61 protein-coding genes, 3 tRNA genes and 1 pseudogene (1 of these 65 only partly in view) are annotated in these 49,791 nt (G+C 49.3%); 8 read left to right on the top strand and 57 right to left on the bottom strand.

The window, feature by feature from the left end; translation table 11 throughout:
* The 45 genes from DG046_RS09895 to DG046_RS01940 form a co-directional block, all read right to left on the bottom strand.
* Window positions 1-54, bottom strand: partial view of a hypothetical protein gene (locus DG046_RS09895; RefSeq protein WP_255419568.1) — the start only. The gene continues 78 nt to the left of window position 1, outside the view; the window shows 54 of its 132 coding nt (coding positions 1-54); its start codon is at window positions 52-54; its stop codon lies off the left edge, out of view.
* 188 nt (window positions 55-242) lie between these two features.
* Window positions 243-500 carry a hypothetical protein gene (locus tag DG046_RS01730; RefSeq protein ID WP_108830877.1) on the bottom strand — a complete coding sequence of 86 codons (258 nt, stop codon included), beginning with the start codon at window positions 498-500 and terminating at the stop codon, window positions 243-245.
* A 3-nt stretch (window positions 501-503) separates the two neighbouring features.
* On the bottom strand, window positions 504-779 hold the full coding sequence (locus DG046_RS01735) for a hypothetical protein (protein ID WP_159082024.1): 276 nt from the start codon (window positions 777-779) through the stop codon (window positions 504-506).
* Window positions 724-2,025, bottom strand: a complete 1,302-nt coding sequence (locus DG046_RS01740) for a glucosaminidase domain-containing protein (protein WP_108830879.1) — start codon at window positions 2,023-2,025, stop codon at window positions 724-726. Before DG046_RS01740 ends, DG046_RS01735 begins: the two co-directional genes overlap by 56 nt.
* Before the next feature lie 40 nt (window positions 2,026-2,065).
* Window positions 2,066-2,344, bottom strand: coding sequence for a hypothetical protein (locus DG046_RS01745; protein WP_108830880.1), 279 nt, complete (start codon window positions 2,342-2,344; stop codon window positions 2,066-2,068).
* 51 nt (window positions 2,345-2,395) lie between these two features.
* Window positions 2,396-2,521, bottom strand: a complete 126-nt coding sequence (locus DG046_RS09900; protein ID WP_255419569.1) for a hypothetical protein — start codon at window positions 2,519-2,521, stop codon at window positions 2,396-2,398.
* Between the two features lie 73 nt (window positions 2,522-2,594).
* The gene (locus DG046_RS09905) at window positions 2,595-2,708 is read right to left on the bottom strand and encodes a CD1375 family protein (RefSeq protein ID WP_255419570.1); all 114 of its coding nucleotides are present in this window, start codon (window positions 2,706-2,708) and stop codon (window positions 2,595-2,597) included.
* Between the two features lie 6 nt (window positions 2,709-2,714).
* Window positions 2,715-3,047 carry a hypothetical protein gene (locus DG046_RS01755; protein ID WP_108830882.1) on the bottom strand — a complete coding sequence of 111 codons (333 nt, stop codon included), beginning with the start codon at window positions 3,045-3,047 and terminating at the stop codon, window positions 2,715-2,717.
* Entirely contained in the window at window positions 3,048-3,287 is a 240-nt protein-coding gene (locus tag DG046_RS01760; RefSeq protein WP_108830883.1) for a hypothetical protein, read from the bottom strand.
* Window positions 3,288-3,297: 10 nt separating this feature from the next.
* The gene (locus DG046_RS01765) at window positions 3,298-4,017 is read right to left on the bottom strand and encodes a hypothetical protein (RefSeq protein WP_108830884.1); all 720 of its coding nucleotides are present in this window, start codon (window positions 4,015-4,017) and stop codon (window positions 3,298-3,300) included.
* Entirely contained in the window at window positions 4,014-4,856 is an 843-nt protein-coding gene (locus DG046_RS01770; RefSeq protein ID WP_108830885.1) for a putative phage tail protein, read from the bottom strand. Before DG046_RS01770 ends, DG046_RS01765 begins: the two co-directional genes overlap by 4 nt.
* A gap of 1 nt (window position 4,857) precedes the next feature.
* Complete coding sequence (locus tag DG046_RS01775; protein ID WP_108830886.1) at window positions 4,858-5,202, bottom strand: phage tail fiber protein; 345 nt, start codon at window positions 5,200-5,202, stop codon at window positions 4,858-4,860.
* Window positions 5,199-6,263, bottom strand: a complete 1,065-nt coding sequence (locus tag DG046_RS01780) for a baseplate J/gp47 family protein (protein WP_159082025.1) — start codon at window positions 6,261-6,263, stop codon at window positions 5,199-5,201. The genes DG046_RS01775 and DG046_RS01780 overlap by 4 nt, the downstream gene beginning before the upstream one ends.
* Before the next feature lie 5 nt (window positions 6,264-6,268).
* Complete coding sequence (locus DG046_RS01785) at window positions 6,269-6,721, bottom strand: DUF2634 domain-containing protein (RefSeq protein ID WP_108830888.1); 453 nt, start codon at window positions 6,719-6,721, stop codon at window positions 6,269-6,271.
* Window positions 6,721-7,107: a DUF2577 family protein gene (locus DG046_RS01790; protein WP_159082026.1), complete on the bottom strand. Its 387-nt coding sequence runs from the start codon at window positions 7,105-7,107 to the stop codon at window positions 6,721-6,723. The genes DG046_RS01785 and DG046_RS01790 overlap by 1 nt, the downstream gene beginning before the upstream one ends.
* 10 nt (window positions 7,108-7,117) lie before the next feature.
* Entirely contained in the window at window positions 7,118-8,497 is a 1,380-nt protein-coding gene (locus DG046_RS01795) for an XkdQ/YqbQ family protein (RefSeq protein ID WP_108830890.1), read from the bottom strand.
* Window positions 8,498-8,502: 5 nt separating this feature from the next.
* A complete protein-coding gene (locus DG046_RS01800) occupies window positions 8,503-9,543 on the bottom strand; it encodes a 3D domain-containing protein (protein WP_108830891.1) in 1,041 nt (346 codons plus the stop codon).
* A 9-nt stretch (window positions 9,544-9,552) separates the two neighbouring features.
* On the bottom strand, window positions 9,553-10,572 hold the full coding sequence (locus DG046_RS01805; RefSeq protein WP_199909560.1) for a M23 family metallopeptidase: 1,020 nt from the start codon (window positions 10,570-10,572) through the stop codon (window positions 9,553-9,555).
* A gap of 104 nt (window positions 10,573-10,676) precedes the next feature.
* A complete protein-coding gene (locus DG046_RS01810) occupies window positions 10,677-12,932 on the bottom strand; it encodes a phage tail tape measure protein (RefSeq protein ID WP_108830893.1) in 2,256 nt (751 codons plus the stop codon).
* 3 nt (window positions 12,933-12,935) lie between these two features.
* A complete protein-coding gene (locus DG046_RS09600) occupies window positions 12,936-13,091 on the bottom strand; it encodes a hypothetical protein (protein WP_159082027.1) in 156 nt (51 codons plus the stop codon).
* A 23-nt stretch (window positions 13,092-13,114) separates the two neighbouring features.
* Window positions 13,115-13,534 (bottom strand): phage tail assembly chaperone, encoded by a 420-nt coding sequence (locus tag DG046_RS01815; protein ID WP_108830894.1) that lies wholly within the window; start codon window positions 13,532-13,534, stop codon window positions 13,115-13,117.
* Between the two features lie 13 nt (window positions 13,535-13,547).
* The gene (locus DG046_RS01820) at window positions 13,548-13,991 is read right to left on the bottom strand and encodes a phage tail tube protein (RefSeq protein WP_108830895.1); all 444 of its coding nucleotides are present in this window, start codon (window positions 13,989-13,991) and stop codon (window positions 13,548-13,550) included.
* 10 nt (window positions 13,992-14,001) lie between these two features.
* Window positions 14,002-15,114 carry a phage tail sheath C-terminal domain-containing protein gene (locus tag DG046_RS01825; protein ID WP_108830896.1) on the bottom strand — a complete coding sequence of 371 codons (1,113 nt, stop codon included), beginning with the start codon at window positions 15,112-15,114 and terminating at the stop codon, window positions 14,002-14,004.
* A gap of 2 nt (window positions 15,115-15,116) precedes the next feature.
* Complete coding sequence (locus DG046_RS01830) at window positions 15,117-15,572, bottom strand: phage tail terminator family protein (RefSeq protein WP_108830897.1); 456 nt, start codon at window positions 15,570-15,572, stop codon at window positions 15,117-15,119.
* A complete protein-coding gene (locus tag DG046_RS01835) occupies window positions 15,565-15,981 on the bottom strand; it encodes an HK97 gp10 family phage protein (RefSeq protein ID WP_108830898.1) in 417 nt (138 codons plus the stop codon). The genes DG046_RS01830 and DG046_RS01835 overlap by 8 nt, the downstream gene beginning before the upstream one ends.
* Window positions 15,969-16,292 (bottom strand): head-tail adaptor protein, encoded by a 324-nt coding sequence (locus tag DG046_RS01840; RefSeq protein ID WP_159082028.1) that lies wholly within the window; start codon window positions 16,290-16,292, stop codon window positions 15,969-15,971. The genes DG046_RS01835 and DG046_RS01840 overlap by 13 nt, the downstream gene beginning before the upstream one ends.
* Complete coding sequence (locus tag DG046_RS01845) at window positions 16,252-16,563, bottom strand: head-tail connector protein (protein ID WP_108830900.1); 312 nt, start codon at window positions 16,561-16,563, stop codon at window positions 16,252-16,254. Before DG046_RS01845 ends, DG046_RS01840 begins: the two co-directional genes overlap by 41 nt.
* A gap of 7 nt (window positions 16,564-16,570) precedes the next feature.
* Window positions 16,571-17,713 (bottom strand): phage major capsid protein, encoded by a 1,143-nt coding sequence (locus DG046_RS01850; RefSeq protein WP_108830901.1) that lies wholly within the window; start codon window positions 17,711-17,713, stop codon window positions 16,571-16,573.
* A 9-nt stretch (window positions 17,714-17,722) separates the two neighbouring features.
* The gene (locus DG046_RS01855; protein WP_159082029.1) at window positions 17,723-18,391 is read right to left on the bottom strand and encodes a head maturation protease, ClpP-related; all 669 of its coding nucleotides are present in this window, start codon (window positions 18,389-18,391) and stop codon (window positions 17,723-17,725) included.
* A complete protein-coding gene (locus tag DG046_RS01860) occupies window positions 18,384-19,622 on the bottom strand; it encodes a phage portal protein (protein ID WP_108830903.1) in 1,239 nt (412 codons plus the stop codon). Before DG046_RS01860 ends, DG046_RS01855 begins: the two co-directional genes overlap by 8 nt.
* Window positions 19,622-21,355 carry a terminase large subunit gene (locus tag DG046_RS01865; protein ID WP_108830904.1) on the bottom strand — a complete coding sequence of 578 codons (1,734 nt, stop codon included), beginning with the start codon at window positions 21,353-21,355 and terminating at the stop codon, window positions 19,622-19,624. The genes DG046_RS01860 and DG046_RS01865 overlap by 1 nt, the downstream gene beginning before the upstream one ends.
* 1 nt (window position 21,356) lies before the next feature.
* Complete coding sequence (locus DG046_RS01870; RefSeq protein WP_108830905.1) at window positions 21,357-21,833, bottom strand: phage terminase small subunit P27 family; 477 nt, start codon at window positions 21,831-21,833, stop codon at window positions 21,357-21,359.
* Between the two features lie 1,004 nt (window positions 21,834-22,837).
* Window positions 22,838-23,248, bottom strand: coding sequence for a hypothetical protein (locus DG046_RS01880; protein WP_108830907.1), 411 nt, complete (start codon window positions 23,246-23,248; stop codon window positions 22,838-22,840).
* Complete coding sequence (locus DG046_RS01885; protein WP_108830908.1) at window positions 23,229-23,489, bottom strand: DUF3310 domain-containing protein; 261 nt, start codon at window positions 23,487-23,489, stop codon at window positions 23,229-23,231. Before DG046_RS01885 ends, DG046_RS01880 begins: the two co-directional genes overlap by 20 nt.
* A gap of 1 nt (window position 23,490) precedes the next feature.
* The gene (locus DG046_RS01890) at window positions 23,491-24,858 is read right to left on the bottom strand and encodes a DEAD/DEAH box helicase (RefSeq protein WP_108830909.1); all 1,368 of its coding nucleotides are present in this window, start codon (window positions 24,856-24,858) and stop codon (window positions 23,491-23,493) included.
* A gap of 663 nt (window positions 24,859-25,521) precedes the next feature.
* Complete coding sequence (locus DG046_RS01900; RefSeq protein WP_108830911.1) at window positions 25,522-27,996, bottom strand: virulence-associated E family protein; 2,475 nt, start codon at window positions 27,994-27,996, stop codon at window positions 25,522-25,524.
* 4 nt (window positions 27,997-28,000) lie between these two features.
* Window positions 28,001-29,977, bottom strand: a complete 1,977-nt coding sequence (locus DG046_RS01905) for a DNA polymerase (protein ID WP_108830912.1) — start codon at window positions 29,975-29,977, stop codon at window positions 28,001-28,003.
* 51 nt (window positions 29,978-30,028) lie between these two features.
* Entirely contained in the window at window positions 30,029-30,613 is a 585-nt protein-coding gene (locus tag DG046_RS01910; RefSeq protein ID WP_159082030.1) for a DUF2815 family protein, read from the bottom strand.
* 27 nt (window positions 30,614-30,640) lie between these two features.
* Window positions 30,641-31,795 (bottom strand): DUF2800 domain-containing protein, encoded by a 1,155-nt coding sequence (locus DG046_RS01915; protein ID WP_108830914.1) that lies wholly within the window; start codon window positions 31,793-31,795, stop codon window positions 30,641-30,643.
* A complete protein-coding gene (locus DG046_RS01920) occupies window positions 31,795-32,205 on the bottom strand; it encodes a hypothetical protein (protein WP_108830915.1) in 411 nt (136 codons plus the stop codon). Before DG046_RS01920 ends, DG046_RS01915 begins: the two co-directional genes overlap by 1 nt.
* Window positions 32,189-32,449, bottom strand: coding sequence for a hypothetical protein (locus DG046_RS01925; protein ID WP_108830916.1), 261 nt, complete (start codon window positions 32,447-32,449; stop codon window positions 32,189-32,191). Before DG046_RS01925 ends, DG046_RS01920 begins: the two co-directional genes overlap by 17 nt.
* Before the next feature lie 41 nt (window positions 32,450-32,490).
* Window positions 32,491-32,655, bottom strand: coding sequence for a hypothetical protein (locus tag DG046_RS09605; protein ID WP_159082031.1), 165 nt, complete (start codon window positions 32,653-32,655; stop codon window positions 32,491-32,493).
* On the bottom strand, window positions 32,633-33,061 hold the full coding sequence (locus DG046_RS01930) for a hypothetical protein (RefSeq protein WP_108830917.1): 429 nt from the start codon (window positions 33,059-33,061) through the stop codon (window positions 32,633-32,635). The genes DG046_RS09605 and DG046_RS01930 overlap by 23 nt, the downstream gene beginning before the upstream one ends.
* On the bottom strand, window positions 33,054-33,293 hold the full coding sequence (locus tag DG046_RS01935) for a hypothetical protein (RefSeq protein WP_159082032.1): 240 nt from the start codon (window positions 33,291-33,293) through the stop codon (window positions 33,054-33,056). The genes DG046_RS01930 and DG046_RS01935 overlap by 8 nt, the downstream gene beginning before the upstream one ends.
* A complete protein-coding gene (locus DG046_RS01940; RefSeq protein WP_108830919.1) occupies window positions 33,294-33,494 on the bottom strand; it encodes a hypothetical protein in 201 nt (66 codons plus the stop codon).
* 49 nt (window positions 33,495-33,543) lie between these two features.
* Between DG046_RS01940 and DG046_RS01945 the strand changes: the two genes are divergently transcribed.
* The gene (locus DG046_RS01945; protein ID WP_108830920.1) at window positions 33,544-33,891 is read left to right on the top strand and encodes a hypothetical protein; all 348 of its coding nucleotides are present in this window, start codon (window positions 33,544-33,546) and stop codon (window positions 33,889-33,891) included.
* On the opposite strand, the gene DG046_RS01950 is transcribed toward DG046_RS01945, so the two are convergent.
* Genes DG046_RS01950 through DG046_RS01960 form a run of 3 tightly spaced genes read right to left on the bottom strand, consistent with a single transcriptional unit; the run spans window position 33,875 to window position 34,631 of the window.
* Window positions 33,875-34,117 (bottom strand): hypothetical protein, encoded by a 243-nt coding sequence (locus DG046_RS01950; protein ID WP_108830921.1) that lies wholly within the window; start codon window positions 34,115-34,117, stop codon window positions 33,875-33,877. The genes DG046_RS01945 and DG046_RS01950 overlap by 17 nt on opposite strands.
* Window positions 34,118-34,339, bottom strand: a complete 222-nt coding sequence (locus DG046_RS01955; RefSeq protein ID WP_108830922.1) for a hypothetical protein — start codon at window positions 34,337-34,339, stop codon at window positions 34,118-34,120.
* Window positions 34,326-34,631, bottom strand: coding sequence for a hypothetical protein (locus tag DG046_RS01960; protein WP_108830923.1), 306 nt, complete (start codon window positions 34,629-34,631; stop codon window positions 34,326-34,328). The genes DG046_RS01955 and DG046_RS01960 overlap by 14 nt, the downstream gene beginning before the upstream one ends.
* A gap of 49 nt (window positions 34,632-34,680) precedes the next feature.
* Between DG046_RS01960 and DG046_RS01965 the strand changes: the two genes are divergently transcribed.
* Window positions 34,681-34,932 (top strand): hypothetical protein, encoded by a 252-nt coding sequence (locus DG046_RS01965; RefSeq protein WP_108830924.1) that lies wholly within the window; start codon window positions 34,681-34,683, stop codon window positions 34,930-34,932.
* A gap of 147 nt (window positions 34,933-35,079) precedes the next feature.
* Here DG046_RS01965 and DG046_RS01970 read toward each other — a convergent pair whose 3' ends face one another.
* Window positions 35,080-35,286 carry a hypothetical protein gene (locus DG046_RS01970; RefSeq protein ID WP_108830925.1) on the bottom strand — a complete coding sequence of 69 codons (207 nt, stop codon included), beginning with the start codon at window positions 35,284-35,286 and terminating at the stop codon, window positions 35,080-35,082.
* Window positions 35,287-35,434: 148 nt separating this feature from the next.
* Here DG046_RS01970 and DG046_RS01975 point away from each other — a divergent pair, with 148 nt between their 5' ends.
* The 3 genes from DG046_RS01975 to DG046_RS01985 all read left to right on the top strand — a co-directional run bounded on the left by DG046_RS01975 (window position 35,435) and on the right by DG046_RS01985 (window position 38,723).
* A complete protein-coding gene (locus DG046_RS01975) occupies window positions 35,435-36,061 on the top strand; it encodes a LexA family protein (RefSeq protein ID WP_108830926.1) in 627 nt (208 codons plus the stop codon).
* A gap of 39 nt (window positions 36,062-36,100) precedes the next feature.
* The gene (locus DG046_RS01980; RefSeq protein ID WP_234411439.1) at window positions 36,101-37,087 is read left to right on the top strand and encodes an exonuclease domain-containing protein; all 987 of its coding nucleotides are present in this window, start codon (window positions 36,101-36,103) and stop codon (window positions 37,085-37,087) included.
* 106 nt (window positions 37,088-37,193) lie between these two features.
* Window positions 37,194-38,723, top strand: a complete 1,530-nt coding sequence (locus DG046_RS01985; RefSeq protein WP_108830927.1) for a recombinase family protein — start codon at window positions 37,194-37,196, stop codon at window positions 38,721-38,723.
* On the opposite strand, the gene DG046_RS01990 is transcribed toward DG046_RS01985, so the two are convergent.
* The 4 genes from DG046_RS01990 to polA all read right to left on the bottom strand — a co-directional run bounded on the left by DG046_RS01990 (window position 38,702) and on the right by polA (window position 43,838).
* A tRNA-Leu gene (locus DG046_RS01990) sits at window positions 38,702-38,788 on the bottom strand. The two genes, DG046_RS01985 and DG046_RS01990, sit on opposite strands and share 22 nt — an antisense overlap.
* 131 nt (window positions 38,789-38,919) lie before the next feature.
* Window positions 38,920-40,617 (bottom strand): ABC transporter substrate-binding protein, encoded by a 1,698-nt coding sequence (locus DG046_RS01995; RefSeq protein WP_108830928.1) that lies wholly within the window; start codon window positions 40,615-40,617, stop codon window positions 38,920-38,922.
* Window positions 40,604-41,215, bottom strand: a complete 612-nt coding sequence (coaE, locus tag DG046_RS02000) for a dephospho-CoA kinase (protein WP_108830929.1) — start codon at window positions 41,213-41,215, stop codon at window positions 40,604-40,606. The genes DG046_RS01995 and coaE overlap by 14 nt, the downstream gene beginning before the upstream one ends.
* The gene (gene polA / locus DG046_RS02005; protein ID WP_108830930.1) at window positions 41,202-43,838 is read right to left on the bottom strand and encodes a DNA polymerase I; all 2,637 of its coding nucleotides are present in this window, start codon (window positions 43,836-43,838) and stop codon (window positions 41,202-41,204) included. Before polA ends, coaE begins: the two co-directional genes overlap by 14 nt.
* A 581-nt stretch (window positions 43,839-44,419) precedes the next feature.
* Between polA and DG046_RS02010 the strand changes: the two genes are divergently transcribed.
* Entirely contained in the window at window positions 44,420-45,538 is a 1,119-nt protein-coding gene (locus tag DG046_RS02010; protein WP_234411440.1) for a Fic family protein, read from the top strand.
* Between the two features lie 235 nt (window positions 45,539-45,773).
* Here the strand turns inward: DG046_RS02010 and DG046_RS02015 are convergent.
* The 3 genes from DG046_RS02015 to DG046_RS02025 all read right to left on the bottom strand — a co-directional run bounded on the left by DG046_RS02015 (window position 45,774) and on the right by DG046_RS02025 (window position 49,130).
* A tRNA-Leu gene (locus DG046_RS02015) sits at window positions 45,774-45,860 on the bottom strand.
* A 54-nt stretch (window positions 45,861-45,914) separates the two neighbouring features.
* Complete coding sequence (locus DG046_RS02020; protein ID WP_108830931.1) at window positions 45,915-47,264, bottom strand: aminopeptidase; 1,350 nt, start codon at window positions 47,262-47,264, stop codon at window positions 45,915-45,917.
* A 15-nt stretch (window positions 47,265-47,279) separates the two neighbouring features.
* The gene (locus DG046_RS02025) at window positions 47,280-49,130 is read right to left on the bottom strand and encodes an acyltransferase family protein (RefSeq protein ID WP_108830932.1); all 1,851 of its coding nucleotides are present in this window, start codon (window positions 49,128-49,130) and stop codon (window positions 47,280-47,282) included.
* A gap of 151 nt (window positions 49,131-49,281) precedes the next feature.
* Between DG046_RS02025 and DG046_RS02030 the strand changes: the two genes are divergently transcribed.
* Window positions 49,282-49,357, top strand: a tRNA-Lys gene (locus DG046_RS02030).
* Between the two features lie 67 nt (window positions 49,358-49,424).
* Here DG046_RS02030 and DG046_RS09910 read toward each other — a convergent pair.
* Window positions 49,425-49,547, bottom strand: coding sequence for a hypothetical protein (locus DG046_RS09910; protein WP_255419571.1), 123 nt, complete (start codon window positions 49,545-49,547; stop codon window positions 49,425-49,427).
* 163 nt (window positions 49,548-49,710) lie between these two features.
* On the opposite strand from DG046_RS09910, the pseudogene DG046_RS02035 reads away from it, so the two are divergent.
* Window positions 49,711-49,791, top strand: a pseudogene (locus DG046_RS02035) (IS200/IS605 family transposase); the annotation flags it as partial.

Below are 49,791 nucleotides of genomic sequence, written 5' to 3' on the forward strand. Positions count from 1 at the left end.
CCCGTTAACAGCTGTCATGATCAATATAGCTAAAGCTATTATTTTTTCTATCACTTTCTCACCTCACTTTCTGTATTTATTATACCACGCGTGTTATATTCTGTAAAGGGTTTTCTCAATATTTTATAAAATAAAAAGCGTCTAAGGAATCATACTCCCTAGACGCTTTTTATTACCTATTGATTTTTTTCGACGTCCTCAGGTCGATTTTAAGGCATTTTAAAACCCTAACAGGTGTAATACTACCTCGGCCCTTTTTGCGAGTTGAAGTATCTCTGCTTTTTATGCAGTCGTTTAAACTCCTCCTCCGTGAGCAACCGCTGAACGGCAACTTTGTATTCCTTGCAGTACGGATACTTGCCGGCATCGATGATTTGCCGCACCCGTAGCGCATCTTTCTTCGTATGCAGATGGGCGTGTTGCTCATAAGCACCACCCTCTCTTTTAATCAACCAAGGCCTATCGCCACATCCAGGCTTGTACAGAATGGTAAGCCGCATAAGCTATCCGCGTTTGTGATCTTTGTATGCCTTTCGCTCTTGTTCACTCACGGCACCGGAGTCACCGATTCGTGTTCCGCTCTCGTAAAGGCCGACAGCGGAGAGGCCTATCACCATACCGGTGACGGCGCTTTCCGCAGACAAGCCCGCAAGCGCCAGATGCAGAATCATGCCGACGATAATGGCCACAATCGGACTGTATCGATTCGGCAGGCCGGCGATTTTAAAGGCCTGTGTCAAACCGAGTGTCGCGCTTGTCAGTACAATTGCATTTTGCATGGTTATCTCCCCTCTTTTGATCATAGCGATAAAGCATCGTCATCATCTCTTCCCGCGTCATCTCAGCACCGGGCCGGGTACCGTCGCAAATTCCTTGCTCTTTACCCCACTCCCACGCTTCCTTCGCCCAGTCGGAGGGCTTTTCAATATCTCTGGTCACGTATTTCTTCACTCCCTTGTCATATTGCTGTAAGCCGAGGCGTTCAATCAGTTGGATTAGCTGCTTTCCATAGTCTAGTGCCGTTGCATAGCCACATGACTGTAGTGCCTTCGCCTGATCTTTGTAGTTCTTTGCATTTAACACCGCTGCGTAATTCTTCTTCCGCCAATCGGTGGATACAAAAAAGGCATCGTGATCCATAATGGAGTCGGCAACGCTGTCGTAAACCCTAAAGTCGGCGACTATCTCGTAAACTTCCCCGGTCGGCTTTTGCTCTTTCGTCTTCTTGGAATAGGTCTTTCCGGACCAATCCTTTCCTGCCTTAATCCCAAATAAGTTATGGGCATTCTTGGCCAACTCTGATTTTCCCCATCCTGATTCCAGAATCGCTTGGGCCATCGTCACAGAAGGCAAGATATTTAGTTTCTTGCCCTTTAGGCAATCCACCACGCTTTGAACAAACTTCTCTTCGTCTAAAACCACAGGTACCGTTTTCTCCGGTGCCGTCGGCTTCGCCTTTCCGAAGTATTCTGCTACGGCACGGGCCACGGCGTCAGCGGTCTTTTGCAGATTCTTTCGGTAAACAGTTGCGTCTGCCATATTATCATGGAAGGCGTGCTCCACAATCATATTGTGCTTTGCCAGCCCGTGGCGCAGGATGCCGTAATAGTTCGAGCCGGCGGAATTTCTTCGATACTTCGTTCCACGGTTCGGGATCCCCAGTGCGATGGCTACATTGGAGCAGATTCTTTCACCCAATGTCTTAAGCGACTCCCGTGGATTGGTGCTGTCCCACACTTCCACACCACGGACACCGCCTCCGCACGCATTAGAGTGACAGGAGATCAAAAGATCATAGCCTTTCCCCATGGCCCCACGCTTTTGAAGCGGGATATCCGGAGCGATATTCGTTTTTGTCATGCCTACCGTAAAGCCGTAAGCTTCCAAAGCCGGCTTTAAATAATCGCGGGTGTAAATATAGTTGCAGTCGCCTTCGTTACAGTAAGGCAAATTGTCCACTTGTCTAAAGCCGCGGTTATAGGCGCGCCCGCCGCCGTGGCCGGGATCAAGTAAAATCTTAACCATTTGCACCTCCAATTAAAAAGGCAAGGTTATCCCCGCCTTGTCATTTTCCCAGAGCATCCACCTTGCTCTCGATCCTAATAAGGATATCGTGGATCTCGTCGTAATTCTTGCTTTCTTTTAGCATCTCAACATCCGTCCGCATTTCGGCGAGTACCGCCTCCATGCGTTCGTGATAAGTCTTCGAGTCCTTAATAACGCTGGTATTTGCCTCGATTACTTTTGTGATCTTCTCGATCGTCTTCGGTGTCTGCCACAAATACATGGCGGCAATCACGACGAGGACCCCAAAATTCACGATCGGTTGATACAATTCAAGCATACATCACTCCTCTCTAAGTAAATAAAAAGAGGCGCACATGGGCGCCCCCCATTATTCAGCTAATTCCGGCAAACCCAAGTTTTCCAAAACCACTTTAACGCGCGGTTGGATAACCTTCGGCACTTGCGCAAACGTCTTAAGACCACTCACGATCAAGCTTGCGTAGATGACGTCCATACTTTCACCCCCTTTCACTAGATACTTAGATATAAAAAAAGCACCTGTAACAAGTGCCATACCTAGAAATGCCTTACGCTTTTGCATCTTCCAACGCCTTTTTGGCTTGGTCTCGGATAATCGCCGGGACCTCGTCAATGGTCTTTAATCCCATCAAAATAAGCGAAACATAAATTTTTACCATCATAACCCCCTACTTATTTAGCTCTAACTCGTAGATCTCAGCTAAAGCCATCTTATTTTCAGCGTCTTTCTTTAGCATTTCTTCATACATACTTGTCATGCCAAGCATAAGCTCCGTTCTAGAAATACCCGGCTCTTTGTCGTCATCCTTCGGCTCCTCTTTCGGCGCACGCTCTTCATACAGCTTACTGATTTTTTCGGCGACTTCCTGCGTTACTTCCACGGGATCGTCCTTCGTTCCCACTTTGCCGGTCACTTCCAGCACGATATCCTCCGCTAACTTTTCGTGGGGCGGAACCCACGAAATCCAACATTTATTTAGTTCGTCGTAATATTTATACATTTATGCCTCCACAATTTTAAATGCGATGCCGACAACTTGAGTTTTTTGAACACCGGAATTCGTGATTGTCGTATCTCCCCCAATAAGATGGCTCGTCTCCGTAGATAACTCACTATTACCTTCACACCACACAGTATGAGTTAGCGTGATTTTCCATAATTCAGATTCAGGTACACGAATCTCGCCGCGGTCTGGTATGCGCAAATTTATCGTTCGGTCAAACACCAATTTTTTTGTCATTTTTTCCTCCTTAACTCAATCCCAAAATCAGGGCATAGATATCGCTATTCATTTCTTCCATCAACTTCTTCAACAACGCATCCACCTCAGCTCGGGTGTACACATCCACCGGCGCATGCGTTGATTGGCTGTGATCATAAGCGATCTTGCCTCTGTCGCCACGGTAGGCCGTTTTGCTGGTCTCGCCGAGGCCCAAGTGAGGGCTTTGGCTATGATCGTAAGCGATCTTCCCCCGGTCGCCACGATATGCCGTTGCGCGGGTCTCGCCGAGCTCAAGATGGGGGCTTTGGCTATGATCATAGGCTATCTTCCCGCGGTCACCTCGATAGGCGGTTTTATGTGTCTCCCCAAGATCCAGAGATGCGGAGATAATCTCATACTGCCGATCTACGGTGTCATAAAAATACACCTTATTCGTCGCCTTGCTTAGGTAGAGCACGTTTCTTTCCCCAATGCTCGGGAAGTTTCCTCGTGCTTCATAGACCTGCACGAAATTGGTTATCTTCATCTTAGGCAGCTGATCTTCTTTAACTTTTCCCGACGGATCCAGATCCGCTTTTTTCTTCAGCAACTCTGTAAGGTCCACGCCCTGCGTGTCAAGCAGCGCGAGCGTGTTAGCAATGTTTTTCAGCGTTTTATCGAGGATCTCCGCATTGGCATTTAAATCCTCGATGAGTATAAAGTCGCTATCCTCAGGCATCTGGAGCTTGAGATGTTCAGTATGTCTCATGCAATTCCGCCCTCCTTATAAATATTTATTTCTTTCCATGTCTTGTCCTTTACGTCCCCCCATCGATAGCGTTTCATAGATTCCCAAGGTGATTGCTTATAGGTAAATGTCCACGATAGATCGGCGGGCATTGAGCGACGCAACACCGCATCCAAACCCGTAAGATTATTAGGTAAGCCCCCCGAAGTAAACTCGATGACGAAGGTGTAGGGCACCGTCTTATGAGGATAGACCGCAACTGCGGCCTCATTATTATTACCGAAAGCACGACATAAAATTGCGATCGTCTCTTTGGTCACCTGCCGATGCGCCAGCATTTTTACTGCATGGATCTGTCTCCGCCGCTGCTCATACGACAAATTGGTATTAACTTCGATTCCAAGACGTAATTCCCACTGCGGCAGAATCTCGATGGCGCTATCCAGATCCAGGTTGCGATCGATGCGCGCCTTCTGCTCTTCTAGATAACGGAAATACACATCCAGTGCGGCACATAGCGCTTTAAAGGTCGGATTGATCTTGTCGTACCAGGGAAGGTAGTACATGAGCATGTCGTAAAAGTTCGTCGTCGACACGAAGATGGCTACGCTCATTTCCGTCTCTTCGGCAAGGACGAAGGGCCGGCGTAAGTGCTCTGTCACATAAGCCCACAGCGCCATTTCCGTTTCCGTGGAGACGGTCATCTTGCCCCGGTCTACTCGCGTGCCGTAAGTGGTTAGGTCTGTGCCCGTCGTCGGCTGCGTAAGGGCAAAGACATTCCACGCGTCATTTTCGTGGGACTGCCAGCTTTTATTTTTCTGCAGCTGCCACGTCGATCGGAGATCTCTATCGCGAGTCATACTATCGCAGCCTTACGACGAGGTAGCCATTAGGGATTTTATATTGGGAGGCGACTCCGATGGTCTTGACGACTTCCGGAGTGCCTTCCCACACCTTGGTGCCCCCTGTCTTTTGATCGTAGAGCGCGATCTTTCGTATATCGCCCCATGACCCGGTGGCGATGGGAAATTCGATGCTCTCGGCATTTTGCACTTGCCCGCCTGCCGGCATTTCAAATTTCACCGGCACGCGCTCGTAGGCCGCACCCGATACCTCTTCCACGTCTCCGAGGCCGACATAGATTTGTCTATCGATAAGGCTCGTCTGTAGCACGCGGTTCTTTTCAATTTCTGTCATGTTATTCATTTAAAGCTCACCTCCAAATCCCCGATGGTCGGGATCTCATCTTCCGCAAGTTTGACATTGTCCTGTTGTCCGTCCAGGGTCAGATCCTCGTAGTCCGCCACCCTGTTCAGGTCGATGATGGCCTTTCCTATTTTGGCGTGGCTCACGAAGTCTTGCCGGAAGGATATCTGAAATAGGTAGTCATCGATGGCTTTCCTTATTTCGGAAGTAACTGAATCCTTATCCACCCCCGGCTTGACGGCAACGGCAACGCTAATCTTAATCGCTTTTTCCTTTGCACTTTCCAGGATCAATTTTTCAGGGCGTATAGGTGCCTCTTCCAGGATGTGCGCCCTAAGACCTTCAAGGCTTCGCCCCTCGACGACAGATCGATCCTGCGATACTACAACGACACGCACCTTCCCGGAGCCGGGGCCTTCCCATTCCCGGAAGACTTTTGCATCCCAAATGCCCGGATACTCTGTCGCCCATAGTTTATAGTGGGCAGGATTGCCGCCCTTCGGCGGGTTGAGATTCCGCTCATAGTAGCGCTCGAGCAATTCTGCATCCGTTTCTTCGTCATAGCCTCCCTCAAGTGGCGCGAGGTTTGTCACTTCGGTCACGCCCTCGATGCGCGGCTTAATCTTCGTAATCTGACCCGCCAGTACATTCCCGGCGGGCCCCGCCTCATCGGCTTCCACTTCGATTCTCACGATCCCTTCATCCGGTATCGTCGCTGCAGACAAGCCGTAGAAAAGGCGATCCTCGGCGAAAAAGGCCGTAAGCTCGGGGATCTCTGTCCCCGGTGCGCCTGTGATCTGTACATAGCCTGAGGCGAAGGTGGCGGGCTTTCTCAGCGTGCCGTTAATCTGTTCCGCTCGCTTCGTCAGTTCATCGCCCGACAGATTGTCCACGTCGAATTTTCGCTCCAATTCAATCAGCTGCCGCTGTCCTTCCTCGAAGATTACGCCGGCGGCGGAAAGAATATCGTAGCTGAAGCTGTTGGGGGATTTGTCTTCCGTGTTTGCAAGGTTATTCAGCATGATCGACAGGATCTGCTCATGCGTTCGTTCATCAATCAATTTTCTCACCACCTTCCTATAGGCATGCCCGGCACTTCGAGAGTGCCGTATATGGTCTTAGCGACGAAGGATATAGTTAGCAGGCCGTCGTCAAAGTCGATCTTTATATCGGATAAACCCTCAATATAATCGCCCAGCGCACGCTCGATGGCTTCACGGGTGTACCGCTCCGCTTCGGAGTTGATGTATCCCTGCGTGTAGGCCTTCCCGATCAGCGTTTCAAGTTCATGGCCGTAGGACCAGGGGAAGACGACCCACCGATAACGCTCACTCATAAAGAGCTTCCACAGCTTTATCTTTATGGCAGGGTTGCCGTAGACCTTATAGACGTGGCCACTGCCGTCCCGTCTAAAGCGGGCGGATGACATATCGTAGTCGTATTCCTCGGCGATGGGCATTTCCTTGACGTCTTCCGGCCGCACTTTCTGAGGGTCCGTAAATGGGTAGAAGCTCGCCATTATGACCACTCCTTAATCCGATAAAGTACATATAGTGTCTGCTTATCCTTACTCTGTACGGCAGCGACCTTATCCCCCGGCTTCAAATCATCCTTAAATATAATTTTTGCGCGGATAAAGCCGCCCGCCACGTGACCGTCGCCGCGGGAATCCGATCCCGACATAGGCGCCGTAGGTATCTCGATCTCCCGCTCATGGCCTTTCGTATAGTATTCGTTTATCTTTATTCGCTCTTTCTTGTATTGGATATCCCGAAGCTGCACCACCATTTCAGGCGGCGGAGCGATGACGGTGGCCGTCTCAATATAGGGGAGACGCGCCATGTCACTGTTCGGGTTAAAGAGATCCACGATCCGTGCTGCAGGGTCGTCTTTATTCTTTGACATACATACCTCCTTAAGTTCCTTTGTAGCGATACGCTTTTTTGAATCTCCGGCCAGTCCCTTTCGTAATTGCCACACCTGAGTAGCCGATGACGCTCTTACTGTGGCCGCCCGACTCCAGAATCTTTCCATCGTAGTATTGCAGTGCGCAGTGACCTTCATGCCACAGCACGTCCCCCGGCTGTCGTTGGTCCCAAGGGATTTCTACCAGATTAAATTGACTCGGATCGCGTCGCACTTCAGCCGAGGTGAGGCGGCCCGGAATATTCATCCCCGCCTGCGTATAGCACCAGTCCACGAAGCCCGTACAATCCATACCTGAGCCTGGCGAGTTGCCGCCCCGTTGATACTTCGTTCCGATAAGCTTTTCTCCGATCTTCAGGGCACGGGACCTCGCCGAGCCGTCGCCGGCGGAGAAAGATCCAGCTGCACCTTTCTCGTTTCCTTGGGCGGACTGTTCGGAAGTGTCGATATCTTCCATGGTGTTTTCGTAGGAGAGCTTTAATTCCGTCACGTGGTAATTATTGGCGAAGGTATGCGTATCTCCGTCTATATAAAACTTGCCCTGTAAGCCCGTAAAAGGCTCATGAACGATTACCGCATTGCCAGTGATTAGGTCATAATCTCCGAGGACGCGAACGCTGGCTTCCCGTTCCAAGCCCTTCAGGATCCCCTTCGCCCGAGTAGCCGGATCTTCGCCTTCTTCTTGCCGGTAGAACTTCGTCATGCCCTTGCCTTCGCCTGTCACCCGTCCAATCTCGTCGCCGTTGGTGTTGAACATTTTCACCGTCGATACGAGATTCTCTCCGGATTCCGAGTAAGAGGCATTGAGCAGATTCGCCTTGCCGTCGAGCTCATACTTCGCCACAATCTTTCCGCGTTCCCGAATGGCAACCGCATCACCCTCCATGCGGATGATGTAAGGTATGCCAGTTGCTTCTTCCTGCATCTTGTAGCAGATCAACACGATTTCATAGGGGCTTTTAATATCAAAGATTCTATTTACCGTACCGCCCCGTGCAATCGTGCCACAGCGAAGCCCACAGTCACCGAAGACTTGTCTCGCAACCTGCTCGATAGGTTTGTTTTCAAAGGTGTAAGAGGTTTCCGACTGATTCGTTCGAAAGAGACGATCCACAGCCGTTACCTTCATAGTATTCGAGTCGACGGATTTATCTTTGTATAGGATTTCCCCATCAAAGATCTGCTTCCCGTCGTCGTCAAAGAAAAGGCAGTTTCCTCCGACAGGAACAGTCGGCTTCGGAAGGTTCTTATCCGTTCCGGATACCACCAGATCAAATTCCAGCTTTCTTGCGGCTTGTCCTTTCTCTCCGCTCCACCTGGCGGAGGTATAAAACCGCGAAAGGTCTTCCGTGTTAATTACTAGTCGCATAATGATCAGTCCAAAATATAAATCGTGTAGCTTTTCTTGCGTCCGAATTTAGATGCCGTTTTCTTGTTAGGTAAGAGCACGTCGATCTTGTTCCCTTTAATGGCGCCGCCACAGTCATCGGCGATAAACACGCCGCCGAAGGGCGAGTCTCTAAATTCGGGGATATAGACCTTCGTTCCGTAAGGGATCACCTTTGGATCCACAGCGATATACTTGTACGGCGTCAGCGGGTTTCCCCTTGCTGTCTTATTCCCGCCGCCATTTTCCTTAGGTGACGGGGTGTAGGCGGTAGCATTGACCACCATGGGCTTGGCCTTGCCGGATAAGATAAGATCTTTCGCCGGCTTTCCTTCGATCGTTGTCGCACCCGAAAGCTTGTCGAATGTGCCCTTAGGCTGCAGTACGATCTTCTTATTGTAGGCTTCCTTCGCCTTTTTTAATTCTTTCGGGTCGGCCCTTAGGGCTTCGAGGGCTTTATCCAAGAGCTTGTAGTTCTCGCCCTCCCCCGTCAGTGCTTTGGCCTTCGCCCATTTCGTCTCATAGAGTTCCTTCGCCGTTTTTACTCCCTGTTCGTGCTTAGCATCTTCCAGCCACTTGTACCACTCAGCGACTGTTCGCTTTTCGATAGGGATGGAATATTCTGTTCGCTCTGTCTCTACATACTCTTTTAGCTCCAGCGTGTAATATCGATCCCCGGTTCCGTCTTTTTCCGCCGGCGAAAAGCCGGTGATGAGGACGGCGAAGTTATAAGGCGTCTCTGTGATAATCAGCCTTAACGGCTTTTCCGCCTCTTCCCATTCTTTGAGCTTTCGCACGTAGTAATCAGGGTCTTCCACTTCCGCACCTTCAAATTCCACGAAGTCGTATCGTTGGGCGGGAAAGAAGCTGTCAAAGGACGCTTCCCGAAGACCGGGCTTCCCCGCCAGGTTGACACCACCTTTTTCGTTGGTCGATGTCTCCTGGTTATTGTTCCGGTACTGCACACTAAACGTCGGCGTGATAGGTAGGCGCAATCTGTCGTCATCGAGTGTAAGCCATGTCTCCATATTGCCCTCCTAAACATAATTGCGGGGATTAACCGGCACGCCGTTTCGATGCACTTCAAAATGCAAATGCGCCCCGGTTCCCACGCCTGTATTTCCTACGCCCCCGATACGCTGACCTTGCCTTACGGCTTGGCCGACGCGTACTTCGATGGTGCTTAAGTGTTGGTATAACGTTTGAATTCCGTTCCCATGATCGACGATGATGTAGTTCCCCCTGCCGCCGTTAAAGCCGGTCTGAGTCTTGACGACACGTCCTGACATGGCGGCCATGGCCGGGGAACCTTTAGGCGCACCGATATCGATGCCCTTGTGGTTTTTCGATGCTCCTTTCGTCGGGCGCCGCCTCGGGCCAAAGCCGGAAGTTTGGCTTCGACTGGTACTCGGCCACATCATTTTTTCGCCACTTGAAGATACGGGCCCGCCTGCCAGAGCAGGATCGGCGCTTCCCATCATCCCGTCGTCAGAATTTGGCTTAGCCATTGGCTGGAGTTTAATCTTTCGATTGTACGCCTCCGCAGCCTTTTTCGCTTCCTTGGGCTTCGCTTTAAGTGCCGCCAGGGCCTTGTCGAGGATTTTGTAATTCTCCCCTTCCCCCGTCAGCGCTTTAGCCTTCGCCCATTTCGTCTCATAGAGCTCCTTCTCCGTCTTCACACCGGCTTCAATCTTTGCCTGTTCCACCCACCGGTACCATTCGGCGACGGTGCGTTCCTTGATGGGTATGGAATACTCATCTATTTCAAGCCTTACATACTCTTTCAGTTCGAGGGTATAAGCCACGTCGCCCGATCCGTCGGGCTCTCCGGCGCTAAAGGCGTTGATGAGCACCTCAAAATTATGGGGCGTTTCCGTAAGGATCAGCCGAAGCGGATCTCCCGTACGGGCCCACTCCTCGATCTTTCGAACATAATAATAGGGATCGTCAAAATTGACGTCCCCGAAGTCGACGAAGTCATGAGGCTGTGCAGGAAAGAAACTGTCAAAAGTCGCTTCTCTCAGCCCACGCTTGCCTATCAAGTGAATCGAACTCAACTCATGCAGGTACTCTTCACTATGCTGCATCGGATGAGGGATATCGTATAGAGGCGTAATCGGTAAGCGCATACGCTCGTCTTTGTAAGTCAGCCACGCCTCCATCATACAGTCCCCCTCACAGAATTAAGCTTTGCAAAGCGCAGACGACGCTCCATCTTATCTAGGAGTCGATCGATGTCCGCGTCTTCCCGAATGACGATCTGATCGGCTAACTTCGGTATGGTCACTGAGTGATTGACTACCGTCGGCTTACTGCTTGCCCGCCCCATCTTGTAGGCTTCGCTTACAGAAGCATCGTGGGGCATAATGCGGGACCCCTGCGGCAAGTCTAAGATTTCACCGCCCCGTTCGTGAACCTGTACGAGGCCGCCTTGCCAGTTCGTATCGCCGATAGCTCTTCCGGGGATCGTCGGAATATTCAAGTGTGCCCCTCCGATGCCCGGAAGCCACGACGGCAAGCTTATGCTGTTGATCTTATTAACGAAATCATTTACCTTGCCGATAATCTTATCGATCGCACCGCCGAAGACACGCTGGATAGATGACGACACATTCGAGACGATTCGCTTAAATCCGCCCCATGCAGCATCCCATCCCGCTTTCAACTTCCCGCCCACGAAGGTTACGATCGTATAGAGTATGGTTTTTATACGTTCAATAGTAGATCTCACCTTGTTGGCAATGGCGGTAGCAATGGCGGTAGCAATGGCAGCAACTTTCGCGTGAAATTCAGTTAGTGCCTGCTTTGCATTGGTGACAAAGGTTTTTACCGCCAGCTTTACCTTGTCCCAATGTTTGATCATCACGATAACGATTAAAATGATCGCCATAATCGCCCAACCTACGGGGCCTAGCCCGACGACAAACGAAGCGATCTTGGGAATAAGGCCGGCTAGCGTGCGCCCAAGACCGAAGAAGCGTCCCACGAGCCCCTTCAAATGCGTGCCAGCGAACTTGAGCTTCGTTATAAGCTTCGGCCCAATGGCCCCTCCAAGTTTTTTAAAGGCTTTCAATGTCAATCCTATGGGTCGGCCGCCCAGCCACTTTGTAAGAGACCCGGCTCTATCTAGTTCCTTCCCAAATCTCGCAAGTTTCAAGATCGTCCCGCCAATGCCTTTATTCAGTTTCCCGAAGACCATAAGCGTTGGACCGATGGATGCGAGAGCCAGGACCAATTTGACGATCCGTTCCTTGCTTTCGTCGGGCAATGAATGAAACGTTTCGAGCATCCCGCTCACTTTTTGCATAATGTCTCGAACCGTCGGCTCAATGATGTCGAAGATATCGAGAAGCGCACCTTCCGCGGCGCTCTTCAGCTTATCGAAGTCGCCGCCGAGGGAGTCTTCCATAATGTCCCGCATTCGCTTCGTTGCCCCTTCGGCGTTATCGATGGAGCCCGCCAACTTGTCCCATTCAGTCTGCGAGGCATTGAGGATAGGCAGCATAGAGGACGCCGCATCTTTTCCGAAGATGGTGGATGCGAAAGCGAGTTGCTGCTCTTCCGTCAGCCCTTTGAAGCTTCCTCGAAGCTGTTCGAGAACCGTCCTCAAAGGTAGCATCTTCCCTTCCGAATCCGTCAGCGATACGCCTAATTGACTGAGCGCTCCGGACATTTCCTTTGTAGGGCTCCCAAGCCGCATAATCGACGTCGAAAGTGCACGGCCGGCCTTTGCGCCCTTAATACCGGCGTTGGCCATAGTACCCAGTGCAAGGGATACGTCTTCAACAGAGTATCCCAGAGAACCCGCCACCGGCGCCACGTATTTGAACGCTTCGCCAAGTCCGACGACGTCCGTATTAGCCGAGTTTGATGCCTGCGCCAGAACGTCTGTAAAGTGCGCCGTGTCTTCAGCTTTCATACCGAAGGCGGTCAGCGCATCGGTTACGATATCCGACGTCGTAGCGAGGTCCGTACCTGCCGCCACGGCAAGATTAAGAATCGGCTCCAGGCCTGCCGTCATTTGTTGAGTATCCCAACCGGCCATGCCCATGTACTTGAGGGCCTCCGCCGATTCCGACGCGCTAAACTTCGTTTCGGCACCCATCTTGCGAGCAAGGGCAGTAAGCTTTTCAAAGTCTTTCCCAGTCGCTCCGGATACGGCCTGCACCGTGTTCATCTCATCGGTGAAAGACCTCCCGGCTTTTAGCGCTGCAGCGCCAACACCCATTACCGGGGCAGTAATGGCACCGGTCAGCATTTTGCCTGTCGACTCTAAACTGCGGCCGTACCGCATAAAGCTGTTACCTGCATCATTAATCGTCCGGTAACTATCCTTCAGTTGATCCGTCGCTCGCGTCAGGCCTTGCACAAAGGGCGAGGAGTCGAGCTTTAAGATCGCATCGTATATTTTCGTCATCTATCAGCCCTCCTCCAGCGCTTTTATGGCATCCGCCTCGGCCTTAAGGTCTACCGCTTCTTGCATAACAAATCCGCGGATAATGATTTTCTCCCCAAACGGCTTTTTTAAGTAGTCATAAGGACTCCATCCCTTGCGCTTATAGAGCCAGTAGGCCATCTGCGCATCGGGATGAGTCCCTATTAGTTTTTTACTTCTTCAGCCGCCGCTTCCTCCGAAGTAAAACCGGTTAAAGCATCGATCTCGCCCTTAAGGTAATCCTGTTCACCGAGCTCCAATAACAAATTGATCAGCTCGTGAGCCGACCGCGCGCCGAAATGTTCCTGCAGTTCTTTCGAGCGGAATACTTCCGGGCATCCGTGCTCGATGGTCTTCAAGCGGGCGGGAGCCAACAATAGGCGCATATCCATGCCGCCTTTTTTGATCTGCAGATCATACATATCCTGTTGAATCGCAGATGCCACTTTCGTATCGAGGGATGTAATAGGGAAGGTAAAGGGCTTACCGCCGAACTTCAACAATTTAATCGTTACGTCTTTCGTCGGGCGAACTAAATCACCCGCATCATACGCCATCAGTTGCTCAATAATGTTTTTTTCCATGGTTCAGTCCTCCTTATTGGATTCGGTCGTATAGTTCGTAGTGGCGGAACTTAAATTTCAAATTGTCTTCGCCAAGCTTGGCGTGCTCGAAATCGAAGATGTTCATCTCGTCGAAGGTGACGTTTTTAAACATTACACGCTCCGCGCCGAAGGCGTCGGGATCCGCCAATTCTCCGAGGATTTTACAGATCGGGGTTTTACCCTTCGAGATCGCATCGTGCATCAAGTCGAGGCCGAGGGAATCGATCTTCTCTGTGGTAAGTTCCCCTTCACCCGAATATTTCGTCGCTTTACGCCCGTCCCACATATCTCGAGGGCGGGTGACGTCGCCGTAATCGATCTTTACCTTCGCACTGAATTTCTTCAGCGCGCAAATGTAAATATCATCGATCCAGATGGATCCATACGTGCCGTTGATGACCTTCTCATCACCAAAGTCTTTAATTTGTAAAGGCATATTCCACCTCCTAAATTTCTACTCGAATATCGATCTTTTCGATCGCGTCTAGGATCTTACACCATGCTCTAATAAAGACGTGGTCTTTCGTATCTGCCTCGCGAATCTCAAAGATTTCCATTTCGTCGACGGTTCGTCCGTCGGGCGTCTTATAGCCCATGGATTTCAAGTAGGCCGCCGTGGCTTCAACGTCGATTTCCACCTTCGAGCTTCCACGAGCCAATAAGTCGTCTTGTTCTAGGACTTCCATATAACCCTTGATCGCGGAGCAGAGTAAAAGCTTGTTGTTATATGTGTTCGCATACTTACCGAGGTAGCTATCTTCCGCCGTCGTCGTAATGTCATCGGTCATAAAATCCATAATTTCGACGATCTTGATCTTCCGAAAGCTCGAACCCTCGATTTCATTGGTCGTAATGAGGGAGTTGTTCCCGCTCTGTACCTTGATCTTGCGGCCGTCGTCGAAGAGGATAAACTCCCCGGCGTTGACCCGATTTTCTCTTTCTTCCATTGAGATCGGCTCGACATAAGCCAGCTCCGGAAGAGGTGCATAGGTGCAGGAAATTTGCGGCGGTGTGCCGGCGATTAAGCCCGCAATACGAGAGGTATATTCGGCAGTGCCGTACTCTTTTCCCGTCATATCGCGCATCGTCTTATTCGTAAAGTTGATAATCTTCTTATTGTCGCCTTTTACATTGGCGGCTACGAATTTGCACATTTTTCGCTTTGTCGTGTTGAGGGCTTTCACCCATGTTGCGATCTCAAGCGTATCTTCCGCATCGGCGAAAGGTACCGCCAGGTAGTCCCAGCGCACGCTCTCGAGATAAACAAATCCGGGCGACGTAACGTCGAACTTCGGCTTGTCCGCATTGTCGGATTGTTCTACTACCAGTTCGATTTTTCTCGGCGTATGGACATATCCCATAAACGCCAGCGTGATTTGAGCTTTGTTTTTATCGGTCAGCCCCTTCGGAATGTCCGAAAGACTGTAAAGTTGAAACTGCCCGGAGATTTCCGGATCTTGCAGTACAAGCGCGACGACGGAGCGTTTGCTTCGTTCAATGCGCGCAATCCCTTGCTCCCGAAACTCGATCGAGAGATAAGGAAGGCCTAAATTCGCCATAATTAATCCTCCTTGTCGTAATCGCCGGATGCCCCATAGCGCATATGCAGTTTGCGCATCTTATTGTCTGTGGCTTCCGCGCGAGGCTTCGTGTTCATGACTTCTATTTCGAAGTCGATCCATGCGTTTTTTGCGTCAATACTTACGGAAAAATCACGTACTTGTAAGTGCTTCCCCTCTACCTCAAGAAAGTTTCCGATAAGCTGCCCGAAACGTTCTGCGACTTTCAATGCATCGAGATTGGTGCTTCCCTGGTACTGAACTTCCACAGGATAGACGTGCATCACACTGTCTTTTGACGTGGGCAGCCGTTGCAAGTTCAAAAAGTAGACGAAAAAAGAGGGCTTCTTATACCCCTCTTTCACCTCGTCCCACATTGGTGTGATCTTGAAATTGTCTTTAATTAGCGCCGTAAGCTTTCGCTTTATATCGACTCCCGTAATTCTGTTCTCATCCAAAGATATCACCCATAATGTCATCGATCATTTTTTCATATCGTGCATCCAGTGTCGGTTCATAATCGTTCATCACTTTTTCCGCAAAACGCTGACCTTTTACAGTGCCGATGAAAAGCTTCTTCGGTCGATGGCTTATAAGGCGATGGCCACGTTCCACCAGATGGTAATGTGGGGACTTGTTGCGTATTTTCTTGACATAGGTCCCGTATTCTTTACGGGCACGTTCACTCTGCCAACCGGACTTTAATTTCCCGGTCACCCCTTTCGGGGTGGCGTCACGTAGCCCTCGCCGTAGAGCGTTCCCCTCTTTATCCATTGCCTTCAGTATCTTGTCTGGGGCTCGCCGTTCAATGGCGCCAAGTTTATCGCCCAATGACAAAAAATTTCCGTCAAAAACTATTTTTGCCATTCGACCACCACCTCCATATAGCGCCCCATAGGTAGGATAGCCAGCACCAAATACTCATCTTCGCCAATATAGATTAGGTCTTCCGGTGCGAGATCCGGGCGAAAGCGCATGGACAGAGTGCGCCCGAGTTGATGCTCGGTTTTACGTTGCTCCAGCACTTCCTTCCCCGACTGTCTTTTAATCTCCGCCCAGTCCACAAACTTCAGTTTTAACACCGGCACCAGTTCGCCGACTTCGTTTTCAGTGTATTCCGCGCCTTGAGAGTAGACCTTAATTCGCGTCTTGTTGCGTCCGGGGTTGTACATAGTCACCCACCTCCATTTGCAGCATCATGGCGCGAATCATATAGGACATTTCCAAAGGCCTTCCCATCATATACCGCTCATCGTAAAGATTTTGAATGATCGCACGGGCGACCATGTCCGCTTTTTGTTCAAAAGCAGGATGATTGATCTTCGTGTCATATCCCGTAATCCCTTCGCGGATGTAGGTATATGCAACCTCGATGAGCTCTTTGATGTAGTCGTCATCATTGTCGTACTCCACGCGCAGATAGGTCTTCGCCTTATCGAGGTCGATCATGATCTACCTATGCCGCCGGAGTTTCGGGCGTGATTTCTACATACTTCACGGCTTCCGCGTCAAATTCGTAGACACCGAAGCGTTCGATGCAGCGTAAAAGTGTTGCGTTCTTCGTGAAGCCCGCTTGATCGGATACGGCGATTTCATAGCCCTTGCGGTCGAAGAAGTTGATGCCTTGAGACAGGTCGCCCACATAGAAGGGCAGCGCGCCTTTTGCAGCGGAAAGCAATGCGTCGGGTACGACGACAACCTCGCGGCCTACGAGGGCTTTTCGTGTAGCGTCGCCGACGACGGGCTGCAACACGTAGTTGCCCTGAGCGTCTTTCAGCTTATCCAGGTAGTCAAAGCCGCTTTGATTGGTGATAATCTTGGCGTTTTGGGCGATGGCGGGGTCCAGATCCACGTTCATAACGGTTTTCAAATCGTCTACGCCTTTACCGGTCTTTTTCTTTCCGGTTGTCATGGCCTTCAGCGCTTCAAGGATCAGGCGATTTTCCGTATTGACGGCCATTTTCGCAAATTGTTTGCCGATGTAATCGATGATGTTGATGCGCACATCTTCTAAGAATGTATTAGACAAGGGAATAATGACGCCGTAGTCCTTGACTTCCCAGCTTAAAGACTTGAATTTCACGTCGGTTTGTTCGAGTTCGGTCAACTCTTCGAAGGGAATCAATTCACCTTTTTGGTCTGTAGCCATCGGGAATTTACCCTTGAAGGTTTGAACGGAAATCACATTAACTAACGATTTCAGAGATACGTCTGCACGCTTAAATTCTTCGATTTGCAGAGATTGTTCTTCCGGGACGAGCACGCCGCCGCGTTCTTCGTCGTGTTCAATTTGTCCGGGCGCACCGGGGGTGTTTTTAACGTGTGTCATTTCTGAGGCGGTCAGGCGCTTGCCGGTAAGCTGTTTGTTGAAGATGACGTTTTCGTCGATATCTTCCACCGCTTGGGCTTGAGAGCCGTTAAGTTCCAATGCTTTTTCCTCCTCTTCTTCGAGAGCGAGTTCAACTTCCAGCTCGGAGTTGAGATTTTTGAGCTCCTGCAGCTTGGCATGGGCTTCGTCGATCTTGTTTTCATCGCGTAAATTTGTAATTTCTTCACGCATAGCAGCGATAGCCGCTAAAATCTGAGTGGATTTTTTCATTTCTACCTCCTAATACAGTTCCAATGTCGCATTGATTTCATCTAACTTACTGTTTTCGTTTTTCTTAAACACTTCCGGTGTCTTCGTGTAGTTAAATACGCAATTCCCCACATTTTGAGGGATGGTCTCTTCTCCGGTTACCTTGATATTAAAGTACTCCGCAGCTTTTTTCCCCGTCAGCCATGTTTCTGCGTCGATCATTTGATTGATCTCATCGTTCCCGATGCCTTTTGTATGTCTGGCGTAGGTCTCTACAAGGCCTTCCTGTAAACTGTCCAGCGTCGTCGCCCAATCGAGTAGATCGTCGGCATTGCCGCAAACGGTGACCAAAGGCTTATGGATCATGAGGTACGCGTTCGACGGGATCTCGATCTCGTCGCATCCAAAGGCGATGAGCGAAGCCGCCGATGCCGCCAAGCCGTCGACAATCGCTTTTGTCGGGCCGTCATATCGAGCCAACATATTGCTGATGGCCATGCCGGCAAATAAATCGCCACCGCCGGAAGAGATATACACATCGACGGGTCCCGTCACGTCATCCAATATCGACCGGATATCCTCGGGATAAGTAGACACGTCTTCAGGCATAAAGTCTTTTGCAAAGTGCCAGCAGTCGTCGACGATATCGCCGGAGACATAGATACTGGTTCTTCCACCTTCATTTTTTACTCTAATCATTTCCATCACCCCCTTTTTCCGTAGATTCGTAGGCCGCCCCCAATCGGTCGAGTCCTACGTAGCTGCCATTGACGAGGATCGCATCGCCGCCGTCGATAGCAGGTAGTCCGAGGTAGGCTCTCGCTTCGTTGGTCGTATAAATCGATCCCGTCACATAGGTGTTAAGGGCTTCGGCCTGTGACTTAAGGTCCCCCCGTAGGATCGTCGAAACATTGAACTCCGTGTGCATACCTTCCGCCGTTTCATCGGCGTATAAAAGTTTATAGTCCAGCTCCTCTTCCCACTTCCGCAAGATGACAAGCAGCGTGTCGATGTAAAACGTCAGATTCTGCATCTCGCTATTGGCATAAGACGATTTGTCGTAGTTGTTTAGATGGTTCGGCTTCACTCCAAAGGCCGCCGCAATCTGCAAGGCATTGAACTTCTTCAATTCGAAAAATTGTGCATCGGTAAGCTTAATATCCAAGGGCTTCAAGTCCATGCCGAAGGGAATCGGCACGATGTTTCCGGAGTCTTCGCTTCGGGCGAACTCTGTAATCGTGCTTACCAGCTTCTTTTTCTTTTCATCGGAGAGATCGCCGGTGTACTGAATCACAGCATTCGCCGTTAAACCCCTGCGATAAAGATCATTTAGGTATCGCTGAGACTCCTGCGCCCCTTCGATCGTACTTCCGAGCTCTTCCAGGACGGATTTCCCGGAGATCCCCGTCTTCGAAAGTCCGCCTTTCAAGTGGATAATGTCCTTGTCACTAAACTTGTATTTCTTTCCGCCGTAATGGTAAATGTACAGATAGCCTTTTTCCGCTTTCAGGATATTTGCATCGTCTACAAGGATGCGCATCCTCGTCGGATCCAGTGGATGCAGGCCGATTCGTCTTCCATTTCGATCCGTTTCAATGTAGGCGTAGGCGTTTCCGAAGTGGTTCCGGTTGTACTCCATGAGCATTTTGAAGTCCGTCGGTGACATATAAGCATTCGGTCGCACCTGGAGAAGACGATTGACATCCTTCCCGTAAATCTTCTGGCTGTCTTTATCTTTGAGATGGAGCGATAGCTTCGCCACCGACTCAGCCAGTATCTTCATGCAAATGTAGTAGGTCACTTCCGAAGCGTCGTAGGATGACGACGATGTAAAACTCCAACCGTCGGACGTCTTTATAGTCTTCCAGTGGCTTTCCGTCTCGCTATTGGACCAGCTGAAGGCGTTTTTCACTCTATTCCACAGTCCCATCACTCACCCCCTTTCATAATGTCGAACCATTCGTCAAAGTCTTTGTCGGCATCGTACTTAATCGTGTCTTTGTTGATAAACGCCAACTTCCAGGCATCCACCAAAGCGTCCACCGGGTCGATGCGATCCCCGGATTGCTCTTTATAGAGCTTGATTTCTCCAAAGCTGTTTTGCGTCGTCTTTGCGTTAGCGAAAGACCATCTCAAAAGGTCCGCATCCTTGCTGTAGACCATTTGTCCGGACTCCACGGCGAGCCGTAGGTCCACGGTGGCGTCATTCAGGCTTCTGGCAGACTGTCCGATCTCAATCAGGTCGCATCCCAAGAAATCTAAGTCCGAAATAAACGCCCCGGCATTGTGCGGGTCGTAGCCGCAAGCCAAACAGGTCAGATTGTAGTCGTCTATAAGCTCTTTCAAGTACTGGATGATGTACTTGTAATCTGTCTTCAGTCCGAAGCCGCCGTCCGTTAAGATCAGCTGTCCTTGTTTTTCCCATATGCGATAGGGCGCTTTATCCGTTTTTTCGTGTTCCTCCAGCCTTAAAAAAGGCATAAAGGATTGAGAGTGGACATAAAAGAGCTCGCCCACGGGAAAGACGAGGGCAATGGATGTCAGGTCACCGCCGCTGGAAAGGTCGATGCCGAGGTAAAAGCTCTTTCCGATCATGTCTTCGAGTGTCATATCCGATTCGCAAGCCTTTAAGGCCCCCAAGTCTACAAAATCATCGCGAGTGTATTCCACCCATGTATTCAGCGACTTGGTCAGGAAGTTATTGAGATCTTCCCCGCCCTTCGCCTGCGCATCGATGGCCTTCTCACTCAAGGTTTTCACGGCGTCCATGTTGTATTCGTCATCTTCCGTCCATAACAGCAGCGGATTGGCCTTCGCCCAGTTTTTGTAGTCCCAGATATCGTCTTCCGGATCCATCTCCGCGATGTAAATAAAGAGCGAATCCTTATCGACGACGCCGTCCAGTATCTGTTTTGCAAACTTATACTGCTCATAACAGGGCCCGTTTAGATTGAAGCCCGCCGTGGTAATGGCGAGAGTCAAGGCATTGCCCTTTGTGTTAACGCTGATCTGGCCGTCCAGTAGTAGCTTGTACATTTGATTTGTCGGATGTGCGTGGTACTCATCGATGACGCTTAGAATGGATCTGAAACCGTCCACCGATTTCGTATCGCGCCCAAGGGACTTAATTTCCGTCCCGGTAACGTGGGAAGTGATCGTTCGATCGTGGCGTCGTATTCGATAGAGCTCGGAAAGGCATGAATCGGCCAGGATAAACTTCTCCACCTCGTCCCAGACGATATTCGCTTGGTCTTGCTTCGTTGCAGCGCAAAAAATACGCCCCTTCACGTAGCCTGAGAAGGTGGCCCAGTTGTTTATCTCCGTTCCGGATAAAAAAGACTTTCCGTTTTGTCTCGCCATCTGCACGTAAGCTTCACGAAAGCGTAGTTTATCCGAGTATTTTCTTCTCCAGCCGTGAAGCGATCCGATAATGAAGTTCTGAAAGCCCCTGGTCTTAAGCTTTACGGGCTCAGTTCCCTCTAAAATCGTCAGCTCATTAGCGATATCGATGGCCCTTTCCGCCATCTCCACGTCGAAAATGTAGTCGAAATTCTTGCGCTTCATGTCTTCCAGATGCCGTTTACAGCACAGGTATTCGGTTCTACCTTTCAGGATTTCCCCATTTACCACTTTCTTCGCATAGGCTGTCGTACGATCCGCCATACTACCCACCTAAATAGCGAAGATACTTGTTCGTACTTTCCTCTTCTTCTTTCGGGATAATCAGCTTCAATCTGTCCGACGTAGCCAAACCTAATTTTGCCGAGCACTGCATGATCATCTTGGCGTACTTCTCCTGTACATTGACCAGGGGATGCACCGTGTAGTACTGTTCATGCTTGTTTTCTCGCGTATCTAATAGCCCACATTTCTGTAGCATCTGAGATGCCTCCACGTAATGGGCGTAGGCGTCGCAGTAGATGGCCACGATCCCAAGATCCAAGTTATCCAGCAGATCGATCTTCTCGCACTCACTGACGACCCGGCGAAACTCTTCCGCCGCCGGAAGTGTAAGCCAAGAGGGAGGCTTTAAGCCGGAGCGATCCACCTTTAATCGGCTCTCTTGCTTTTTCCGCTCTTCGATTTTTTCTTTTCCGATTTTCCCCGTGGAAACGGCAATACTTTTACGTGGTCTCGCCATACTTACCTCCCTTCTTTGCTTTTTCTGCTTTTCTTCTTTTTGCTTTTTGGTTTTTCTGCTTTTTTGTCTTTTCTACCTTCACTCAACATGACGGCATAAAAAGAGCACCCGCTAAGGCGCTATAAAAAATATGTGTACCGGAAATCCCGGTTATTGGCATTTTCTCGCAGGATTTCTCGGGCGCTGGTCGCCAGGAAAATGGCAAAAACTTTTCAATCCTCCCCCGCAAAAATTTTTTTGATCTTGCGGAGGTACCCCATCGTTTCCTCTTTCTTTCCGGAGTCATACAAGGCGTGTATCTCATGATGGCTCGCATCACTCAACCAAATAAGATTATCCAGGTCGTAAGCTAGCGACGGTGCATCTTCCAACGGTTGTATGTGATGCGCAAGTCTACCTTGCACCAGTCGATTGTACTTATACAACTGATACAGATCGATTCCCATCGCCCTGTCACACACCAAAGACCGCACAGCCGTCCATCGTCTGTCCTTGTAATAATCTGCACGCTTGCGATGATATCTATCATACGTGCGCTGATACTTACTAGAGCAACGATCGCATACAGATTTCCTGGCGGGGATTACCGCCCCACACTTACACAACTTCTTTAGCACATACTCCCCCCTTACCGAGTCACGGGAATCGAACCCGCCACACCAACACTCGGACAATACGCACGGGCAATGGAACCAAGGAGGCAAACCAGTATGTGTATTTGAAAGGAGATCTGTAGTCTTATCGTTTGTGATGAAAGCTACCCGTGCGTCATTAGCCTTTTAAGGACATGCTCAGGTCCTATGTAACACAGCAATAGTCCCGCCCCGCGCGCCTAAATAAAGCACTGTGTACCGCGCCCCGCGATCAGCCCACAAAGTTGCAATAAAAAGTAAAACCAATAACACACATTCGCCGATCGCCGTCAAACAAAAAGGCCGCCCGCGCGGACGACCTACTATTCACTGATAACATAGTATCACACATGCGACTGCCATTATGTGCCATTATGTGCCATCTTTAAAAAGAATCTCCAAAGCCCGACCATGCAGCTTATAGACATGGCGCGGATTATATCCGGACCTTGCCGCCACGCCGCGCCAATCAAGGCATTCGAGGTAGCGGAGTTCCATAATCAACTTAAGTCGCAGATCACAGTCTAGTCTACAAAACAACACACGCGCCGATTCTTTTAGCTCTACTAATTTGTCTATTTCATCATTAATCGAACGATCGAGGTCCGTAATCTTCGTCGCCAGGCTCGCCGTCGGATCCGACACACCCGACTGCACCGGACCCGTATCACTACTTCCGGCAGGCAGTCTTGCACGATAAGCTTTTAGCTGATCCAACTGCCGAAGTTTTGAATTGATCAGCTGATCCAGATACAAGATCGACTTAAGCTCTTCCTTGGTCATCGCCATACTCCTCAATCAGCCACTCGAGATACTGCTTAGCTTTTAAAAGATCCTCCAATCCGTTCTTCCGCCCGAAGCGGAAAAGATATTTCAGCGTGTCTTTTAAAAGCACCGCCGCCCACGGCGCCACACAGTTATGCTCCACGACCGCTTTAATCACATCAATGCTTTCCTGCTCCAAGCCCTCAATGCAATAATGCTGCGGCCGCGATACAGAATCATATTTAGCTTCTCGCTCCATCTCATCCTCCAATCTCTGCCCGTACACGCTGAATACGGGCCTTCAAACTCTCCAAAACGTAATTTTGAACGTCCTCTTTCTTCTCCAACGCTGCCATCACGTCCTCATCCCGCGTATCTTCCGTCACCAGATGGTGGATAATGACTTTTTCCTTTTGCCCTTGCCGGTGCAACCTTTTATTGGCTTGGGTGTAAAGCTCATAGTTCCACGTTAAACCGAACCAAATGACGTGGTTTCCGCCTTCTTGCAGATTTAGCCCATAGGCACTGGATGCGGGATGGGTTAAAAGAACGTTGATCTTTCCTTCGTTCCAGTCCTTTTGATCCTCCTTCGTCTCCAGCTTTCGGAAGTTGATCTTCTTCTTCTCAAGAGCTTGGGTCAAGCGGGCCAGATCATGTTTAAAGTTATAAAAGACCAGAACGTTTTTTCCTTGTAGTTGCTCCAGGGTCTCCATGAATGCCTCAATCTTGCAATCATGAATCTCGTGATACTTTTTATCCTCATCATAGACGGCACCATTGGCCAATTGTAAGAGCTTCGTCGATAACGCTGCCGCCGAAGTGGCGTCAATGTCTTCCGCATCTTCCAACTCCAAAACCGCCTCCCGCTCCATTTGTAAATAAGCCTTCTCCGCTTTAGGACTTAACACGACGGGAATAATGTTGTCGGTGCACTCCGGTAGCTCCAAGTAATCGTCGGCTTTCATGGAGATACAGATATCGGAGATTTTCCGGGTGATTTCTTCCCGGCTAAAATCCCTCGCCTTGTAGTTGTAGCCCATGTAGTCCCCCTCAAAATAAGAGTTACGGAAACTGTAAAACGACGGACTCAATCGCTTACCCCCATCCAGTAGGTAGACCTGTGCCCAAAGATCCAGCAACCCATTGGGGCTTGGGGTACCCGTTAAGCCCACCAGTCGTTTGATGTGGGGCTTGATGGAGGCTAAAGCTTTAAACCGCTTGGCCTGATGATTCTTGAAACTGGAAAACTCGTCACAGACCACCATGTCAAAGGGCCACGCGTTTTGGTATAACTCCACCAGCCACACCACATTATCCCGATTGATGATATAAATATCTGCCGGCGTATTCAAAGCCTTGACCCTCTGCTTTTCCGTTCCCAACACGGTAGATGTTCGAAGAAGTCCAAGCTCCGGCCATTTCTCAATCTCGTTCTGCCAAGTGGCCTCGGCTACTTTTTTGGGAGCAATGACCAAAACCTTGCCCACGGAAAAGCGGTTGTAGATTAGCTCCTTAATGGCGGTTAACGTGATTAACGTCTTGCCCAAGCCCATGTCCAAGAAAAGGCCAAGATTGTCTGTATCAAGAATCCTTTCGACACAATACTTCTGGTAATCGTGTAATTTCATCTACAAACTCCTTTACGTCATCCAGACCACAAAGGACACGTACATCCTGCCCTAACATTTCCAGCTTTCGAATTTGTGACTTTTGGAGTGGCCGCGGTTTTTTGTACTTCGTCTTCAGCTCCACAAAGTAAATCACTCCACCGGGAAGTAGAACCAGCCGATCCGGCACCCCTGCATTTCCGGGTGAGGTAAATTTATAGCATCGCCCACCTAATTTTTTCACATTATCATTTAGATGCTTTTCGATGTTCTTTTCCAGCACGCCTATCTTTTCCTTTCTGCGGCATCCGTGACAACCAGAATTTCATTTTTCCCGTTAGTCCTGTAAATATAGAAATTCTAGACTTTATAAACGCGCGTACAGTCTATATTTTCTATATTTTTTAACTCTATTAGAAAAAGTAAATATTGATTGTCAATACCCCTCAATCCCTGTCTACCACTGGCTTTTTCCGACAACTAACATTTTTTCGCTGGTTGTCATGACGGGTTTTATGACAACCAGCGATTAGTCCTCATGACAATCAATATTTACTTGCTGGTTGTCATGGAAATTCTATAAATCCTATATTTTAAAAAGTTTCTCACTTTTTAGAATTTCTGGTTGTCAGAGTGGTTCAATCCCTGTATTTTACTGGTTTTTCCCGACAATCAATATTTTATTTACTGATTGTCACGCTTTTTTCGTTGACTGTCGATATTGATAATTTTCGCCTTCTCAAAACCCTTTTGTCGGCCATATCTTCCATAAAACCTTGGATTTTTATTCCGCGTCCAGCCCGGTAATCCGGTCATGATATTGGTTAATTCATTCGAGTCTCGGCGATTTAAATACTTAACATCCCCGCCGAAGCACACCTGCCATACTTCCGCAATACACACCTTGTCTCTTTCTACAAGAACCACATCATCCGGCACCTTAAAGTTTCCCGCCATAAAGGCCCGTTGGTCTCTCGGCTCCATATCGTACCAATTTTCAGGGATCTTTCGCTTTAAAAACTCCGCAACCGTACCCTCTTTCGGATCGACGTCGCGGTAATTTTCCTGCATACGCTCCGCAATTTCGTTGGCCTCAGGTGATAAAATCAGCCGTTCACCCAAGATGTAATAGCTGTAGGCTTCCGCCCATATCTGGTCTATTTCCTTGTCCAAGTCCTCAAAAATATCCTTATTAGGCCTTAGTTCACCCACACGAACAGGCCAAAACCGCCGAGAGCCCGTGGCATCTCTGAGAAACGATTCCGAGTTTGTCGATCCGAAGAAAACACATCGTCGAGGGTACTTATTCGTTCGGCGGCCATAAGCCTCCCGGTAAATGTCGTGGGTTTTTGACAAGAACTGTTTCACCGTCTCCGTTTCGGATTTTGTCATGGCCGACAATTCCCCCACTTCATTGATGAGTGTTCCTTGAATGAGCTCGGCGGCTTCTTTCCCTTCAAAGCTATACAAACTGTCGCTAAACCACTCACCGCCCAGCTTGGCAAGGAACGTGGACTTCCCAATCCCTTGAGGCCCTGAAAAGACCACCATATAGTCAAACTTAACGCCCTTGGTAGATAGGGCCCTGGAGATCGCCGCGATTAAAGCCTTGCGCATAATCTCCGACGTATAAATCGATTCTTCCGCCCCAAGGTAGTCTCGCAGGAGCGAATCGATCCTTTCCTCTCCGTCCCAATTAAGGCTTGTTAGGTACTCCTTCACCTCGTTGCGACGGTGGTTAAAGGCCACCACCTTAAGCGCCGTCTCGATCTTCCTATCCCCGGTAATCCCATAGACCTTTTCCAACCTTAAAGCCAATTGGGCGTCATCCGTATCCGTCCACATCCGCGCCCCCTCCCCCGCTTCCCAAGGCAAGGGAAGGGTGACCATCCCCCTATTGGCGAACTCATCGAGATAAATCCGGTCCTTAAAATTTGGATCGTGGTCCAAAATCAAGGCGATGTTGGCGATCGTCTTTTCATAATTTCCCCTGGCATCGGCGGTCAAATTTTTCATCCATTCGTCATCCGTATCATCCGGGCATACCATGTCCGGATTTGATTGCGGACTCTCTTGACCCAAGACTTCGAAATAATTTTCCGCCGCTTCTTGCCGCTCCCGGTTTAAAAGGCCAATGACCTTGTCGTCGGACCGGGCCAAGTCCTTCATGGCCATGGTCGATGGTAACGTCGCCACCGGCGTCCCCTCGGCTGCCTCCTCGTCCAGATCGGAAAACTTGTGGAGCCTTACCAGGTCCCAAGCATTGACTAATTGGCCACCGCAAGGGTCTGTGGCATGGTGGGAAAATAAAAATTTCCCACCCTCGTAGATAATGGCCCCGCCCGTCGTGGACCCCTGCAGATACGTGTAGCGATTTTGGTCGGCAGTCGGGTCATAGGCCTTGGGGATAAAAGTCTCCATGGCCTCGTAAACGTCATAGGCTCGACAAAAGGCCCCGATAAGGCCCGTCTTCGTCGTCGGGTCTTGCTGTTTGGTTAGGTCTTTTCGATGGCCGACATCCACCCCCGGCACTTGTGGCCATGAGGCAATGTCTCGCCAATCCGCATAGATGGCCAATACCCCGTCAGCCGATAAAAAAGGCTTGTCTTCGTAGGTATAGACGTATTGGGAGTCACTGGAACATGATGGCCAAAACATAAGCCGAGAAGGCTCAAACGTCGTCGGGTCGGCCATTTCAATCCCGATCTGCTTAGCGGCATACCGAGCGATCGGCTCGTACTCATCCGCCGTTACCGACCGATCCAATGGCAAAATAATGCGTAGTCTGGGGCGGTAGGGGGCGTGCTTACGGGTGGAGTAAATAACGTAGCCACATCCTAAGGTCATGACCTTCTTAATCACCGATTCCGTCTCCCCGGTGGGGATATTGTCAAAATCCAAAGTGATCAGATCCCGACTTAATACATTGCTCGCCTTACGCCGAACACCTTTCAACGCCCCGCCCACAAAGCCGCCCACGTCTTTGAGCTCATCTTGTGTCGCTTTAGAGAGCTTAAGGTACTCCTCCAACGTTTCTTCCGAACGGACAGGCTTCTCCAGCCGATACACGAAATCGGAGTAATTCAATCCCTGCCTTTGCCAGTTGACGGACTTTCGGCCGGCCCCTACCGATATAGTAATTTTCCTGTTGTATCGCATCCTATCAATCCTTCATGTAAAAACTACTTTCAAAGCCGGCGCCTCGTAAAATCAATCCGGGAGCCCACGCAATCGGCCGTGAAAGAACCTCGTTCACCTCTTCCAAAGTAATATCTTGACGGGCCTCCATCACCACCTCGTCGTGAATGTGCATGACGACTGGATCTAAAGGATACTCCTTAGCTAAGTTCATAAGGGTTTCAGCTAAGCAGTCTCGAGCGATGGCCTGTACGACATTTTCCGTTAATTTTCCTCCATAGGTTGATTCCTTGGTGAATTTACGGTTGGCCCCAATTCCCATAAAATGGACGGCCATTTTCCCGAATTTGTTTTCCTTAAGCTCCGGCTCAGGGTAATACAGGCTTCTGCCAGACGGAAGCTTAATGGTTAGAAAAGTTAAGCCATAGTCCGGCGCACACTCTAAGGACAAGTCCAAGCACCTAACACGTCTTTGCTCTCCATACTCAACAACACTTACCGCTGCATTTTCTAGGGCGTACCAAAACTTAACAATATTCCGGTTGGCTTGTCTCCATCGATCCTTAATATCCTCCAGCTCCTGGTCATCTAAGCCCATCCGATCCGCCCCCATGGCCTTTAGCGCGCCGACGCCACCCTGATAGCCTAAGGCGAGGGTGGCCACCTTGCCCTTTTGCCGCAGGGCATATTCCGGATTGCCCTTGGCGATCGTGTCGATAGGCACCCCAAACATTTGAGAAGCCGTGGCCTCGTAAATCTTGCCGTGCGTGGCAAACACGTGGTTCACCCAATCCTCCCCGGCAAGCCAGGCAATCACCCTAGCTTCGATGGCCGAGTAGTCCGACACGATAAACTTTTTTCCTTCCCGAGGAATAAAGGCCGTGCGAATAAGCTGGGAGATGGTATCCGTGGCATTGCCGAAAAGCAACTCCAAAAGACCCTTGTCTTTGGCCTTGACCAGGTCCCTAGCTAACTCCAGATTTTTAATGTAGTTCCTAGGGAGGTTTTGGACCTGGACTAACCGTCCGGCCCATCTCCCTGTCCTGTTGGCCCCGTAGCATTGGAGGAGGCCCCGGACCCGGTGGTCCTCACAAGCACACGTCTCCATTGCCGTGTACTTTTTAACACTGGTCTTAGAGAGTTCCTGCCTTAGTTCCAAAAATTCCCGGACTTCCGAAGCCAGATCCTTTTCCAGAAGGTCCGCCACAGTATCCTTGCGAACATTGTCCACTTCCGGAATATAGCCTTGAAGCCATGGGAGGATTTGAGCCACGGAATTTGGATTGGCCAGGCCGGAGATTTCCTTTGCGCGAGCCGTCTGTTCTTCAGTCAATCGGTCGTCGATATCCAAAGCACCTTCCACCAGGTCAAAGTCCACCTCTACCCCCAAAGCGTTGGCCTCGTCCGATAGAGCCCAGATAAATTGTTCCCTGTCCGGGACAGGAAAAGCCTCAAGTCTTCGGTAGATCTCCACTTCCGTGACAACGTCTTGTTTGCAGTAGTCCTTAAAAAGAGCCCACTTGTCCGGATCATGGGCGGGGAGATTGCGCGTTCTGCCCCCGTTGGTTTTTGTCGGGGCACAGGGAACACAAAAGTAGCGGATCAAGGCCTTACCTGTCCTTAGTTTTTGTTTGTCCTCCGGTAGCTTTAAAGCCTCTCCGGTCGCAGCTAAGCCGGCAGGATAGCCCAGATACATGGCGTGGTGCATGGTGCAACTCCAGGCCGTCCGGTCCCCTACTTCCAAGCCAAAAGCCTCTAGGCAGTTGTACTCAAAGGCCGCATTGTAGGCGTGCTTGGTAACCCGGTCATCGGCTAGAGCCTCAATGACCACCTTGGGTATGGACTCACAATTGGTCAAGTCCACAATCTCCACCGGCCCGAAGTCCATCGAGTAGGCAAACAATAAAACTTCAAAAGCCGGGTCCCGGCAGTACTTGTAGAGGCCGGCCTTGCCGATATCTACCGGGCTGTATGTTTCGATATCTATAGATAGATGCTTCACAGTTTCACCCTTTCCTAAAATAAAGGGGGCCGTGATTAACGACCCCGTAACTTAAAACGGCATACCGGTTAATGGATCCACCCCGCCCATTTCTGTAGCCGTTTCCTCGGGCTCTGCCACGGCCGTAAACGCTTTATTGGCGTCAAACTTGTAACCCAACGGCTCGTCATCTTTTACCTTTTGAAGGCCGTTTAGCCCGAAGCCGATGCCCCTGGATTGATTGTTGTAGGCATAAATGGAGATTGCTACATGGGCCCAGCAACCGGAATAAACTTGCGAGCGATCCATAATAGGCTGCACCCTGCGATCCATAATAGCGGGCGGATACTTGACATTCGCCGATGCCGTAAAAACCCAATGTCCCTTACATTCAGGGCCATACTCGGAGCCCCCCGGAGAAAAACCGTCTCCATCGTGAATGGGAAGCTTCGGCTGGGCGATCCCCTTAAGCTTGTCATCTTGGTTGGCCGCAATTTCGGCTTTAATGGCATCCATTAAAGCCTTATAGCCTTGCGTGTCGGATTTCGGCAGTAAACAGGTGACCGAAAACTTCTCGTCCCCTTGCGGTGTCACCTTTGGTTCGAAAACATTCACGTAAGACAAACGTACTAAACTTGTGGTAAATTCTTGTGCCATAATAGGCCTCCTTTTCATCTGTAAAATTTAAACTTCCTTAAAGCCCATATCTTTCACATAAGGCTTTCGTTTATCGCTTTCTTCCACCAGCGTCGGCTTGCCTTGAGGCTTGACGATCTCCTCGCCCAGAATGTCGGAAAATTCCTTTTTACCGACAAGTTTTTCCAGCCTGGAGAGACTTAAAGCCTTGCGCTCATAGAGAATCGCCTCGTCATACCCTTTGGCTTCCAACATGCCCATGGCCCGGTCTTGATCCTTAAACTTCCGAATTGACCGTCCTTCTACGGCCTTAAAGCCGGGAACCTCTTCGCCATTGAGGATGGTAGAGAGTGCCTCCTCTTCCAGATCCTTAATCCATTCCACCAGCCCTTTTGCTTCCAAAAGGTACTTGGATAAAGCTTCGTTGGATACCAGAGACGAATCCTCACCCATATGGGGCTTTAACTCCTCCACCTTCTCAAACATGGTTTTGGCCCTTTCAGGGCATCTGGACTTGGCACGGCAAAAGCGGCAATGCTCCCCTTGAGATAACGTGTCCGACCCCTCAAAGGCTTCCCTTGCCCGACCTTTAATGCTCCCGCCCCAAGCCAAGAGATCCGTCGCCGAGATTTCCCAATCCAAAATCGAATCAAGACGGGGTTGTATAATCGTGAGGACGACGCGATCGATCTTGTACAAGAGAGAATAGGCCTGATAGGCACCCAAGCCGTAAAGCATCAGTTGGGGATTTTCCTCCGGGTTTACAGGAACCCCCTTGCCGTACTTGAGGTCAATAACTTGGAGCGTGCCGCCGTAAACCATAATGCAGTCACAGGTTCCGAAACCCTCCGGAACCCAAGCGGAAAAATCCACCCGTTCCTCGATACTTACATAAGGACTCGACGGATAGACCAGGGCTCGCCGTTTAATCTCGTCGAAATAAACATCCGTGTACTTATCCATCTCCGGAGCCCATGAGGGATCCTGCTTAAAAACCTCCATGGCGGCGGAAAACTTCTTAGGGCCTATCCCCTTGATAAAATACTTCTGAAGCTTTAACTCCGCCACAGAATGGGCCAGAGTTCCCTCTTTTGCATAATCTGATCCCGTGTCCTCAAAGCCCTCTTCCATCACAATGGAGCCTGGGCAGTTAAGCCATCGGTGCGCCCCGGAGGCCGATAACTTGGCGTGTACCTCAGGCATCAGATCGTTCCTCCGATTCCACGTAATTTCAGTACAAAGTCGTTGTATTGCTCTTCCTTAAGCTCTAAAAGACTATTGAGGCCAAAACCGTTAATTAACCCCTGTAATTCGGCCCGCTTCCCCGCTTGCGCCACTTTGGCGCACGCCAGCTGAATCTGCTCAAAGCTATAGGCCGCTTGTCCGGTGGGCACCGTGGCTTGAGGTAATTCTTCTGCATTAGGAATACTTTCTTTCTTTCTCGCCGCTACTTCTTCCTTTTTCGCCGGCTTTGCCCTTGATGCCTTCACGTCTTCTACAAGTGACGCTGCTTCCTCCGCCGATACGCCTTTAAAATACGCCATCGCTCCGCCGAGCATGGCAATTGCTTCGGTGAGTTGATCCAATCCTTCGATCTTAATTGTTACTTCCATACATAGCCCTCCTTACGGACCCTTTATTTCTAAGGTTCCTTTCATGATGAATCTCCTCTTGCCGTACAGTCACCAATTCGTGGATCTCTCTTTCGATTGTTTCAATCCTCTCGTCAAGCTGACTGTTCAATCGCTTAAGTCGCTCTTCCTGTTTCCAAGCGTCATTTTGAATCGCGTAAAGCTCTTTGAGTTCTGCATCCTTTTCATGGAGTAATTCCAGTATTGATTTACCATCTACTGACATTTAGCACCTCCCGTGCTATACTAGTGGTGAGTTATTCTTTCTTAGTCCTGCACCGGTTGCCGCTGGTGCGGGGCTTTTTCTTTCTCTAGTAACTCGTTCCAAAACTTCTCCGCCATAAACGCCAGGAAGCGCTCCTTGGCGTATCGCCGGCGGATATCGTCCACGCTCGTCGTGCCGATCGCATCAAGCGTCCCCTCTTGCTTCATCCTCCGTCCCTTCTAAAAATTCATCAGTCAGCGCCCGGATTTCAGCCACCGCCGCCCTTCGCTTTTCCTGCGCCGCTTCGCCTTCGCGAATGGCTGCGTCATAATCCATCACATCGCGATACAGATCTTTCAACCTTCTGGCGAGGCTGTCACCCTCGACCACGACCTTCATCGGCTCCGAATCGTCATCGGTCTCAAGTGCCTCGACCACAGTCGTTTCGCGGTACAAGTCATTTTTCAGCACCGTTTCCTTCGTTCCGTCGTCGAGATGCATCAGATAAAATCGGCCATAATCCCCGGAGATCACGCCTTCGTGCGATGTCTCTTTCCTTTTACCTGCATTACACGTCACCCTATAGCGTTGGCCCAACTCGAGTGGAGTCGGCAATAGCTTCGATTCATTCATAGGGATACTCCCCTAACTGTCGGCTGTATTCCACCGCCCACTCGGACTTGCCGTCGAGTTGGGTGACACATGCGCCTTCGGCGATGGAGTCCAACACCGGATAAAGCAGCATCGCGATAAACACAGCCACACCGATAATCGCCGTGGCCGCCCACCGGCGCCGCCGTACATACTTTGCGTCCATCAACATGGGACGCACCTTCCGTTTCGCCATACCACGCCTCCCATACACCTAATCCAACTCGTCCTTCACAATTTCTGTTCGTGCGAGCCCCTTCTTAATGAATAACTCCGCCAGATCCTTCAGAGACCATCCCGAAGCGGCACTCAAATCCTTTAGATCGGCGATCACGTCCCGATCAATCCAAACGGCAGACACGCCACCCTTACTCCGATCAGCAACCTTCCGTTTAATTTCAATCTTGCAATCCATAAAAACCTCCTAAACATTTGCTATAATCACCTCGAAAGGAAGTGACTACATGAACCATAGAGAAATCGACCTAACCAATAGACAAATACAAATCTTGAAATACTATTCAAAACACCCGGACGACCTCATCGGAGACCATGCACAGAGCGATATAGATAAATTAGTATCTCTGGAATTGCTCAGTATCTCCAACCAAACAGAAATTGATACCGATATCTACTTAAAACATTATTACGACCCATATTATGAAATTCAGCCGCAACTTTTTGCGCTTACCATCAACGGAGAAATGTTCTTAGATCACCATAGAAAAGACCTCATCAGGACCTATCTCCCCATAACCATTTCAATACTGGCCCTCGCCATTTCCGTCATAAGTCTTATAAAAGCATGGTAGCCAAGCCGACACACACGGCAGCTATGGAAATCACCACCGACATCACAAAAGGTAGATTCGACGGGCTCTTCACCGGGACGAAAATAGGCTCCCGCTTTCGCTTATCAACGACCAGATCCACCGCTTCAAATCCCAAACGATCCGCCAATTCCTTGTAATTAACGGCTTCAGGATCCACCCTGGAACCGGATTCAAAAATCACAGTTAACTTATTCATCTTTGCCATTTAATCCCCCGTTTCCAAAGTCGCTAAATAATGAGCTTCCTGCAATAACACTAAATCCATAATTTTAACTACATCCCAATACGCCGACGCCAATTCCTCGTTCTCTTCATAAGGGAGCGAGGAATTTAACTTTTCAATAAATTCGGACTTCTGCGTCTGCAAAAGCGCGAACCGCTTGCGAGATAACTCAATAGCATGTGGGTTACGTTTATTTTCCGTCACTGAATCCACCTTCTTTTGCCTTTTTTAAAGCTTCATACAGCCCATCTATCAGCGTATCTATATCCGCCGAATCAGAACTTAGATCTTCAAGGAAATCCGGCGAGAAAATTCGTCCATATAAACGCTCTAAATATGGATCTAAAAGCTCTGAAAAATCCGGATGCTGAAACGCCAAAAAGACCAATAGGATTCTTAGGCCCTGTCGCCTAAGCACCTCTTGCCGCTCCCCCCTATGATCCATAGCGTGGAGCAGCTTTTTTATTTCCCGTAATTCGTTGAGTACATCTTCCATAGGCACCTCTTTTCTTTCTGCTATAATCACCTCGAAAGGAGGTGAAAAAGTGAATAAAATAACTGAAGTTCAAATCAAACAAGCAATAGAATCTTTTAGCGTAGAAGATTTCTGCGTTCGAGACAGAGTAGCCAAAACCTTGCAAAAGTATGCTTCGGAAGACGACCCCACAAAAATTGACACTGAGGGGCAACTTCTTTCAGTTTTAGAGCTTACTACTTCGTTTACTAAAGAACTCGTCTACTCCACGCTTTGCAAATTACTCATCACAGACGACACCGATTCTACGAAGTCTGAATAATCTGTATAATTAGCCTGCTCCGTATTTTGAGCAATGATACGGAGCAGCTTTTTTATTTCCCGCAATTCATTGAGTACGTCTTCCATAGGCACCTCTTTTCTTTTTTATGAATGATGTAGAATTAAATTATTGTTGCGTTTCCTCAACTTATTGGCCAAAAAAAATTTCTTTTGTCTCCAAATCGTTTAAATTGAGTATTGAACGCATGCGATTTACCTCATCCAGAGTGATCGTAATTCTACCACTTAACTTACCATATAGATTTTGAGTAGTATAGCCCATCTGGCTAGCTAGCCATTCGACATTATAACCGTTTCTAATAAGAATCGATTTTAATGCCTTGTCATTTATCATTTCACCACCTCCTTCGTTAGTTGAGTATCCTCAACTTTATTACAGTGTACCTTCTCTGTTTCGTATTGTCAACTGAAATATTAATTTTTTCTTTTGTAGGTTGATTTTATTCAATTTTCAGTATAATATAGCGTCAAAGGAGGGCGTTATGAACATTGGTCAAATCATTAAAGATAAGCGTATTCAGATGAATCTCTCTCAGCAACAACTTGCTGATTTAATTGGTGTTAGCAAATCAGCGATTTCAAGGTACGAAAGTGGCGAAATTGGAAACATGGGTCTTGATAAGGCCCAATCGGTTGCCAAGGCGCTTAATATAGACCCGCTGATTTTGTTGGGTTATTCGAACCCTGAAAAAGAACCCGAACTCACCTTCGTCGATCTGTCTAACTACATAAAGATCCCCGTCGTCGGGAAGATCCCCGCAGGCGTGCCCATCGAGGCCATCGAAGACATCATCGAGACCATTGACATCCCCGAGGACTGGACCAAAGGCGACAAAGAGTTCATCGGCCTGAGAGTCTCCGGCGATAGCATGTACCCCGTCCTCCTCGATGGCGACACCGTCGTCATCCAAGTCCAACCGAACGCCGAAACCGGCGACATCTGCGCCTGCTACGTCAACGGGTACGACGCCACCTTGAAGCGGATTTCTCTGACACCCACTTCCATCACCTTGAAACCGGAAAACCCCAACTACCCGCCCAAAACCTACACCCATCCGGGCGAAGTCACCATCGCCGGCAAAGTCGTCGAGGTAAGAAGAAAGTTATAAAGGCTGAGATTTTCATATTTTAATTAGGAGGAAATTATTGTGTTCGTATTTGAGCTGGTTCAAAACAAAAATAACTCGTCAAAACGAAATAAAGGAGCGTCTTTAAACGAATTTCCTAAAGATTTCTGTGTCTTAGATTTAGAGACAACTGGGCTGAACCCTACCTATGATGAAATAATTGAAATAGGGATGTTAAAGGTTCGCGATAATAAGATAACAGATTCTTTTACTTCTCTAGTTCGACCCGAAACAGTATACATAGAAGATGACGATGATGGAAACATAGTTGGTGAGTACTACATTGACGATTTTATAATTGAGTTAACAGGAATAACAAATGAAATGCTTGCTCAGGCCCCTACACTTAAAGAAATTTCTAAGGAGGTATTCGAATTCATAGGCCGTGACGTTATAGTTGGGCATAACATAAACTTTGATATCAATTTCCTCTATGACTTTATGGCCGCAAATTTCAATAATGAGCTTAACAATGATTATTGGGACCTGATGAAACTCTCTCGTAGAATATTAAAAGGTATAGACCGGCACCGTTTAATCGATTTGGCTGACTATTTTGGATACACTTTCACAGGTCATAGGGCTTTGAATGATTGTCAGGCAACCTTTGATATTATGGCTAAACTCAAGGCTTATGCCGTCGAGCACGACATAGAATACACAGTGTTGCCCAGCGGAAAAGCTATGAACTTAAAAAATCTAGAAACGACCGAGGCTAACATTGACCCTGAAAATTACTTTTATAACAAGTCAATTTGTTTTACCGGAAAACTTGAGCACTTTACGAGAAAGGAAGCCGCTCAAATCTGTGTGAATTTAGGGGCAAAATGCGAAAATTCAGTCACAAAGCATACAAACTTATTGGTTTTAGGTGGATTTGACTCCATCTCAAACGTAAAAGACAATAAATCTTCCAAGCTTAAAAAAGCGGAAAAGCTTATTTTATCCGGTCAAGATTTAGAGATTATGGATGAGAAACTATTTTTAGATACACTTCATGATTTATAGAAATAAAAAAGCCCCTACCTGCTACAACAGGATAGGGGCTAGTGTTTAGGCATGATATACCAAAAGCACAAGAAGAGTATATCATGCCTCCCTAAAGGAGGAAACCATGAAAACAGCCGTCGCTTATGCACGCTTCTCTTCGGCGATGCAGCGGGAAGAGTCCATTGATGCCCAACTGCGGGCCATCACTGAGTACTGCACAAAAAACGACATCGCCCTCATCGGCCACTACATCGACATGGCGCAGTCCGCCACCACCGATGACCGGCCGGAGTTCCAACGCATGATCGCCGAGAGCGCCGAAAGAGATTACGACTACATCATCGTCCACAAGCTGGACCGCTTCGCTCGTAACCGTTACGATTCCGCCATATACAGTAAGAAAATCGAAGACAACGGGAAAAGGCTCCTCTCCGTCCTCGAGAAATTCGGCGACGGCCCCGAAGCCGTCATCTTCCGCTCCATCATCGAGGGCTTTAATGAGTACTACTCCAAGAACCTCGGCAGAGAAACCCGCAAGGGCCACCGGGAAAACGCCTATAAGGCCCTCTTCAACGGTGGAACACCGCCCCTCGGCTACGACATCAACGACGAAAACCAATACGTCATCAACGACTACGAGGCCGAAGCCGTTCGCCTTATCTTCTCTATGTATATCGACGGCTACAGCTACCTGGAAATCATCGACCGCTTAAACGGCCTCGGCTATCGCACGAAAAGGGGCGGGCTTTTTAAAAAGACATCACTGACCGAGATCCTACGCCAGGAAAAATACATCGGCCGCTACATCTTCGGCAAGACCGACTACCGCCCCGGAGAACCGAGAAACACCCACCGCTACGCCAACGAAGAAGACATGATCATACTCGACGACGCGATTCCCGCCATACTGACAAAGGAGGTTTGGGCAATGGCCAAACAAAGAAGAGAGAAAAACAAGCAAGTCCCCTCAGCCCGTCGCAACACCACCCGCTCCGGCGGCTATCCGCTTACAGGGCATCTCTACTGCAAGCATTGCGGCTCCCCAATGGTCGGATCTTCCCGCACCGGCGGAAGCGGGAAGCGGTACTACTACTATGAATGTACGGCCAAGAGCCGAAGAGAATGCGACGCACGCGCCATACGTGCCGACAAGCTCGAATCCCTACTCTTCGATGCCCTGGATGATTACCTCTTCGGGCATAATTACATCGACAACATGGTGGATGCCCTTTTCGCCTACCTCTCTTCGGAGAAAGAAGATCCACGGGAAGACGAGAAGAGAGAGTTGAAAAAGAAAATCGCCGATGCGGGAAAGAAAATAGAAAACATTACAAATGCCATTGCATCCGGAACATCCTCTCAGACGCTCCTAGATAAACTTACAGCCCTTGAAACCGAAAAGACACAGCTCGAGTCGACACTACGAGAAAGCGACCTGAAACAGGCGCACATCGCCTTACTGAGGGAAGACGTGGAAGACTTTGTGCGAAAATACGACAGCATAAAAAAATACGACCGACAAGAACGTTCAAAACTTATGAGCATCTTTGTCGATCGTATTGAAGTTGATACACCCCGCGTTTATGTGACATTTAACGTTTCCGCTAATGACATAAATCGTGAGTGTTTGCATGGTGCGGAGAAAGGGACTTGAACCCTCACGTGATGACTCACACATGCCCCTCAAACATGCCTGTCTGCCGATTCCAGCATCTCCGCTCATCACAGGAATAAATTATAACACAGGCTTTTTGCTTTGTAAATCACTTTTTACGAATTTTCGCAGGTCTTTTCCATTTGCAGGAAAAAGGCCTCGCCCGACGCCTCGGGCGGGGTTTTACTTTTCCTATTTATTTTTCCGAGTTCTTCGCCCTATCTTTTCCCGCCAATGTCACATCGTCGATGCCGTTAAAGACATTAAAGGCGTTGGGACGCATGCGCCCTTTCACTCGCGGCCCGGTGACCAGGACATTTTGCTTAAACACCAGGGGAATGTAGGGCACATCGTCGCGAAAGATTTTGTACACGGCGTCGGTGGCTTCTTTTCGCTCCCCTTCCTCTTGGGCATGGGCCAATTTCTTTAGAGCCTCGTCCATGGCGGGATTGCTGTATCGACTGATATTCATGCCGCCGATACCGCCGGATGAAAGCACCGAGGATAGATTGACCACGGCGGAAAAATCCATGCCCACGACGGCCAGCTGGTAGTTTCCGCTTTGAAGGGCGCGCGCAAATTGATCGGCCTCGGGCTCGGTCTTCTTTTGTCCCTCCTCGCTCACCGCCTGCATGTCGACGGCGTCTTTCACGCGGGAGCGGATGCCGATTTTTTTCAGATCTTCCGACACCAGTTGGGCCTCGGTTTTCAGGCGATGGTTGACCCCGTTTGTAAGGATGGTAAGATTTAATGCCTCCCCGTTTTTCCCTTCACGGAAACCGTCGCCGTCCACATCTTTGTAGCCGGCCTTGTTCAGCATGTCCATGGCGCCGTCCACGCTTAAATAGGATTCTTCCTTGGCAAAGGTGCCGGCGGAAAGCTTCGGATTCACAAAAAAGTTGGCCATGGTGCCTTGAGACAGATAGAGGCTGTCGATAATGCGCTCTTTGTTTATGGCGAGATCCAGGGCCCGTCGCAGATGCGGATCACTTAACAGGGGATCCTGCGTGTTCATGCTCAGCACTTCCACCCGCTGAGTTTCGTAGGGCTCCACGGCGCTCTTCTCGTCGCTTTTGTAGCGATCCCACGTGTAGTCGTCCACGACAAAGAGATCGATCTGTCCCGCGTCGTAGGCCTGTTGAATGGCTTTATTGTCCGACAAAATTAAGCCCACGATGCCGTCGATGTAGGGCAGTTTTCCGTAATAGTTCGGATTTTTTTCCAGATAAATCTTCTTGTTCTTTTCCCATTTTTTCAGGAGGAAAGGCCCGGAGCCCACCACGTCGAAATTTTCGGCATCGAGCATGGCTTCTTCCGAGTAAATATGGGCGGGCAAAATGGGAAAGCTCAGGAGTTCCGGGTAATTGCCGTAGCTTTGATTGAATTCGAAGTCGATGTTTCGATCGTCGAAGATCACGGCTTTGGCCACCGTATCCAAGTCGGTGCCGGCGCCGATCCCCGGCGTACGGTGAAAGAGCCTGCTATAAGGCGATTCCGCCGGCGCGTGTTTCACCGCAAGAAAAGTCGCGGCCACATCCTTCGTCGTAATGGGCGTGCCATCTTGCCAGTAAATGCCTTTTCTCAAGGTGACGGAAACGCGCCGTCCCTCGTCGGAGGTCTCCACGTGCTCCGCCAAAGAGGGCACCAGGCGGCCGCTGCCTTCGTATTCGAAAAGCCGATCGAAGAGCAGGTGGCTCAATTGAAAATACGAACGATTTTGCGTCAAAAGCGGATTCAGGGTATCGAAGTTCGTGAGGGGCACGGTGAGGGTGCCGCCTCCTCCGGCGCCGTCGTCGGTTCCCTTTTCCTCCACCACCGTTTTGGATCCCCCCATGCCGCAGGCGGTTAAGAGCAAAAGGCACAGGAGGAGGATGGTCCCCTTACATCGTTTCACCGGGCAGAGCCTCCAATGCGTCGTCCACTTGATTGTAGAGATTCATTAAATCGCCGGAATTGTCGAAGATCACGGTGGCCAACTTTTTCTTTTCCTCGAGGGGCATTTGCGAGGCGATTTTTTCCTTGGCGTAGGCTTCGTCAATATTGTCCCGGGCCATGAGGCGGGCGAGCTGCACGTCCTCGTCGGCGTCCACGAGCCAGATGGCGTCGAAGTCCAGGCCGTTTTCTTTTATATCGTCGATCTGCTCAAAAAGCAGGGGCACGTCGTAGAAAACGAGGCCGTGGAAATTCTCCGACAAATCGAGCATGGCGCGGACGATGGCCGGATGCATGATTTCATTCAGTCGGTTGCGGGCGTTTTCGTCTGAAAACACGCGCTTGCCCAATTTGTCCCGGTCCAAGTTGCCGTCAGATTGGATCATGTCTTCTCCGAAGATGTCGGCGATTTCTTTTAATGTGTCCGATCCCGGATGGACCAGATCTCTGGCAATGGCATCGGCGTCGATGACCGGAAAGCCCAGGCCCAACAAGTAGGCGGTCAAGACGCTTTTTCCCGAGGCAATGGAGCCCGTAATGCCGATTTTATTTTGTTTCATACCAATTTTCCCCCGTTTCCACTTCTACTTTTACGGGAATCGCCAGTGGCAAGGCCGATTCCATGGTTTCAACCAACAGTTTCTTTACCCGCTCCCCGTCTTCTTTGTCCGCCTCGAGGATCAATTCGTCGTGGACTTGAAGCAGGAGCTTGGCCCGAAGGCCTTCGTCTTTTAATTTCCGGTAAACGGCCACCATGGCTTTTTTCATCATGTCCGCCGCCGTCCCCTGAATGGGCATGTTCAGCGCCACCCGCTCGCCGAAGGAGCGCACGCTGAAATTTTTCGCCGCCAGCTCGGGAATGTAGCGCCGGCGGTGGAACAGGGTTTCCACATAGCCTTGGGCCTTTCCCGTTTCCACAATATCTTCCATAAATTGATGGACGCCGCTGAATTTATTCAGGTAATTGTCAATGTATTCCTTGGCTTCTTTTCTCGGAATATCCAAATCCTGCGACAGACCGTAATCGCTGATGCCGTAGACGATGCCGAAGTTCACGGCCTTGGCCCTGGAGCGCATCAGGCTCGTCACATCCTCGGGATCCACGTGAAAGACCTGAGATGCCGTGGTGGTGTGAATGTCGGCGCCGTCGTTAAAGGCTTTTTGCATGACCGCATCTCCGGAAATGTGCGCCAAAATCCGAAGCTCGATTTGGGAATAGTCCGCGTCGATAAATTCCGCCCCTTCCCGCGGCAAAAAGGCCTTTCGAATACTTCGGCCCACGTCGGTTTTAATGGGGATGTTTTGCAAATTGGGGTTGGTCGAAGAGATCCTTCCCGTGGCCGTAATGGTCTGTTGAAATTGGGAGTGGATCTTTCCGTCCGGAGCGATTTCCGCCTTGAGTCCCTCCACGTAGGTGGATTGAATTTTCGCCAACTGGCGATACTTTAAAATGTCCTCGACGATGGTGTGTTCCTTCCGGATTTTCTCCAACACATCCTGACTGGTGCTGAAGCCGGTCTTCGTCTTTTTAATGGGCGTCAATTTTAAATCTTCAAAGAGCACTTCCGCCAATTGCTTCGTGCTGTTGATGTTAAATTCCCTGCCCGCGTCCTCGTAAATAGACGCTTCCAGGCCTTGGATCTCTTCAGCCAGGGCGTCGCCGATTTCATCCAGTACCTTTTCGTCGACGATAATCCCCTCATGTTCCATGGACGCCAAGGTTTCCACCAAAGGCATTTCGATAGCGGAGAACAGTTCCCACATATCCAAATCCTTCAGCTTCTCTTCCTGCGCCGCCATAACTTTGGGCAGGTAGCTGTATAGTCGCGACAGGTAGCCGACGACGTCATCTTCCGCTTCGAGTAGGGATTTTTTGCTTTTTCCCTTCCCCAAAAATTCTTCCGGCGCCGCAATGGTTTGGTTTTCGTAGAGACCGATTAAGTGAGACGCTTCGTAATTGGATTTCGTGGGATCCAGCAAATACTCGGCCACGGACGCGTCGAAGACGACATTTGCAGGCTCGATCCCGTAGTGGAAGGCGAATAAAAAGAGCTCTTTTAAATCGCTTCCCACAATGGCCACGGATGCGTCTTCCAAAATGCCTTTTAAGCGCAAAAATTCCGCCCTATCAGGCGACTTGACGATGTAAGCCTTGCCGCCTGCGGAAAGAAGCAAATAATCCACCTTGCCGTCGAAATAAGGGCGACCCTCCGCCATCAAGTGGATCATAACCTTCTCGGCCCCTTCCAGGCCCTTGACGGCCTCGTTCATGGACGCGAGGGGCAAGTCATTTACTTCGGCCTCTTCCGCCTCTTCTTCACCGGGAAGGCGCCGCATAAGGGTAAAGAATTCGTACTCACTGTAAAGAGCCCGCAGGGCGTCGAGATCGTAAGGCTTTCGCTTTAATTCCTCGATATCGAAATCCAGGGGAATCGTCGTAATAATCGTGCCGAGCTTCTTGCTCAAAAAGGCCTGTTGCTTAAATTTTTCGAGATTTTCCTTTCGCTTCTTGCCGCTAATGGCATCGAGATTCTCGTAAACCCCTTCAATGGACCCGTATTCATGGATCAACTTTATGCCCGTCTTTTCACCGATCCCCGGCACACCGGGAATATTGTCGCTGTTGTCTCCCATAAGCCCCTTCAGGTCGATGAGCTGCTCCGGCGTCATGCCGTATTCCTCTTCGATGCGGGCCACATCGTAGACTTCCAGATTCGTGATGCCCTTTTTCGTCATAAGGACGTCGATGCCCTCTTCGACTAATTGAAAATAATCCCGATCGCCGGTAAGCAAATAAACTTTTTTCCCGGCGGCGCGGCCCATTTTCGCCACGGTGCCCGCCAGGTCGTCGGCCTCATATTCCGGGGAGTCCACGGTTTCTATGCCCATGGTCTTTAAAATTTTCATGAGATAAGGCCACTGCTCGTCTAATTCCGAAGGCGTCTTCTGCCGCGTGCCCTTGTACTCCGCGTAAAGATCGTGGCGGAAGGTGCGCCCCTTTTGATCGAAACACACGAGCAAATACCCGGGATCGATAAGGTCCACGGCATTTTCCATCATGGACACGAAGCCGTAGACCGCGTTGGTGTACAGCCCCCGCTTCGTCTTTAACAAAGGCAAGGCGTAAAAGGCCCGAAAAAACAAACTGCTTCCGTCTATTATTAAAATCGTATCTTTATTCATGGGTCCTCCTTGCCTTTATTATACACGAGAAGCCGCGGAAAAGCCTTTATAACCATTTCCCGGATGCTTGTTACGTCTTTCTATTTCGGGCCATGCTTTTTGAATTTATTTCTTGCCAATGCTAAAATATAGCCAATAAGGCGATCGACAAGCATAACTGAAATTGAAACCTGAAAAGTAATTTATCTCATTCAAAAGATATGAGTCTGGCAAATCTTTGGACGGTTCCCCTTTCCGCATCCTACTTGAAAGACCACCCACATCCTTCGCCCGGTAAAGTAAACGACAACAGCGCTTACGCGCTTTTAGATAGATTCCTGCTCATTTATTGCAGTAATACTTTCTTGATTGAAAACATCCCTTTCCCTGCTGCACGGGAGTGGTAGCACGGCTCAACTTCTTTATCCCCTTTAATTTCAATTTATCCGAATGCTGTTTGCTTATTCCAATTTATTTCGATTCATTGGAATGCTGTTCGCTTATTCCAATTTATTTCGATTTATTGGAATACTGTTCGCTTATTCCAATTTATTTCGATTTATTGGAATAACTGTTTCAAGCTGATCGAGAGGAGACCAACATTGACCAGAAAAACTCCGGATCCATTTCTGCCTAATAAACTTCCCTTGGACGATCTTAATGATTTCATTCTGAAACCGGATATTATTGACAAAATGATAGAAGCTTCTAATGCGATGGGCATTTACAAGGGTTTTCTGTATAACACGCCAAATCCAATGCTGCTCATTTCTCCTCTATTGATCCAAGAGTCCGTTTTGTCCTCCAAACTGGAAGGAACGCACGCAACACTGGAAGACTTCTTAAACTTCGAAGCAGGCAATGATACCCCGATAGAAAAAGATGAAATGACAGAAATTGCAAACTATAGGACGGCTTTATACGATGCCTTAGACACGATGGGAACGATAAATAATGATGATCCCGGTAAGCTACCGCTCTCCAATCGAATCATCAAAAACATGCACAAAATCCTCTTAAATAACGTAAGAGGCAACACGAAAAATCCCGGTAATTTTAAACGAGCGCAAAATTATATAGGCAGCTCAACGGAAATTTCATATACACCGGTCCCACCGTCACATACCGAAGAGTACATGGCTAACCTTGAAAATTATATTCATTTCGATGAAAAGAAAATTTTAATTCAGTCAGCAATAATACATGCCCAGTTCGAAATGATACATCCCTTTGAGGATGGGAACGGACGAATAGGAAGGTTGTTAATTCCCCTGTTCTTATATTACAAAGAATACCTTCCTTACCCGACCTTTTATATGAGTGAATATTTTGAAGCAGACAGAGACCGTTATATTGAGCGGTTGTCAGATATTTCCGCACACAATAATTGGTTGGACTGGATTGATTATTATTTAGATGGAATCATAAAACAGGCATCGAGAAATACAATAAAAGCAAATCGTCTTTTATCTTTATATGATGAAATGAAGATTTTGTGTACTTCCAAAGTAAACTCCAAGCATGCCATTAATGTGCTTGACTTCATCTTCAAGCATCCGGTATTTAAGTCCGGGCAATTGAAAGATGAGCTGAATGTCGGTTCCATATCCACAGTCTATAATTTATTAGATAAATTCACTGAACTTGGCATTCTCACGAAATCAGATGAAAAAAGAAACATCACCTATTATTCGCCGCAAATTATTTTAAGTACAGAGTAAGTTATGCTCCAATGAAGATATAGGACGAAAAAAGCCCCTACCCTGTTGCAACAGGATAGAAGCAAAGAATATACCTACGACGCACAATCGCTTCCGTACTCGATTTCAGCATCGTCTTCAGGCGCGAAGGATCAATCCGGAAAAAGTAAAAGCACGTAAGGCGAATAACCCTACGTGCTTTTAAAATGTGCATTTTTACACGTTTCATGACACTGTGTAAAAACACTAAATTGTATGGTGCCGAAGGCGGGACTTGAACCCGCACGGTGTCGCCACCGCTGGATTTTGAGTCCAGTACGTCTGCCAATTCCATCACTTCGGCTAACTGATACTTCGATAGTATAACATATCTGTTAGCCGCGTGTAAAGGGTGATTTTATTTCATGGTCAAAAAACTGCTGTACGCTTTGTAGGTGGAGTAGATGTCCGCCTTGGATGCCACTTCAAAGGGTGCGTGCATGGAGAAGAGGGCTGTGCCCAGATCCACGACTTCCGCGCCGGTTTCGGCGAGGATGTAGGCCACGGTGCCGCCGCCGCCTTCGTCGACTTTGCCCATTTCGCCCGTTTGCCACAAAATATTGTCTTTGGCAAATTGGTCCCGAAGGGCAGCGACAAATTCCACATTGGCGTCGTTGGTGGAGCTTTTGCCTCTGGCGCCGGTGTATTTCATCATGCAGACGCCTTCGCCTAAGCGGGCGGCGTTTTTCTTGTCCATGACTTCGGGGTAGTTGGGATCCAGGGCCGCGGTGACATCGGCGGAGAGGACCATGCTGTTGGCCAAGGCCCGGCGCACGGCGATGTTGGAGTCCACGCCCAATTTGTAGAGCACTTCGGCCACGGCGTTTTCAAAGTATTTCGCGCTCATGGAGGTGTTGCCCACGGAACCGATTTCTTCTTTGTCGGCAAAGACGGCGACGCAGGTTTTCGTGCGGTTCTTCCCGTCCAGTTGCGCTCTGAGAGACGCGTAGGCACAGACTTTGTCGTCTTGGCCGTAGGCGGCCACCATGCTTCGGTCCAGGCCTATGTCTCTGGCATTAAAGGCGGGCACCACTTCCAACTCCGCCGTTTCGAAGTCGTCGGCATCCATGCCGTATTTTTCTTTTAAAAGGGCTTTCGCAGCTTCTTCCACGGAGCCGTTCAAGGAGCGATGACCGAAAAGAACGTTGAGGTTTTCGCCGATAATGCCTTCGTCCAAGGTCTTTTTATTTTGGGACTTGCTTAAATGGGGCAAGAGATCCGTCACGGTGAAGACGGGATCGGCAGGATCGGAGCCGATATTGACTTCGTGCTTCTTGCCGTCTTTGGTCACGACCACGCCGTGCATAGCCAAGGGAATGGCCGTCCATTGGTATTTTTTAATGCCGCCGTAGTAGTGGGTCTTTAAGAGCGCCACATTTTCCTCTTCATAGAGGGGCGTCGCTTTAATATCCAGGCGGGGCGAATCGATGTGGCTCGCTACAATGGCCATGCCCTCTTCGAAATCTGCGGCCAAGTCGAAGAGCACCACGGACTTTTCTTTATTTAAGAAGTAAATTTTGTCGCCGTGCTTTAAGCTGTCCATATCGTAGAAATTTTTGTAGCCCGCTTCTTCCGCCAAGCGGACGATTTCTTTCGCCGCCATGCGCTCGGTTTTCGCCCGGTCTAAAAAGGCCTTGTAATCTTCAGAAAATGCCATAATGGCATCGTGTTCTTCTTCTCTGTCCCAATAAGTGATTTTCTTTTCCATTCCATGCTCCTTTCATCAGTTGGCATCCCCTACATCGGGGACGTCGTCGTTTTCTTTAGCCGCCAAATTTTCTTCCGTCTTGGCGTGTTTGGCTTTGTCTCCGTCGTCGGGCTTCACTACCGCCTCAGGCATATTGTAGAGCAGGCAGTGGCCCAACATGTGGGACATCAGGCGCTTCGCCGGATCTTTCATATGCCCTTCGTCGTCGTAAAAATCGCTTTGATTCTTGGCGTCTTTATACCAGTCGATAAGGGTCACATTGGCGTACTTGTCGGCGACGCGCTGCAAAATATCGTTGTTTTTATCTTCGTAGGAAGGATCCGCCACCACATTAAACAAAAACAGGGGGCGTCCCTCGGCGGTTTTTACAATTTCGTCCACGGCATCGAAGGTAAGGGCGCCGTCGTTTCCGATTTGCAGAATGATGGGCCCGTCGTCGGAATATTCCTTAATCCGACGCACGTACCAAGAGGGATTTAAATTCTCGGATCCGATGACCTGCAGATTCGGCATAAGGAGCAAATAGGCCTCCCGCGCCGATTGGGCGGATCCGTCGCCTAAGAGCAGTCCCTTTTGATTCTGGAGTTTGCCCAAATCCTCGTTGGTTAATTTGTAATGGGGCTTTTGCGCGTTCACCTGTTCGATGGCCGCCGCCAGCTCGTTGGACGGCTCGAAGCGTTCCGTCAGGGATGCCTTCTTTTGTTCCCTCTCCTCTTCCTTCGGTTTCACGGTCTTCACCACGGGTGTCGTCGGCGCCTCCCGCTTCATGACCTCCGGCCCTTGGGTGGCGTAGGTAATGATCATGAGTCCGCCGAAAAGCACCGCCAAGATAGCGTATACCCATTTGTTGCTCAAGCCTTTCACTTGAAAAACATAGTAGGAACCTTGGGCGACGATTAGCAGGAAGACGAGGGCCGGGGGAATCCACAGGCCGCCTGCGAGCTGAAGGCGCTCCGCCAGCTCTTTCGTAAAAAAGAAGACCGGCATACTGTACAGGTAGATGGAATAGGCCCGCTCGCCGATAAAAGTAAAGAGGGGAAATTGAAAGACGCTTTCGAAGGCGTTGCCGTCGCGAAACAAAAATAGAATAAAGAAACTTAAGAGCAGACTGGTGAGAAAAAGGCCGCCGAAATACGCAGGTCCGGCTTCCGCCATAAACAACAGCAGTAGAACGAAGACGATCATGATCCCGAGCATGGCCATGTCCCGATTGGCTACTTTTCCCCGTCCTTTTCCCATGAGCTCATAGAGGACGACGGGAAACAGGATAAAGAAACTGAAGAGCCGGCTCTCGGGGCTGTAAAAGATTCTCGCTTCGGCCAAATCCAAGCCGCCGAAGATGCCCATGATAAGGGCGGAGATCAAGCTGATGACGCCGCCGAAAAAGGCCACGGATATAATTTTCTGCCGCGTCTTTTTCCCCGCAATGGCCAGGGTAAAAATTAAATAGCATTGCATAAGCAAGGACACGAACCACAAGTGCCCGAATGGCGAGGGCTGTTCGATGCTCAGCGGATGCCCGGCGAGGCTTTGGAAAATATTATTGGCGAACAGCAAGGACCACAGGGCCTGTCCCCGCACCAGGGGCATGTCTGCATAAAAAAACAGGGCGTAGATCGCCGTGACGATGGCCACCATGGCGAAAAGTTCCGGCCAATAGGCCCGCACTTTCTCCGCCAAAAAGGGCCCGGGGTATGTTTTTTCCCGAATGTAGCGCCTGAAGGTTTCGTAGCCCATAAGGGCGAAGAGCATTTGATAGCCTAAGTGGCCGCCTAAAAAAACGCGGTTGAAGGCCATGTATAGTAAAATAAAGCACAGGGCAAATCCTTTGACGCCCTCTGCCGTCTTTCTTTCTTTAATGGACATAAACGACTCCTTTATTTAATGGTAATATTTTACCACAAACGGGGAAATTTAGCCTGCGCTTTACTCGGCGGGGATTTTTGTAAAATTCTTTTAAAAAAGTACTGGACAAATTTCTCCTGAGGCTATATAATTATCTCTGTTATCGACGTTTGCATCTTTAGCTCAGTTGGTAGAGCAACTGACTCTTAATCAGTGGGCCCAGGGTTCGAGTCCCTGAAGATGCACCAGATACGCGGAGCTTCGGCTCCGTTTTTTTATGCCCGTTTTTCTTCGCCCATCAAAAAAGAGCGGCGCCTACACGTCGCTCTTGTCTTTGTTTTTCCAGTAGAGATCCCAAATCTTTTTCATCAGAATATCTTTGTCCCGCTGCCCGATCTTCTCCGAAGCCAGGGCTTTTTTTGGCTCTATAATATCCATTGGGGAGTAAGCTCCTCAATGGATATTTTTGTGCGCTTTAGCATGAATAAACCACCAGCTATGCTGGTGGTAGGCGTAAAAAGCTTTAGCTTTAAGTAAAAAAAGAACCTCCCATGATAAAATTATTGTGTTATCGGCAATAAAATATCAAGGAGGTATCCATATGGATAAGAACAGCTTAGCACATACAAGTTGGAATTGTAAGTATCATATCGTGTTTGCACCAAAATATAGGCGGCAAGTT

Source organism: Aedoeadaptatus coli, assembly GCF_900343085.1.
Lineage (GTDB): Bacteria > Bacillota > Clostridia > Tissierellales > Peptoniphilaceae > Aedoeadaptatus > Aedoeadaptatus coli.

Excerpts from the sequence above, each read along its gene's own strand:
- DG046_RS01730 (WP_108830877.1), bottom strand. The coding sequence starts at position 500 with ATGCGGCTTACCATTCTGTACAAGCCTGGATGTGGCGATAGGCCTTGG.
- DG046_RS01735 (WP_159082024.1), bottom strand. The coding sequence starts at position 779 with ATGCAAAATGCAATTGTACTGACAAGCGCGACACTCGGTTTGACACAG.
- DG046_RS01740 (WP_108830879.1), bottom strand. The coding sequence starts at position 2,025 with ATGGTTAAGATTTTACTTGATCCCGGCCACGGCGGCGGGCGCGCCTAT.
- DG046_RS01745 (WP_108830880.1), bottom strand. The coding sequence starts at position 2,344 with ATGCTTGAATTGTATCAACCGATCGTGAATTTTGGGGTCCTCGTCGTG.
- DG046_RS09900 (WP_255419569.1), bottom strand. The coding sequence starts at position 2,521 with ATGGACGTCATCTACGCAAGCTTGATCGTGAGTGGTCTTAAGACGTTT.
- DG046_RS09905 (WP_255419570.1), bottom strand. The coding sequence starts at position 2,708 with ATGATGGTAAAAATTTATGTTTCGCTTATTTTGATGGGATTAAAGACC.
- DG046_RS01755 (WP_108830882.1), bottom strand. The coding sequence starts at position 3,047 with ATGTATAAATATTACGACGAACTAAATAAATGTTGGATTTCGTGGGTT.
- DG046_RS01760 (WP_108830883.1), bottom strand. The coding sequence starts at position 3,287 with ATGACAAAAAAATTGGTGTTTGACCGAACGATAAATTTGCGCATACCA.
- DG046_RS01765 (WP_108830884.1), bottom strand. The coding sequence starts at position 4,017 with ATGAGACATACTGAACATCTCAAGCTCCAGATGCCTGAGGATAGCGAC.
- DG046_RS01770 (WP_108830885.1), bottom strand. The coding sequence starts at position 4,856 with ATGACTCGCGATAGAGATCTCCGATCGACGTGGCAGCTGCAGAAAAAT.
- DG046_RS01775 (WP_108830886.1), bottom strand. The coding sequence starts at position 5,202 with ATGAATAACATGACAGAAATTGAAAAGAACCGCGTGCTACAGACGAGC.
- DG046_RS01785 (WP_108830888.1), bottom strand. The coding sequence starts at position 6,721 with ATGGCGAGCTTCTACCCATTTACGGACCCTCAGAAAGTGCGGCCGGAA.
- DG046_RS01790 (WP_159082026.1), bottom strand. The coding sequence starts at position 7,107 with ATGTCAAAGAATAAAGACGACCCTGCAGCACGGATCGTGGATCTCTTT.
- DG046_RS01795 (WP_108830890.1), bottom strand. The coding sequence starts at position 8,497 with ATGCGACTAGTAATTAACACGGAAGACCTTTCGCGGTTTTATACCTCC.
- DG046_RS01800 (WP_108830891.1), bottom strand. The coding sequence starts at position 9,543 with ATGGAGACATGGCTTACACTCGATGACGACAGATTGCGCCTACCTATC.
- DG046_RS01810 (WP_108830893.1), bottom strand. The coding sequence starts at position 12,932 with ATGACGAAAATATACGATGCGATCTTAAAGCTCGACTCCTCGCCCTTT.
- DG046_RS09600 (WP_159082027.1), bottom strand. The coding sequence starts at position 13,091 with ATGGCCTACTGGCTCTATAAGCGCAAGGGATGGAGTCCTTATGACTAC.
- DG046_RS01815 (WP_108830894.1), bottom strand. The coding sequence starts at position 13,534 with ATGGAAAAAAACATTATTGAGCAACTGATGGCGTATGATGCGGGTGAT.
- DG046_RS01820 (WP_108830895.1), bottom strand. The coding sequence starts at position 13,991 with ATGCCTTTACAAATTAAAGACTTTGGTGATGAGAAGGTCATCAACGGC.
- DG046_RS01825 (WP_108830896.1), bottom strand. The coding sequence starts at position 15,114 with ATGGCGAATTTAGGCCTTCCTTATCTCTCGATCGAGTTTCGGGAGCAA.
- DG046_RS01835 (WP_108830898.1), bottom strand. The coding sequence starts at position 15,981 with ATGGCAAAAATAGTTTTTGACGGAAATTTTTTGTCATTGGGCGATAAA.
- DG046_RS01845 (WP_108830900.1), bottom strand. The coding sequence starts at position 16,563 with ATGATCGACCTCGATAAGGCGAAGACCTATCTGCGCGTGGAGTACGAC.
- DG046_RS01850 (WP_108830901.1), bottom strand. The coding sequence starts at position 17,713 with ATGAAAAAATCCACTCAGATTTTAGCGGCTATCGCTGCTATGCGTGAA.
- DG046_RS01855 (WP_159082029.1), bottom strand. The coding sequence starts at position 18,391 with ATGATTAGAGTAAAAAATGAAGGTGGAAGAACCAGTATCTATGTCTCC.
- DG046_RS01860 (WP_108830903.1), bottom strand. The coding sequence starts at position 19,622 with ATGGGACTGTGGAATAGAGTGAAAAACGCCTTCAGCTGGTCCAATAGC.
- DG046_RS01865 (WP_108830904.1), bottom strand. The coding sequence starts at position 21,355 with ATGGCGGATCGTACGACAGCCTATGCGAAGAAAGTGGTAAATGGGGAA.
- DG046_RS01870 (WP_108830905.1), bottom strand. The coding sequence starts at position 21,833 with ATGGCGAGACCACGTAAAAGTATTGCCGTTTCCACGGGGAAAATCGGA.
- DG046_RS01880 (WP_108830907.1), bottom strand. The coding sequence starts at position 23,248 with ATGACCAAGGAAGAGCTTAAGTCGATCTTGTATCTGGATCAGCTGATC.
- DG046_RS01885 (WP_108830908.1), bottom strand. The coding sequence starts at position 23,489 with ATGGAGCGAGAAGCTAAATATGATTCTGTATCGCGGCCGCAGCATTAT.
- DG046_RS01890 (WP_108830909.1), bottom strand. The coding sequence starts at position 24,858 with ATGAAATTACACGATTACCAGAAGTATTGTGTCGAAAGGATTCTTGAT.
- DG046_RS01900 (WP_108830911.1), bottom strand. The coding sequence starts at position 27,996 with ATGCGATACAACAGGAAAATTACTATATCGGTAGGGGCCGGCCGAAAG.
- DG046_RS01910 (WP_159082030.1), bottom strand. The coding sequence starts at position 30,613 with ATGGCACAAGAATTTACCACAAGTTTAGTACGTTTGTCTTACGTGAAT.
- DG046_RS01915 (WP_108830914.1), bottom strand. The coding sequence starts at position 31,795 with ATGCCTGAGGTACACGCCAAGTTATCGGCCTCCGGGGCGCACCGATGG.
- DG046_RS01920 (WP_108830915.1), bottom strand. The coding sequence starts at position 32,205 with ATGGAAGTAACAATTAAGATCGAAGGATTGGATCAACTCACCGAAGCA.
- DG046_RS01925 (WP_108830916.1), bottom strand. The coding sequence starts at position 32,449 with ATGTCAGTAGATGGTAAATCAATACTGGAATTACTCCATGAAAAGGAT.
- DG046_RS09605 (WP_159082031.1), bottom strand. The coding sequence starts at position 32,655 with ATGAAGCAAGAGGGGACGCTTGATGCGATCGGCACGACGAGCGTGGAC.
- DG046_RS01930 (WP_108830917.1), bottom strand. The coding sequence starts at position 33,061 with ATGAATGAATCGAAGCTATTGCCGACTCCACTCGAGTTGGGCCAACGC.
- DG046_RS01940 (WP_108830919.1), bottom strand. The coding sequence starts at position 33,494 with ATGGATTGCAAGATTGAAATTAAACGGAAGGTTGCTGATCGGAGTAAG.
- DG046_RS01945 (WP_108830920.1), top strand. The coding sequence starts at position 33,544 with ATGAACCATAGAGAAATCGACCTAACCAATAGACAAATACAAATCTTG.
- DG046_RS01950 (WP_108830921.1), bottom strand. The coding sequence starts at position 34,117 with ATGGCAAAGATGAATAAGTTAACTGTGATTTTTGAATCCGGTTCCAGG.
- DG046_RS01960 (WP_108830923.1), bottom strand. The coding sequence starts at position 34,631 with ATGGAAGATGTACTCAACGAATTACGGGAAATAAAAAAGCTGCTCCAC.
- DG046_RS01970 (WP_108830925.1), bottom strand. The coding sequence starts at position 35,286 with ATGATAAATGACAAGGCATTAAAATCGATTCTTATTAGAAACGGTTAT.
- DG046_RS01975 (WP_108830926.1), top strand. The coding sequence starts at position 35,435 with ATGAACATTGGTCAAATCATTAAAGATAAGCGTATTCAGATGAATCTC.
- DG046_RS01985 (WP_108830927.1), top strand. The coding sequence starts at position 37,194 with ATGAAAACAGCCGTCGCTTATGCACGCTTCTCTTCGGCGATGCAGCGG.
- coaE (WP_108830929.1), bottom strand. The coding sequence starts at position 41,215 with ATGAAACAAAATAAAATCGGCATTACGGGCTCCATTGCCTCGGGAAAA.
- polA (WP_108830930.1), bottom strand. The coding sequence starts at position 43,838 with ATGAATAAAGATACGATTTTAATAATAGACGGAAGCAGTTTGTTTTTT.
- DG046_RS02020 (WP_108830931.1), bottom strand. The coding sequence starts at position 47,264 with ATGGAAAAGAAAATCACTTATTGGGACAGAGAAGAAGAACACGATGCC.
- DG046_RS02025 (WP_108830932.1), bottom strand. The coding sequence starts at position 49,130 with ATGTCCATTAAAGAAAGAAAGACGGCAGAGGGCGTCAAAGGATTTGCC.
- DG046_RS09910 (WP_255419571.1), bottom strand. The coding sequence starts at position 49,547 with ATGGATATTATAGAGCCAAAAAAAGCCCTGGCTTCGGAGAAGATCGGG.